The sequence below is a fragment of the Alkalibacterium olivapovliticus genome, assembly GCF_003003275.1.
GTDB lineage: Bacteria > Bacillota > Bacilli > Lactobacillales > Carnobacteriaceae_A > Alkalibacterium > Alkalibacterium olivapovliticum.
Map to the genome: position 1 here is coordinate 57,672 of NZ_PVTO01000001.1, position 57,671 is coordinate 115,342.

Consider the following 57,671-nt stretch of genomic DNA (forward strand, 5'->3'; position numbering starts at 1 on the left):
CTCAGAGATTGCTGGGCTGCCTTCTTATTAAAGAAGAAGATAACCAGACCACTTCCGGATGGATTGTCGAGACAGAAGCTTATGTAGGAATCGACGATGAAGCCTGCCACAGTTTCAACAGCAGACGGACGCCAAGGCTGGAATCGATGTATAAAGAGGCTGGAACAGTCTATATCTATCAGATGCACACGCATCATATGGTCAATATTGTCACACGGACTCAAGCAGAACCTCAAGCCGTACTGATTCGAGCCATTGAACCGTATGAGGGTATACCTCTATTGGAAAAAAGACGAAACAGAAAAGGAATCGAGCTGACTAATGGACCGGGGAAGCTCACTAAAGCGATGGGTATCACCATGGCAGATAATGGGTCGGCTGCTGACAAAGCGCCTTTATACATCTCAGATGAGATGAGGAAAACACCACGGCTCATTGAACAGACTCAACGTATCGGAATACCTAATAAGGGACAATGGACGGATGCTTTGTTAAGATATAGTGTAGAGGGCAATCCATATGTTTCGCGCAAAAAAGGAAAACCCATGAATGATCATGGCTGGAAAGCGATGATACATTAAAGGAGGAATTTCTATGACGGAAAGTATTTCTAACTATATCGATTCAGAGCTCAAAACGGTTCTGCCGAATTTCAAGTGGCGCATGATCAAAAACAGCAAGAAAAAACTGATCGAACTCTATATTTCTATTTACGTAGAAACTAATGAAGACATTCAAGTTCAGGACACTCTGGGACAGAATAATGAACCCGGAAGTGTACAGTTTGAAGATGTGATTTGTCTGTACGATCCAGCTTATTCTCACGTTAAACCACAGAATTATCTGGCAGCGATACCCTTTGACAGTCACGTTGGGTTGGAAAAAGGATATGTTGATGCATTGCTGAGACAAATTAATTTAACGACTAAACAGGGAATGGTTGACCTTAAAGAATTCTTAGAGGACGATTTTGCCGGTCAATTCAAGTTGAACTGGAATGAAAATAATTTAAACAGTCTTATCAAAACACTAAAAGATACAAACCGGTATGAAAACGAAAAATTAAAAATGGTTCTAGAAGATGAACATTCATTTTTCGAAAAATTAAAAGAGGATGACAGCCATGACGGAGTGGAAAGAGTTTAGTGTGTCAATCAATAATGATGCCTCAGAACCAGTGTCCGCCATTTTTGACGCATTAGGATCTGCAGGGGTATCGATTACTGACCGAAATGATTTTTTGACCTTACCTGGCAGCAGTACAGGTGAACTGTGGGAACTGGACGAAGCAAACTTCCCTCAGGATGGAGTCATTATTAAAGGTTATTTTACAGAATTTGATAACCTTGAACAAATCGAATCAGAACTGAATACACGTATACTGAAGTTGAAAGACTTTGGCATCCCTATAGATGGGTACTCCCTTGATGTGAAGGATGTAGTCGAAGAAGAGTGGGCACATGCCTGGAAAAAATATTATCATCCGGTATCAATCACACGCTTTATGACAGTCGTTCCTCAATGGGAAGAATACAAGCCACAATTTATTGATGAACGAGTGTGTTATCTGGATCCTGGATTAGCTTTCGGGACGGGAACCCATCCCACTACTCAGCTATGTATTCAGGCACTGGAAACCACTGTCAGAAAAGGGGATACAGTTTTTGATGTAGGGACTGGATCGGGTGTGTTATCCATCGTCAGTGCGCTGTACGGTGCAGAAACGATCAAGGCATATGATCTGGATGAAATTGCCGTTAAATCAGCCAGAGACAATATCAAACTGAATAATCTACAAGATACGATTGAAGTGAGTACCAGCAATTTGCTTCAGGGCATCGAAGGAAAAGCGGATATCATCGTGGCCAATATTTTGGCTGAAATAATTATGCTGTTTGTTGAAGACGCTTATGGTAAACTGAATGATGGCGGATTGTTCATTACTTCGGGAATCATTGCAGATAAGAAAGATCAGATCATCGAAGAGTGTATTAAACATAAATTTGAAATAATCCAGGTCAATCAGATGAAAGACTGGGTAGCAATCATAGCAAAAAAAGAAGATAAGGACGTGTCATAAAATGGAAAACATTGAACAGTACATCGATCACACATTATTAAAGCCGGAATCAACAGATTTGGCTATTCAGCAGGCTTGTCTGGATGCAAAAAAATATAAATTCAAGGCCGTTTGCATACAGCCTGTCTGGGTCAAATATACAGCTGACCTGCTTAAAAATACAGGTGTTAATACCTGTACTGTCATTGGATTTCCTTTAGGAGCCAACACGTCAAAGGTCAAAGCCTTCGAAGCTGAACAAGCTGTTAAAGACGGCGCAACAGAAGTCGATATGGTTATTAATATCGGCGCACTTAAGAGTGAAGATTTCTCAGTCGTTCATGACGATATCAAAGCAGTCGTTGAAGCTGTAAAAGGGAAAGCAATCGTTAAAGTAATTATCGAAACATGCCTGCTGACTGAAAATGAAAAAGTCAGAGCCTGTGAAATTTCCAAACGTGCTGGAGCAGATTTTGTTAAAACATCAACAGGTTTCTCTACTGGTGGCGCAACAGTTGAAGATATCAAACTGATGCGTAAAACGGTCGGAAAAGAAATGGGTGTAAAAGCATCTGGTGGCGTTCGTACGATTGAAGATGCTCAAGCTATGATCGATGCTGGTGCAACACGTATCGGAACATCAAATGGTATCGCCCTTGTTGAAGGAAATGAAGCGACCGAAGCTTACTAAACTAAGCAGTTACAGCGGTCTTGCAGTCTTTTAGAAAAAGCGATATACTTATATGAGAAGCAGCCAGCACTTTAGCAGTGCTGGTTTTCTTATCATTTTTTTCAACATTTACCCAAAATGAACCCTTATAGAATGAAGGTGAAAGTCATGCCACAAAATAAAGATTATACACCTCAAGAGGTCATCGCTTTATGCTTGACGTACATGAACAGTGAACATGTCGCGTTTGTAAAGAAAGCATTTGACCTGGCGAATAAAGCCCATGAAGGGCAGATGAGAAAATCAGGCGAAGAATATATCATGCATCCCGTTCAGGTGGCAGGAATTTTAGCCGAATTAAAAATGGATCCTGTTACTGTAGCGACAGGGTTTTTACATGATGTCGTTGAAGACACCGATTATACCTATCATCAGCTGGCGGAAATTTTTTCACCGGAAGTAGCGGATTTAGTCGATGGTGTTACAAAATTAGGGAAGTTAAAGTTCAAATCGAAAAAAGAACACCAGGCAGAAAATCACCGTAAGATGCTCTTGGCTATGGCACAGGATGTCCGCGTTGTACTGGTAAAGTTAGCCGATAGACTGCATAATATGCGAACGCTGAAGCACCATAAACCGGAAAAACAGAGAGAAATAGCAAAAGAAACACTCGATATCTATGCTCCGCTGGCTGATCGTTTGGGGATCAACCGAATGAAATGGGAGCTGGAGGATACCTCTCTACGCTATATGAATCCTCAGCAGTATTACCGGATCGTTCATTTAATGAATTCCAGAAGAGAAGACCGTGAGAACTACATCGATGATGCTAAAGGCGCAATACAGGCTTCCATTGATGAGTTGGGAATCGAAGCACAAATCACTGGTCGTCCAAAACACATTTATTCTATTTACAAAAAAATGAAAAGTCAGAAAAAACAGTTCAGCGAGATTTACGATCTGCTGGCTATAAGAATCATCGTTGAATCGATCAAAGACTGTTATGCTGTTCTGGGGGCGATTCACACGAGATGGAAACCCATGCCGGGTCGGTTTAAAGATTATATTGCTATGCCAAAAGCGAATATGTACCAGTCCCTTCATACGACTGTACTTGGACCCAACGCAACCCCTCTTGAGGTTCAGATCAGAACGATGAAAATGCATGAAATAGCTGAGTATGGGGTGGCTGCGCACTGGGCTTATAAGGAAGGCATTTCAAAAAAACTGGACAATAACGAATTGAGTCAGCATATTTCCTGGTTTAGAGATATCCTTGAACTTCAGGATGAATCCCGTGATGCCAGTGACTTTATGGATTCGATTAAACAGGACATATTTAAAGACAAGGTGTATGTGTTCAGTCCAAAAGGTGATGTTATGGAGTTGCCTTCAGGATCCAGTACGCTTGACTTTGCATTCCACGTTCACACGGAAGTCGGTAATAAGTCGATGGGAGCGAAGGTTAACGGTAAAATCGTTCCTTTAAACTATAAACTGAAAAATGGAGATATCGTTGAAATGCTGACTTCGGCCAATTCTTTTGGTCCGAGTAGAGACTGGCTGAACTATGTTAATACGTCTAAAGCAAAAAATAAAATCAAGCGTTTCTTTAAAACTCAGGAAAAAGAGCAGAATATTGAACGCGGGAAAGAAATTCTTGAAAAACTCCTGCACGATATGGACTTTAATCCTAAATTGATCCTGAAAAAAGAGAATGTACTCAAGACGGCTAAACGCTTTAATTATCTTAATGAAGATGATTTTTATGCGGCGGTCGGGTATGGCGAAGTGAAGAGTATCACTGTAGCTAACCGTTTGACAGAGAAAGAACGGAAAGAAAGAGAAAAAGATTTAGTTCAAATAGACGAAACCAGCAACACGATTGAATTGAAGAATAAAAGAGAACCTGAGAAAATGAAGATTCGTCATGAAGGTGGCGTGGTCATACAAGGGGCCGATAATCTGCTGATCAGGGTCAGCAAGTGTTGCAACCCAGTACCCGGGGATGCGATAGTCGGCTATATTACCAGAGGCAGAGGCGTATCGATTCACCGAGTGGATTGCCCGAATATTCAAGGCACTGATGATCAGGCAAATAGACTGATTGATGTGGAATGGGAATCAAACGATTCTAAAAAAGAATACAATGCTGAACTTCAAATCGAAGGATATGACCGATCTGGATTCTTAAATGAAATCTTGCAGGTTATCAATTCCCAAACGAATAAATTAAGTAATGTAAACGGGAAACTGGATAAAAGTGGAACCGCGATTGTAAAAGTGACGTTAGCTATTCAGAATCTGAAGGAACTTGAACAAATCGTTGATAAAGTAAAAACCGTTCCTGATGTGTATTCAGTTAAACGCATCACATCTTAAATGAGGTCGATAAGGATTCAGGAGGATTGACGTGAGAGCAGTTATACAGAGAACTACAAAAGCCAGCGTAAGTGTAGATGAGGAACTGACAGGGGAAATCGCGAAAGGGTTTGTTGTTCTCCTTGGAGTAGAAGAGGCGGATACTCATGAAGATGTCGAGTATCTGGCTCGGAAAATAGCCAACATGCGGATATTTGAAGATGAGAATGAGAAGATGAACCGCTCCCTTAAAGATGTTGATGGAGAGATATTGTCGATTTCCCAGTTCACTCTTCATGCAGAGACAAAAAAAGGGAACCGTCCGAGTTTTACTGGTGCAGCTGGACCTGATAAAGCGGAAGACTTGTATAATCAATTCAATGCTCAGTTGGAAAAACTGGGGGTTTCGGTGAAGACAGGCCGATTCGGAGCGCATATGGTTGTCAGTCTGATCAATGACGGACCTGTCACCATCACTATGGATACGAAGAACAAATAAAAAGCGAGTACTAATTAAACCACTGAATCCAGACAGTCCGTTAAATCGGCTGTCTGAATTCAGTGGTTTTTTTGAGCATAGTAAAAGAGTGATCCTTTATATCAAAGGATCACTCTTTTAGGTCTTACAAGTGCGTCACTCAAGGTGAAAAGTATCCGGTGAGTCCCTGATAGATCGCATCAGCGATGGTCCGCTGATAAGATTCAGTATTGACGACTGTGATATCATGGTCGTTATCCAGGTAACCTAATTCAAGTAGAACGGATGCCTGACCATTGTTGCGTAAAACGAAGAAATCGCCATGTCTCACACCGTTATTTTTTAAAGGACCGTGTTGCGTCAGTGACTGGTTGATTGAATCAGCCAGAGCCCGCTCAGTTTCTGAGTAATAATAAGTGGTTGTGCCGCTCATCGTATTCGGAACTTCCATCGCATCATAATGGATACTGATATAGGCATCAGCTTGTGCTCGGTGTGCATAATAAACGCGATCGTTCAACGAAATAAACGTATCATCATCACGAGTCAGAATAACATTGGCACCGGTCCGTTCCAGCCTTTGAGCAAGTAGGAGAGCGGTGTTTAAAGCTACTTCAGCTTCTGTAAATCCGGTACGAGCAACAGCTCCCGGATCGTGTCCTCCGTGCCCGGCATCTATTACAATAGTCGCCTCAGCTAAATTTGTTGCATAATGACTAGTTGATGCATCATCGCTTACTTGTGCTGGGTCTGCAGGTGAGGCGTCTACAGTTTCAGCTAACCAGCTGGCTACATAAGCACGAGTGCCATCTGGTAAGTCGATGCCGTACCAGTCGTTTAGTTCTTCATTCACGACAAATTCAGTCATCTCATTAACCGTTGTAACAACTGGGGAGTCAACTGTAGGACTCTCCCTGAGGTTTGTCGGGCCCATACCAATACGGATACGCTGCGTTACATCTTGCACAGACTCAGTAGTCACTGAGGTGTCTGTTCTTTCTATATAATCTGAGTGGATCCAGGCAACCCTGTTATTAAACAATATCTGTATCCAGTCATTTTCAGCATATAGAATCTGATATTCTTCATTTAAATGCACTGTGCCTATGGTTGCAGAATCAGTGGTAGAGAACTGCCGGATATTGACTTGATTACCGGTAACCCTCCCCATCACTCTATTCTCCACAGAGACTTCTTCGTTTTCCACTAGCCAGCTGGCCACCCATCCGATGTTGTTGTTGGATAATCTGACTTTATACCACTGGTTTTCTTCACCTAATATCTGAAGCTGGTCATCTTCCTGCACCTGAGTCAATATTTCATGAGACAAGCCCGGGCCGTATCTGACATTTAAATGACTCGCCAGAACAGTGACTTTGTTTTCGTTCGCTAAAGCAATGAAAGAGCCTGTTAGAATAGTGAGTAAGGCTATGACTATGAAAATGAATGTTCGTTTGCTTATATATCTATGTAGGGTAGTGTAAGACAAATGACTCGCCTCCTTAATTCAATCTAGTCTTATTATACGCGGTTTATGACGATTTTAGCAATAATATTTCGAAAATAATAATGATTCAGAGAGGACTTTAATAGTAGGTCCATTATACTGATTATTCTTCTATAATACTACTGTAAATGTAACGGGTTTCAAAATAACGGGTGATATTGACTTTTAACGCCCTTTCTTGTAAGCTAAAATGAACAACCTAAATAGTATGATTATCCGTAATAAGGACTGCAAATTAATGCGTATCAAAGAGAGGATCTCCATGGCTGAGAGAGATTTATCCCATTAGTTGAATGACACCTTACAGGATTGATAAGGAGACTTGTCACGTGTGAGCGTTAAATCTATAGAGTGAAAGTTTTCTGACTTTCTGAAATAAGGTGGCACCACGTGAACAGACACGTCCTTTTTCTATTCAATAGTGAATAGGAAAGGGTTTTTTTTATGGAAAAATCAACTATAAAGAGCGGAGGACTAAGCTATGAATTATCAAAAATTAAAAGGGACAGCGGATCTGCTGCCTGAACAGACTAAAAAGTGGCAGGTCATCGAAGAAAAGGCTAAATCACTTTTAAAAAAATACCAGTTTAATGAAATCAGAACCCCTATGTTTGAACAGCTGGAGTTATTTGCTAGAGGTGTTGGGGAAACTAGCGATATCGTTACCAAAGAGATGTATGACTTTAAGGATAAAGGCGATCGTCATATTGCCCTTAGACCTGAAGGGACAGCCGGCGTCGTTCGGTCATTTGTGGAAAACAAACTATATGGTCCTGAATACCACAAACCGACTAAATTGTATTACATCGGCCCCATGTTTAGATACGAGCGCCCGCAAAGCGGTAGACAAAGACAATTTCACCAGCTAGGTGTAGAGGTCTTCGGGAGCAGAAACCCCGCGACTGATGTGGAAACAATGGTTCTGTCTATGGACTTATTCAAGCAGTATGCAATAACTGATTTAAAACTGGTTATCAATTCTCTTGGAAGCACTGAATCCAGACAGCAGTACCGCGAAGCGCTGATAGAGTACCTTGAGCCTTTCTTTGAAGAGCTGAGCAAGGATTCTCAGGAGCGATTATACAAAAATCCACTGAGAGTACTGGACAGTAAAGATAAAAAAGATAAGGAAATCGTCAAGGATGCACCATCGATCCTTGAGTATCTGGATGAAGCGTCTCTTGTTCACTTCAAGGCTGTTCAGGATATGCTGACTGATTTGGATATTCCGTTTGAAATCGATACAAATATGGTAAGAGGCCTTGACTACTATAACGATACGATATTTGAAGTCATCACTACGAATCCGAAATTCGGAGCCAATGCGACAATTTGTGCAGGGGGACGGTACGACGGATTAGTAGAAGAAGTCGGTGGACCGGAAACGCCAGCATTTGGATTTGGATTTGGTCTGGAACGGTTAGTCCTGCTGCTTGATCACATGGACTATGCTTATCCTGAATTGAATCCTCTGGATGCCTATATCGTGACAATGGGTGAGCAAGCAAACCGTGAAGCCAATAAACTGGCATACGCTTTGAGACAGAACGGTCTATCTGTTGAGCGTGAGTTTATGGACAGGAAAGCAGGAAAGCAATTTAAAACTGCCGATAAACTGAATGCAAAGCTGGTCTTTACTTTAGGTAAAAATGAAATCGAACAAGGCGTTGTACAGGTAAAAGATCTGAACAGTGGAGACCAGAGTGAGCTGTCTTTGAATGATGTCTATACTCAATTTGAACAAGTTTATGCTAAGTTAACGAGTAAATAAAAAAGGGGATTATTATAATGAAAAGAACGATGTACTGTGGGGAAGTCAGGCCATTACATGAACAGGAGACTGTCACTGTTAAAGGGTGGGTTCAGAAACGCCGGGATTTAGGCGGAATGATTTTTGTCGATTTAAGAGACCGAGAAGGCGTGGTTCAGGTCGTATTTAATGGAGAAATCAGTGAAGAGGCGTTGAACAAGGCTGAAAAAATCCGTTCAGAGTATATCATCTCTGTAACAGGTAAAGTTGTGTTACGTTCTCAAGGACAAATAAACAAAGACCTTTCGACTGGTGACGTTGAAATAGTAGCAGATTCGATCGAGATCCTGAGTGAGTCCAAAACACCTGTTTTTGACATCAGCGATGCCGTTGAAGTATCAAATGATTTGAGATTGAAATACCGCTATCTTGATTTGAAACGTCCGCGCATGCAGGCGAATATGAAATTAAGACATGCTGTAAAGAAATCATTTAGAGACTTCTTAGATGACCAAGGATTTTTGGATATCGAAACACCTTATCTGACTAAGTCGACTCCTGAAGGTGCGAGAGATTATTTAGTCCCGTCCCGAATGAGTCAAGGGAAATTCTTTGCATTGCCGCAATCCCCTCAGTTGTTCAAGCAGCTGCTGATGAGTTCCGGCTTTGATAAATACTACCAGATCGTTCGCTGTTTTAGAGATGAAGATTTAAGAGGAGACAGACAGCCTGAGTTTACACAGGTTGATATTGAGACCAGTTTTACCGATAAAGAAGATATCCAGTCAACTATGGAAAATCTGCTAGTCAAACTGGTAAAAGATGTTAAAGGCATCGACATCAACTCACCGTTTCCTCGTTTGACTTTTAAAGAAGCAATGGAGCGTTTCGGAAGTGATAAACCGGATCTTCGTTTTGATATGGAGCTCGTTGACTTAAAAGAAGTGGCTCTAAGCTCTTCATTTAAAGTGTTTTCTTCTGCTGTTGAATCTGGAGGAATGGTTAAAGGATTAGCTGTTAAAGGCGCTGCAGATCAGTTCTCCCGTAAAAAGATTGATGCACTTGAGTCGATTGCAAAAATTTATGGTGCAAAAGGCCTGGCCTGGATGAAAGTGACCGAAGAAGGACTGACGGGTCCGATAGCCAGATTCTTCAGTGACGAAGGAGCGCAGTCAGCACTACTTGACCAGATGGATGCAGAAGCAGGAGATTTACTGTTATTTGTAGCAGATAAAGATAAGGTTGTTTACGATTCGTTAGGCGCATTAAGAAGCCATTTAGGAAAAGCGCTTGACTTGATCGACACATCTAAACTAGCGTTTGCCTGGATTGTTGAATGGCCACTGCTTGAATATGATGAAGAAGAAGGCAGATATAATGCTGCCCATCATCCGTTCACTAGACCGGTTGAAGAAGACATTCCATTACTGAAAACTGCACCGGAGAAAGCCATGGCTGATGCCTATGATATCGTTTTGAACGGCTATGAAATCGGAGGCGGATCTATTCGTATCCATCAGAGAGCGTTGCAGGAAGACATGTTTACAGCATTGGGCTTTACAAAAGAGGAAGCACAAAATCAATTTGACTTTTTACTGGATGCTTTAGATTATGGGTTCCCACCACATGGCGGTATTGCATTTGGACTGGACCGATTAGTCATGATTTTAGCTGATGAAGAGAATATTAGAGAAGTCATTGCCTTTCCTAAGAATGGGAAAGCTGTTGATCCATTGACAAATGCACCATCCCCAGTAGCTCAGGCTCAGCTGGATGAATTGAAGCTGGCTCTTCAAAGTATTGAAAAAACGGAGGAATAACATGCTTTTAGGTTCACATGTATCAATGAAAGGGAAACATATGCTTGAAGGTGCTGCAAAAGAGGCAGCCGGATATGGTGCGACGACATTTATGATCTATACAGGTGCTCCTCAAAATACGAGACGCAAAGCGATAGAAGAGATGAATATCGAAGCAGGGCAGGCCTTTATGTCGGAAAATGACATCAGTGTATCTGACATCGTTGTGCACGCACCTTATATCATCAATTTAGGAAATACAATCAAAAAAGAAAACTATGCATTTGCTGTCGAGTTCATGAAGGAAGAGATCAAGCGTGCTGAAGCACTGGGAGCTACCCAGATGACGATGCACCCTGGCGCTCATGTAGGCGCAGGAGTTGAACCGGCAATTGATCAGATCGCCCAAGGATTGAACGAAATCCTGCATAAGGACCAGACGCTGCAAATCGCACTGGAAACGATGGCGGGTAAAGGAACAGAAATCGGGCGCTCTTTTGAGGAAATAGCCCGTATTATAGAAAAAGTTGAGTTGAAAGATAAGATTTCAGTGACATTGGATACGTGTCATATACATGATGCCGGCTATAATGTCAGAAATGATTTCGAGGGTGTACTTGAGGAGTTTGACCGTATTATCGGGTTGGATATGCTGAAAGTCATTCACATCAATGATTCTAAGAATAGTCAGGGAGCAGCCAAGGACCGGCATGCTAATATTGGGTTCGGCGAAATTGGCTTTGAAGCACTAAATCAGGTCGTTCATCATCCTAAACTGGCTCATTTACCCAAAATACTTGAAACGCCATTTGTTGGGGAAGACAAGAAAAATAAGAAACCACCTTATAAGTATGAAATAGCTATGCTTAGAGAGAAAACATTTAATCCTGAATTACTCGACATCATATTAAATAGCTGAAAGCCAAAAAGGAGTTTGTATGCGTGCAAACTCCTTTTTGTTATACTTAACGTACGTTTTAAGGAGGTTTTGATAATGGTCAGAGGATTAAGTGCCAGAGAAATTAAAGCAATCGATCACTTCACTATCAACTCAATCGGTATACCATCAGTAGTGTTAATGGAAAGAGCAGCACTCTCGGTGACAGAAGCTGTTCTCAGTGAGTATGATGACAATGAGAACTTCATCGTAGTCTGTGGAACAGGAAACAATGGGGGTGACGGCGTAGCTATTGCCAGATTATTGCACCAGTCCGGTAAACGAGTCACACTTCATGTAATAGGGGATCTATCAAAAGCCTCAGAAGAGACACATATTCAGCTGATAATTGCCAGACACCTGGAAATGACGATCAGTGAATCAGATGCCGATTTGTCCGAGCAAAAACCAGCTATTATTATAGATGCTCTTTTTGGAATCGGCCTGGACCGAGCGGTTAAAGATCCTTATCTTTCCGTCATAAAGGCGATTAATCAGTCAACTGCAACCATATTAGCAGTTGATATACCGTCTGGTTTGTCGGCAGATACAGGAATAGTCTATAATGAAGCTGTTAGGGCTAAAAAAACCTACACTATAGGATTCTGGAAGAAAGGGTTTGACAATGATCAGTGCAGACCATTCACCGGAGAAATAAAAACCCTGGCTATCGGATATCCTGAAGCAAAATTCTATCAGCACCTATTGGAGAGTGAGTAACGTAATGGCTAATCGATTTGATTTTCTAGGACATAATAAAACAGAGAACTACTTTGAAGGCTGGTACATCAAAAGCACAGATAAGGAGAATGACCTGTCTATTGCGCTGATTCCTGGAGTAGCGCATTTTTCAAAGGATGAGTCGTTTGTGCAGTATAATATTGTTTATAAAGAACAAGATTTCAGCGGTAAAATCACGTTCAGACGAGATGAATTTGAGATTGTAGGCTATCCTCAGAACATCGTCATGCCTAAATTTGTATTTAATGAAAAAGGCGTTAAAGCTAGTCTGAAAAACAAGTCCGATCACATCATGCTTGATCTTGATTTTGGATTGTTTCTACCCATCGAACAATCCCTATACGCGCCAAGTATCATGGGGCCGCTGGAATATTTAAACATGCCGTGTTCACATGATATCATCAGTATGAAACATCGAGTGACTGGGACGGTCGTCATAAATGGAGAAAAGATCGAAATCGAAAAAGGAGCGGGGTATATTGAAAAGGACAGAGGCAGCACGTTTCCTGACAAGTATGTCTGGGCTCATTCAAACGGATTCGCTGAAAACCATGACGCTACCCTGTTCTTATCCGTTGCGAAAGTAGATAAAGGCCCATTCAGTAAAAACGGCGCGATAGCAATCTATCATGATGGAGAGAGAGAACACCGCTTTGCTTCTTACTCAGGTTCTATCCTTAAGGTGGCTGTTAATGAGGACCAGTCTGGTTACACTGTAATATTGACTGATCTCTTCAAACGGCTTGAAGTGAGCGTCAGTCTTTCAAATGGAAGAGAACTCATCGCTCCAATGAATGCAGGAATGGATTACCCCATAAAAGAAACAGTTAAGTCGGATATAACAGTTGATTTTAGTAGAAGGAATGGAGAGAATAGTCAGTTACACAGTCATAATGGTGCAGCAGAGCTCGTCAACTGGTCTTGACAGTCAAGACTTATGAGCATACAAAAAAGGATGTCGTTCTAAACGACATCCTTTTTTTAGTTGGTCAAACTTTTTCCCGATCGGGAAGTTCTTTTAAATACTTCGTCGGCGTCTGGCCAGTAATTTTTTTAAATACTTTTGTGAAATAAGAGTGACTGTTAAATCCTGCCAGATTAGCGACTTCACTCAGCTGGTGTTCACCTAAGTGGAAATAGTACTTGGCAAGATACACACGTTGCTGATTAACATACCCAATAAATGTATTTCCCGTTTCCTGCTTGAATTTACGGGCTAAATGAACGGGATGCATACCATAAATAGAGGCGATGTTTGTCAGTGTCAGTTCTCCGGTCAGATTTTCTGTAATGTAACTGACAATTTCTTTCATAACTGTCGAATAACCGGAAGTTGAGAAATGGATAACGGCGTGACAGTATTCTCTAAATATTTCAAAATAGACGTGATCCACTAAATAGTCTAGAGAATCTGTATCTTTGATGATCATTGAAAAGCGTTCGAAAATCAAATGTAGATAGAGCGGTAAGACACCACCATTTTTTGCGGAAATGCGTGCGTAGGTATTTACTGTGACCAAGTGACTTTTAAAGCGGTCAGTAAGGTCGCCAACGTTATTTGCTTCTATATAATTCAGGACTTCCTTAACATTGACTAGTGTAAGCGTCTCTTCAAGCTGCTGACTATTGCCTGCTGTGATAGCGTCAGATAACTGGTCTTGAATCAGATAACGGTAATTCATTGCATCACTTGTGAGTTCTTTAAGCTTGTTTATACGTACTTCTCTCAAGGCTTCTTTTTTCTCATGATTCTTCATAAGACATAATCCTTCCCCATATGCTATATTTAATAACATCTTCTATGTTAAATATACCATAATTGATGGGGAAAAAAACATTATTTGTATAAAAAACATTTGTTTTCATCGTTTATTTTTGGTAAAACAGGAGGATATTAATTTTTTTAGCAAATAAGCATTATAAATGAATCATTTCATTAGAATGATTATTAAATACTGAACATTGCATAAATTAATAAATATACATAATTAATAATTATAAGTTTGGATTTTGTAGTGAAAGGACGTTTTCTTTTACAACTTTTTAATACAGTGATAACATAAAGACTGTAGATATTTGAACAAAATATGACAATCGTCATGAAAGGGTGAGGGAATGGATCGTCACATACTCGGGACGTTTACAAATGAAGAAGATACGGTCATTGAAGTCAAACGACTGATTGAAGAGGAAGATTATGCTTCAGACGAACTGACTTTAGTAATAGATAAACATGGAGATTATAATAAAAGACTGAACACATTTAAAGAAGTTCATATCGAGCAGGTCGAAGTGGAGGAAGAGACTGTCTGGGAAAAAATCAAAGATACTTTTTCATTTGGTTCATACGACAGCAAAGCCTCTCACTCTATACTGGAAGATTATGGCGTTCCGCATGATCAGGCTGACCATTATATGGATGCATTAAAAGAGGGAGAAATTATTCTGCTGGCCGACAGTGATGCACCGAAAAGTACAGAACTATCTGAAGTTAATGAAGAGATTGTAATGAAGGAGAGAAATGACATGGTAGACAATAATAAAGAAAATCAACCACTAGATGAAGTCAACTCAGAAGAGGAAGACGCTATAAAAAATAAAGACAATAATCCAGAAGATGTGAAAACATCTGAATCAAAACAGACAACTGAGTCAATAGATCCCAGTCAGGCTGAGAACATGCGTGAGGATAATACTGCTGAAGGAGATTCAGATTCGTCAAGTGATGAAAAACCAGACGGTGAAGATCTTAAGCAGAATAAAGAAGAAGACCCTGATTTAACTGGTGAAGAAGAAACAGTTGATGCAGAAGAATCAAAACATGGTCATGGAAATAAAATAGCCAAAGGTGTTGTGAGACCTGAAGCTAAGAGCCCACTAAATACGGATGATAAAGAAGAAAAAGATCCGTCTGAGGAATCGGAGGCTCCTGAATCTGACGCCAATTACCCTGAGCAGTCAGAAGAATCAGGAATGAAATCAGAAGAATAAATTAAATGACAAGGAGCGAATTAAATTGACTGAACAGGATAAAGTGAAAACTCAAAAACCGAAGAAAGATTATCTAATGAATGATGAATCCAAAAATATGGACCGTGAACCAGTAATTGAATCGGACTCTTATAAACCAGCTGACAAACTGAAAGGTAAAGTCGCCATTGTAACAGGCGGCGATTCAGGTATTGGCGCTGCAACGTCGATATTATATGCTAAAGAGGGTGCTAAAGTGGCATTCACTTACCATTCTTCAGATGATGATGCCAAACGCACAGAAAGCCGGTTGAAAGAAATCGGAGCTGAAGTGCTTGTCTTCAAGGGAGACGTTGGAGACGAAGCATATGCCAATGAAGTCGTTGATAAAGTTGTAGAGACCTGGGGGAAAATCGACGTGTTGGTCAACCATGCAGGAGAGCAGCATTATCAGTCGAGCATAATGGATATTACAGCGGAACAGATCGACCGAACATACCGTACAAATGTATTCAGTATGTTCTACTTTATTAAAGCGGCTTTACCGCATTTAACCGAGGGTGCTTCAATTATCAACACGTCTTCAATCACGGCTTACAAAGGGAATCCTACTTTGATGGATTACTCCGGTACTAATGGGGCGCGTGTGTCATTTACAAGATCATTGTCACAGAACCAGGAAATCACAGATAAAAAAATAAGAGTTAACTCTGTTGCACCTGGCCCAATCTGGACACCACTTATTCCGTCTACTTTCCCTGAGGATGCTTTAGAAAGCTGGGGTAAAGATGGCGCTTTAGGAAGACCTGGTGAAGCTTACGAGCTGGCCCCTGCTTATGTTTACCTGGCTTCTGATGATTCTAGTTATGTGACTGGCCAGACGATTCATGTTAATGGCGGAGTCATTGTAAACGGGTAAAATCCAATACAAAGGAATGATTTTATGTCTAAAGATAATGAACTTAAAAGACCCAATTTTAATAGTGAAAAAGGCAAATCAGATCCGGCATACAATCAGGTCGTATCTCCTGATACATCAGCACCACTCGGCTATATCAAGGATCGTGCAAACAAAGATAAATTGAGTGAAGAAAAAGTAGCTGAAAAAGCTAAAGGAGACACTGTAGGGAACGAAGTAGAGTTGGACCTGAATCCTGATGAAGAGAATGAATCGACTGAACGACCTGAATGAGATAGATTTAAATCATTAAGAGACCAGAATAGCTGTCTTCATACAGCTTCTGGTCTTTTTATAATTTAAAATAATGGGATCTTGGAATCTTATTTTTGCAGATAGAGCGTTCTACTGCTTCAAGAAGATTGGGAAATATTTTTTATACTGACACTCTAAATGTGATTGAGCCTTTTGATGGCAAAGTAAACTGTGGTTTAAATTGTTTTCAAATGGAATAAATAAAGAATGTATGTTCGAACCATTAAAATATAGAGGCATAAGTGCTATACTTGTAAAGTAATGAATGAAGGAGGATGAGAGTTGAACCAAGATAAGAATAGAAAAAAGGAATCGAATTTTATTGAATTAGGCCCAGTTATACCCTCTAGCCATTCAGAGTACTCAAAAAAAGGAACTGTCAAAAAAAAGAGGGACCTTCCAGATCAAAAAGGATTACCGGCAAAAGGAAAAACGTCTTACAAAGAGTACGAGATAACAAAAGTACAAGCCCAAAAGGCTAAAAACAGATTCAACATTTATATTAATGATGAATATGCTTTTCCAGTAGATGATAATTTATTAGTCCAGTACCGATTGATCAAAGGAAAAGAACTGACGAAAGAAGAAATCGAGGAACTTAGGGAAAAAGGGGAGTTAAGCAAAGGGTATCAGGCTGCTCTTCATTACTTGAATTTCAAAATGCGGTCGGAAAAAGAAATCGTAGATTATCTTAAGAAAAAAGAGTATCAGAGTATCGAACCGATCATTGAGAAATTGAAGACAAATCGTCTGATCAATGATGAAGAATATGCGAAGAGTTTTGTTCGGACCAACAGTTTATTAAAGTTGGAAGGACCTAAAAAAATCGAAAGGACTCTTTTTACAAAGGGGCTTTCAAAAGGAGATGTATTAACAGGTTTGGATGAATACAGCGGAGATAAACAGCAGGAAAATGCATCAAAATTAGCCGAAAAAGTACTGAACAGACAAAGAAACAAGTCAAGTAGAGAAATGACTCAGAAAATTAGAGAACAGTTGATGACACATGGGTTTGACTCAGATGTGATTCAAACAACTTTGGATGAACTGGAAATCGATCAGTCAGACGATGAAGAGTATGAAGCCCTGGAGATGCAGGGTGAAAAAGCATGGACTAGATATTCACGTAAACACTCTGGTTATGATCTGATTAGCCGGACTAAAACGTTCTTGTACTCAAAAGGATATCCGAGAGAAATGATCGACCGGTTTATCGAAGAAAAAGAGGAATTGCAGTGACAAAAAAAGCACCAAAACTGACTAAAATAGAAGAGCATAACATAGCGATGTGGGATGAAGCTAAAATCTCCCGTTTTAGACAAACCTTATTGAGCTGGTACGATGACAGCAAGCGCGACTTGCCGTGGAGACACACATCAAACCCTTATTATATCTGGGTATCCGAAATCATGCTCCAGCAAACCCAGGTAGATACTGTCATCCCTTATTATAATCGGTTTGTTACTACTTTACCGACTGTGAAAGATTTGGCTGAGGCTTCCGAAGACACCCTCCTGAAATTGTGGGAGGGCTTAGGCTATTATTCGAGAGTCAGAAATATGAAAGTAGCGGCTAACCAGATTGTTGCTGAGCATAATGGAATATTTCCGGATGATTTCAAAGATATCCTGTCGCTAAAAGGGATCGGACCGTACACTGCTGGAGCGGTGAGCAGTATAGCGTTCAATAAAGTTCAGCCTGCTGTAGACGGAAACGTCATGCGTGTATTGAGTCGCTTGTTTGAACTCGATTTAGATATTGGAAAACCATCTAATCGATTAGTTTTCGAAGAGATGATCCGGATTTTAATAGACAGAGAACGCCCGGGCGATTTTAATCAGGCATTGATGGACCTAGGTGCTACTATATGTACGCCTAAAAATTACAAGCCTGAAAATAGTCCAGTTAAAGAATTTAACGCGTCTTTTTTAAATGAAACGTGGATGAAGTATCCCATCAAGAAATCAAAGAAAAAGGTCAAAGAAGAAGACTATATAGTATTGGCCCTCTCTAATAATAAAGGCGAGTACCTTTTTGAAAGAAGAGGAAGCAAAGGGGTACTGGCAGGAATGTGGTCCTTTATCATGATCAGCAAAGCGGACTTAAAAGAGGATGAATGGAAATCATTTCCCAGTCAAACCGATGGCTTGTCAGAACCTGAGATGACCAGATTATACAAAAAGGTCAAAGATGAGTATGGGTTGACCATTGAATTAGACAATGAAATGAAGGGAACCTATACACACGTCTTTTCACGCTTGAAATGGTATTTGAACATCTACAAGGGTCAGATAGTGAATGAACACACTATGGCTAAACAAACCAGTTACATTCATCCAGACCAATTTTCAGAAACAGCTTTTCCTGTTCCAACTCAAAAAGTATGGGAACTAATCAATACAATTACTCTATTTTAAACCGAATCCCGAGTAATTTTCCTAAACGTTCTTCTTTCAAGACTGTTTTATGATATAATTACTCTTGAGATTTGGGAAATAAGCTATACTTTTTCTAAAATGATTAGAGAGTTGGTACAAAGATGAAATTTCCAAAAGAAGGAGAATTCATCACAATCAAAAGCTATAAACATGATGGCAGCTTACACCGGACCTGGCGCGATACGATGGTTTTGAAAACGACTGAGAACGCACTGATCGGGTGTAATGACCACACCCTTGTTATTGAATCCGATGGTAGAAGATGGAAGACAAGAGAGCCGGCACTTGTATATTTTCATAAACATTACTGGTTCAACATTGTCACAATGATTAGACAAAAAGGGACTTCGTATTACTGTAATATGGCATCTCCATTCTTGATCGACGAAGAAGGGGCAAAATACATCGATTATGATTTAGATGTAAAAGTATTCCCGGACGGCGAGAAAAGGCTACTGGATGTTGATGAATATGAAGAGCATGGAAAAAAATGGGATTACCCTGAAGAAATTGATTTAATTCTGAAAGAGCATATTAAAATTCTTGTAGAATGGATCAACGAGGAAAAGGGACCATTTTCAGATGGGTATGTCGATTTATGGTATGACAGGTATAAGCAGCTTACTGGCAAAAAGTGATTGTGATGGACAGGGCAGTAGATTGACTCAAGCAGTCTTCTACTGTTTCCTTATGTTATTGGACCAGAGAGTATAGCTACTTTACATAGAAAGGAAAACCGAATATGAAAAAAAGCATAGTAACAATCCCTGTTTTACTGATTGCCTGTATTTTGACTATATTTTTTGGTACACGATACGCTGCAAATCAGAGAGAAGAAATGAGTGAAGAACAGTCATCTGAATATGAAAGTACTGAGGTTATCGAAGAAGAAGAAGCATCACTTTCTGCTGAACTACCCGAAGATAGAGAGAGTAATCTGGAAGAGTATGAAAATAGAGTAGAGACTCTATCCTATTATGAAAGATTGGATTATTTATCTATGGTCAATGAGGCGGTTTCCATTGCATTTTATGGGGATATCGACTTGACTGAAGAGTGGGTCGAGTCAATTACAGCAAACATTGAGAATCATACTACATATACTGCTGAATTACTTGACTTCACATACCCTGGCGTTGATTCTTATGAATTATATATTCAGCAGACAGTGGGTCCTTTGATTGAAGAATCTCCAGACTTTGTTATATACGGCATGCCCGCTTTACCCGATAAAATAAGAGATATCGGATTGGCTGAAACAGAGACTTATATGACCAGTGTGTTGAATAGCCTCTCTGCTCTGGAAGACTCTGAACTCATTGTAGTTGAACCTTATCCCGTCCTTCAGGAAATCGATCAGCTTAATTCACGATCGCTTGATTACCGCAGCTATTTGAACCGGATGAGACAAATAGTTGAAACGAATAACCTGTCGCTTGTTCCTTTACACGCAACCTTTACAGAGAGAGCACAGGAGGCTGGTCTGGAGTCATATTACAACGAGAATGGTGACTCTTTAACTAGTGAAGGACAGCAGCTGGCAGCTGAAATCGTCGACAGCCATTTAAGCGAAACAGCAGACTAAAAAAGTAACCCTCCAACCATTTTGTGCTAATGGTGGTTGAAGGGTTACTTTTTTTAATGTAGTGAACGAACAGTAGAAACATTGTCCTTATGATTGATTTTAAAACTACTGACGAGTTTATTTAAATGCTGAAGGTTTTCTTCATAAATCAAAACTGCTGACATCAAATGGATAACGGTATTACTCTGTCCATAATCATTTTCAAGATAAGATTCCAGACTTGCTTCATTGAAAAAAGACTGCATGAACGTAATCCTCAAATCAGCTTTGTAGGCTATAAAATTAACTTCTTTGGGAAGGATACGTCCATTCCATTTCAATATGATCTGTTCATGAGCGGACATCAGTGTTTCCAGACGTTCTCTAAGTAATACCCGCAGTTCTTCAGGAAAGTGGTTGTAAACATTTTCCGAATGATGCAATGTCTTGACCAGATTATAAGCCGACTCGGTGGTACGAATAAATTGTCTGTATACAACAAGCAAACGAGTTACTGGAATATCTTTACGCCTGAACCATCTACTCCATTGAGTGTCCTGAAGCAGAACAAGCATTTTTTTCATATCCATTATTGAATTTTCAATGGATATCAAGTCGGCGCGCATCAGCGAATACTGTACATTTTTTCGAAGACTGACTCGTGTAAAGCGTGTCAGATCATCGGTGACTCTATTGGTCAGGTGAAAAAGTTTTTCTTCGTAATTGGGCGGCAGGATAAACCGGTTAATAACAAACGCAACGACTACACCAATAAACGTAGCCAAAACCCGAACAGTCGCATTAGTCAGTATGTCCCCATCAGTTGAGAGCATAATAATAATCAGTGTCATAGTAGATAACCCAATCACATTATTCAGCTTCATCTGATGCAGGAGAGCGATTAATATAGCCGTCGCAAAGCTTATGATGACTAGTGATGTCCCAAAGGCACTGGCCATCAGCACTGCTACAAATCCACCCAGCGTATTTGCGACCAGCCGATCAACTAGTGTGTTGTATGACTTTTTTACAGAAGGCTGCATGGAAGCGACGACTGAAATGCCAGCTAACGAAGCACCTTCTTCAAAGCCTATTGTTATGGTAATAAGTAATGACAAGAATACAGCTATACTTGTTTTAAAAGTTCTAGCTCCGATTTTCATAAGATATAATTCACTGCCTTTAATTTTTTTGTTAGTCATAGTATACTACAAACGGCTGTAAACTTTAACTTTATTTCAGAACTGAACTGACATATTCTTGCAAAAAACGCTTAAAAACTGTATCATTTGGGTATATAGGACAGCATTCAAAATTGTTTAAATAATTGAAATATATACAAAAGGGCTGATAAGGATGAGCTATTTAGTAGAACAATCTATTGAACGTTTAAAGTTCAATAATATTAGAATAACACCACAAAGGCACGCTATATTAGAGTACCTTATTGATCAGGACAATCATCCGACAGCAGACGAAATATATAAAGCATTAGAGAGCCGCTTTCCAAGTATGAGTGTAGCTACTGTTTACAATAATTTAAGACTGTTTACAGAGCTTGGACTAGTTAAAGAAATGATGTATGGCGATAATTCGAGCCGATTTGATTTTGCTTCAACTGAACATTATCATGCCATTTGTTCAAACTGCGGGAAAATAGAGGATATCTATTATCCTGGTCTGGATGATGTTGAGGTTGTAGCAAGCAACTTGACAGGGTTCGATGTAACCTCACATAGACTGGAAATATACGGATTGTGCCCGGACTGTCAGGGAACACAGAATTAAAGAAGAATAGAGGCATATATATGAAGACCGCAGTGATAATTGCAAACCCATCCTCGGGTAAAAAGAATGGCGAGGAATATGCACAATATGTTAAAGAACGGTTTACTGAAATTGGGTGGAAATGTGAGATTAAACTTACTCAACAGAAAAGTGATATTACTAAGTATACTGCTTTAGCCAGCCAGGAGGAGACTGATTACCTTATTATTATCGGGGGAGATGGGACTGTATCAGAAATGATCAATGCGCTGAATCATACGTCCTATTCTCCGGTAATTGGAATCATTCCTACAGGTACGGTTAACAATGTAGCGAGAGGCCTCGGCATACAGTTGCCTATAGGAAATGTTCTCGATCAGCTGATTAATAGTGAAGAACGGAAAACAGACGTCGGTGAAGTAAATGGGCGTTTATTTATGAGCTCCATTTCAGCTGGTACGATCCCTGAGACGGTTTGGGAAGTATCCGACGATATGAAAGAACGGTATGGATCTCTTGCTTATTTTATTGAAGGATTGAAGTCATTAAGAAATGAAGAGACCCACACATTAGAAATGACTATCGATGGTAAAACTCATACTAAAGAAGTGAGTTTGATGCTGATTGGATCGTCTCATAATATACTGGGTATCCCTCATTTCTTCGAAGACGCTGAAATGGATGATGGACGTCTTCATCTTTTCATGATCAAACAAACGAGTTTCGGGCAGAAGATTGCAATCTTTTCTAAATTGTTAAGTGACAATGAAGAATCTGTTCCGTCAGAAGTAACCATTGATTCTTTTAAAGAGGCAACTATGCTTTTAAAAAACAAGCAAACACATGTGGCGATGGATGGAGAAAAAGGCCCGGAATTTCCTCTCAATATTAAAGTGAGACCTTCATTTATTACTGTCTTAACCCCCAAATTACAGTAATGAGTCCAAAACTTTTACCAATTTGATAACCCGGTTTTAATTTAGGTCGTTGACAATTGTACTGCACCGTGCTACGATATAAGAGTTGCTGAACGCCTAACTTATCCGCAATAGCTCAGTTGGTAGAGCGCATGACTGTTAATCATGATGTCGTAGGTTCGAGCCCTACTTGTGGAGTTTGTTATGGAGAATTGTCCGAGTGGCCGAAGGAGCACGCTTGGAAAGCGTGTATACGGTTTTCCGTATCGAGGGTTCGAATCCCTCATTCTCCGTTGCTTTTTGATTTTCGGGCCCCTTGGTCAAGCGGTTAAGACACCGCCCTTTCACGGCGGTAACACGGGTTCGAATCCCGTAGGGGTCATATGAAATAAGTAAGAGAAATGGCGCTGTAGCTCAGTTGGTAGAGCAACGGATTGAAGCTCCGTGTGTCGGCAGTTCGACTCTGTCCAGCGCCACTAGTTTTATTGGAGGGATAGCGAAGTGGCTAAACGCGGCGGACTGTAAATCCGCTCCTTCGGGTTCGTAGGTTCGAATCCTACTCCCTCCATTTTGTTAGGGGTATAGTTTAATGGTAAAACTATGGTCTCCAAAACCATCGATGTGGGTTCAACTCCTGCTACCCCTGTTACTATTTAATGTATGAAATAGTTAATAAAATATGGTATGCTTAGAATAGTAAAATGGCGATTGTGGCGAAGTGGTTAACGCACCGGGTTGTGGTCTCGGCATTCGTGGGTTCGAACCCCATCAGTCGCCCTTGATTGGGCTATAGCCAAGCGGTAAGGCAGCGGGTTTTGATCCCGTCATTCCTAGGTTCGATCCCTAGTAGCCCAGTAAAAGGTTCCGGTTTGGTTAGACTACTCTGGAATCAAATAAATAAAACTCAATGCAAAAGCATTGAGTTTTATTTATATCAACTAATAGACAGAAAAGAGCTAGTAGTATGACTAAAAAACATGGGATATTTTTATTGACAATGGGCATTATTATCTTACTTTTATCTGGATTTATCGTCCTGCATGATCCGATTATCGGAGGCATTGGCATATTGATCGGTATATGGAATATTTTTATTGGGATTAGAGGAATAAAAGGGAAATGGTTTTTTGGGTCTCGTTTTAACGATGAAGACAATGAATAAAGCGCACGTGTCATCTGACACATGCGCTTTATTTTTACATTATTTAGAAAGAGAACAGAGGCTATGTAAAAACCGTCAGACTATGAAGGTGTGAACCTGCATAGTCTGACGGTCTTAACTAATCAATTCAATTTATTCTTCGTCTTCATCTGGTTCTTCCTCAGGTTCCTCAGGCTCTTCGGTTTCTTCAGGTTCTTCTTCCTCAGGCGTCTCCTCCGGGACATCTTCTTCCTCATCATCTGAAGGATCAGGCTCTGACGCCGGTGGCTCTTCTTCGGTATCTTCTTCGTCTTCTTCGGGTTCCTCTTCAGGTTCTTCTTCTAGATCCTCTTCAGGTTCTTCTTCCTCTTCTTCTTCATCTATTCTTTCAGGAATAGTGATAGAAATTGAAGATTCAGGTCCTGTGTTTCCGAATGCAGAAACAGATAGGGTGATCGTTAAGGAGCCCGTAGGAGGTTCTGTTATACTTGTTTCCGTACTGGATAGACTAGTTGACTGTCCATTGACAGATAAATTATAAGAAACTGATTCATCTTCACTGTCCAGCTGGTATTCATCCCAGTTAATGGTCAGCTCATCTGCTTCTTCATCGTAATCTGCACTTAATCCAGACGGTGCTGACAACTCTTCGCCAAACGATCTGGACACCTCGGTAGGTTCTGTTCCACTGACAAATAATTCTGAAACAATAGCGCTGGATGGGGTGTTGGGACCAGGTAACTGAGCTGGGTTAGATCCATCTTCAACAGCTACTTCAGTAACAGAAGAGGGTCTGGACCAATCACTATTTTCCGTGCCTTCTGACACGTAAGCCATTATTTCACGGTAGATGTGACGCGGTATTTGTCTTGTCCCATCATTAAAACTCAGATATCCCTTAGCTCGACTGTCATAACCAGTCCAGACAGATAATGAATAATTAGGGGTATACCCAACATACCAGGAGTCAGGCACACTGTCGGAAGGGTAACCGTACTGGTCCTGTTCATCCGTAGAAAAATTTGTCGTTCCTGTTTTACCAGCTTGCGGCAGGTTCGCAATGCCAACTGTATTGTACTGACTAGCTGCAACATCTTTTAAAACATCGGTTATCATGTAGGCAGTGTAATCAGACATAGCCTGATTCGTTTCAGGAGTCAAATCTATTTCCTGACCATCTTGAGTAATCACTTTAGATACAGTATAAGGTTCTGTATAATTACCACCGTTGGCAAAAGAGGCATAGGATCCTGCTAACTGCAACGGGGTAGTAGAGGCGTTGATAGCGTTTGAAGGAACTATAGTGCCTTCATTTGAAAAGTGTTCTATATCCAATCCAACGTTTTCAACAAACTCTTCAATCTGACTCGTTTCCAGATCTTCATTCATTACTTTAGCGGCAGGAATGTTTCGTGAATCGACCAAGGCTTCTCTCAAGCTGATTTGACCTCTATATTCTCTATCATAGTTTCTTAAAGGTGTTCCATCTGGGTAACTGTATTCTTCATCTGTAATCTGGTGATATGTTGAGTATTGCAGTGATTCAATTGCCGGGCCATAAGTTGTTAGGGGCTTTATAGTTGAACCGACGGGTTTTATCTGAGTAGTACGGTCCGGTTCACGTTGACCCTGCTGATTACGGCCTCCACCTAGAGCTCTTACTTTACCGGTCTCAGCTTCTACCAGAGACACAGCCGCTTGTATATCCTCATTAACAAAGTCAACATATTCGTCTGAATTCAATACATCAAATACGCGCTGCTGGGCGTCCATGTCGAGATTCGTTTCAATTACGAGTCCGGCAGTAGAAGGGTTAAGTCCTGTTTTATCTTCGACCTCAGCAATTGCATTCCATAAATAGGCGTCGAAAACCAGTGTATTACGTTCTTCCTGGCTGAGTTCGATCAATCCTTCATCTATAGGCGTGTTCATAGCGGTTGTTGCTTCTTCTTCAGATATCATGCCTTCATTACGCATGACAGAAATAACGACATTTCGTCTAGTTTCTGCCAGATCTGGATTAACGTAAGGGTTGAAGCGGTTAGGAGCTTGAGCCATCCCGGCAAATAGGGCTGCTTCATGAATCTCCAGTTCACTGACATGTTTTCCATAGTATTCTTCAGATGCAGTAGCAACACCATAAACATTGCCCGCCATATGAATCTTATTTAAATAAAGAGACATAATTTGTTCTTTTGATAATTGACGTTCGAGCTGAACTGCCAGCCATGCTTCTTGAGCTTTTCGCTGCAGCGTCTGATCTTCTCTTGCAGTTGAGAATACTGATAATTTGACTAGCTGCTGAGTGATCGTACTTCCTCCGCCAGAGATCTGTCCACGGTTCGTGATAAACCCTGCAGCTGCCCGGGCTATTCCAATTGGATCGACTCCCATATGGCTATCGAAACGCTGATCTTCAATTGCTGTCATAGCATTGATCATCACTTCTGGAAATTCATCCGGGTTAGCGAAATTTCTGCTTTCAGCCCCTAAGGTATAGAAGACTTCACCATCTTTATCAACTAATTCTGATGAAAATGTCCCGAGCAAATCGTCTTCGGTCATTTCCGGTGCACTTGCTGCATAGTATACAAACAGTAATCCGCCAGCAATGACTGCTACCAATACAAGCGTGAAAAGAGTGAGAATGGTTCGTTTAATCCATTTCCCCGCATTTCCTTTTTTCTCTGGCTGTTTATCAGTTTTCTTTTTCTTATAGTCTTTTCGTGAAACTTGATTATTCTGTGACATGTTAGGCTCCTTGTCTTCTAGCAGAAAGTAATAGCTAGGGGTAATCTTACTTGTATTTCTATATCAAAAAAGAACTTTACACTATTATTAAAATCCAGTCAATAGCGTTGCTTTTTTCTTAAACATCTCTTAAGAATCTTTCTGTTTAATCAGCCTATCGACTATATCGAGGTAGGGGAGACGGGGGGAAAGTGAATACTTCAATTCATACCCATCTGTTTCAAATGCCTTAAATGGAATAGATTTTTTTCCATCCGGATCCTTTTGTTGTCTCCACCATTTTTTCAGAACGGGAAAGTCCAGTAAAAACACCCGGTTCAGTGTGGTGAACCTTATGATTACAAAACACATGCCTCCCTGGTCGACACAGGCTTCCATATGAGAAAGCTGATGGTCATGAAAATTTTTGAGAGGGAAAGAGGTCTTGTTCTTGGTTTCCTTGGCTTCAAAATCAATATAGTACCCATTGTAGACACCATTGTAATCAGTGGTCGATGCCTTTTTATAATAGGCTTCTGTAATTTTTGCCGCACTTCTACTAGGATAATTGACATTGACCACTTGAATAGGGATCGGTTTTTTGTGAATAACAGCAAGCTTTCTTAATAAGTAGTAGTCATTCGTCTTATTAATATCTTCTTCCAGTGTCATTCCCCGATTACTATAAGAGGTTTTTTTCTTTGTGAGTTGATTTTTTGGTTTCTTTTTGTCATCATTAGTGAGATAAGGTTTACCATTAGGGTAACGGATTCTCAATAGCTTCACACCCTTACAGCAAGATTAAGTACAGTTTACCAAACAATTGTTTCGAAACCTAGATTGGAGGGGAAAGTTTATCAAAAATTTATATGTCAGCGGCTACCGTTCATATGAAGTATCCGTCTTTACTGAAGACGATCCTAAACTTCACTACATTAAACTCTTCTTCGAGAAAAGACTAACTGAATACATCTATGAGGGACTTGAATGGGTTATCATCTCAGGAAATATTGGCACAGAATTATGGGTAGGGCAGGTGGTTTTAAAATTAAAAAAGGATTATCCCGAACTGAAATTAGCCATACTTTTGCCATATACTGGTTTTCAGAGCAAATGGAATGAGAAGAACCAGGCCCTTTTTAATTCTATTGTGGAAAAGGCAGATTATTTGAATTACACATCCAACAGTGAGTACTCTAATCCAAGCCAGCTTAAGAATCATCAGGAATTTATCATGAGAAATACGGACGGATGTCTTTTGTTTTACGATACTGAACATGAAGGCAAAGTGAAATTTTATTATGACAAGGCCAAAGCCTATCAGGAAAATACTATTTATGACATCGATTTGATCGCCTTTGACGAACTGCAGTGGTTCGTTACCGAATTGGAAGAAGAATAACTGACTGTTATCTTCACTTTCAGTGTTAAATTTGGTATAATAGTGGTGTAGTTGAAAAGAGTATAGATATTCGACAAAGGTGTTTAAATAATCATAATTATCGACAATAGATGAGGTGTAGGAATGGATAGTAGAGAATTGACTCAAAAAGAAATTTTAGAAAAAGATTTCAAAACCAAAGTTCGTGGATACGATCCAACTGAAGTGGATGAATTCTTAGATGTTGTCATCAGAGATTATGAATCATTTCAAAATGAACTGGATAAATTGAAGTCTGAGAATAATCGACTGCTCGACAAGCTTGATGAGCAGGCCAAACAGATGACGACTCAAAAACAGGGTCAAAGCCAACCTGGTTCAAACGTGACAAACTTTGACATACTTAAACGGTTATCGAATCTGGAGCGTCATGTATTCGGTTCTAAATTAGATAACGACTAACAATTAAATAATGTACATCACGGATAATCGCGCAGCTGTTTTCAGTTGTGAGGAAAGTCCATGCTCACACAAGCTGCGATGCTTGTAGTGTTCGTGCGCAGCGAAATCATAAGCTGCGGCTCTCAAGTGATTGAGATGACGGCAGGAAAAAGAGCTAAGGGGCAACCTAAGCTTGAGTACCCTTGAAAGTGCCACAGTGACGAAGCAATAGGGGAAACGCTATTGGTGGAACGCGGTAAACCCCTCGAGTGAGCAACCCAAACATATGGTAGGGGCACTTTTCTCCTGGAAATGAACAGAGAGAAGAGGTATGAGTAACCCTCATACAGACAGATGGTTATCTCTGAATCGACTTCACCGTCTTTTCTAGACAGAACATGGCTTACAGTGATGTACATAGTGACTGAAATCCTCTCTTAATTTAGAGAGGATTTCTTTACGTCAACAGCTAAATAGTGCATACTATTAGTATAAGAGAGGTGTCTGAAGAATGACTTATAAATTACTGGCAACAGCGGCAAGTGGAATAGAAGCACTTGTTGGGAACGAACTGAAAGATATGGGCTACACCGTCGAAGTTGAAAATGGACGTGCGCGTTTCGAAGGTGGAAAAGAAGATATTGCAAAAGCGAATCTTTGGCTGCGAACAGCAGACCGAGTAAAAATAATCGTCGGAGAATTTACCGCCAAAACATTCGATGATTTGTTTGAGCAGACTAAAGCTTTACCGTGGGATGACTATCTGATGATGGATTCTGCTTTTCCAGTTAGTGGTAAATCAATCAAATCAACATTATACAGCGTCCCTGATGTTCAACGTATCGTAAACAAAGCAATTGCAGATAAAATTAAAGATGTGTATCACAGAAGCGGGATGCTGCCTGAAACAGGCGCTAAATTTCCTATTGAAGTGGCCATAAGAAATGATAAAGTCATGTTGACTATCGATACGACAGGTCCGAGTTTATTCAAGCGTGGCTACCGTATTGATAAAGGGACAGCGCCTTTAAAAGAGAATATGGCAGCTGCTTTAATCATGCTGACAACCTGGCGTAAAGATCGTCCATTTGTAGATCCAACTTGTGGATCGGGTACAATCCCTTTGGAAGCGGCTTTAATTGGTCATAATATAGCACCAGGTTTTAATCGCAGCTTTTTGTGTGAAGAGTGGGACTGGATGCCTGAGGAAATGTGGCAGAAAGTACGTTTGGATGCAGAAGAGCAGGCCGATTATGATATCGAACTGGATATATTAGGAACAGATATAGACGGGCGCATGATTGAGATTGCGAAAGCAAATGCTCTTGAAGCGGGTCTGTCACATAGTGTCACGTTTAAGCAACTGCAGGTGAAAGACTTTACGACAGATAAAGAATTTGGGATCATCGTCTCGAATCCGCCATATGGTGAACGATTGGGAGACCCTGAAGAGGCTTATCAGATTTACCGTGATATGGGAGAAGCTTTTAGACCTCTTACAACATGGAGTAAATACATCATCACCAGTGATTTAGATTTCGAAGAACATTTTGGCCAAAGAGCTACTAAAAAACGTAAATTGTATAACGGTTACCTTCGTACGGATTACTTCCAGTACTGGGGAAAACGTAAATAAGAAAAAAGGGCTGAGGTTTGGTGCTGACCCCAAAAAGTTAGAGTGAAGAATCTAACTTTTTGGGGGTACCTTTCAGCCCTTTTTTTTTGACTCATTTGTTCTTTCCAAGAACGACTCTAGAGTATTTATACAGTTAGTTTGAAATGAGATTAAGTCATACCCTAAAAAGCTCAATGTAAATCTTCTGTTCGTGACATACAGATATAAAAAATAAATGAATGACTAAATAATAAACTAATCCAAATGATACCAAGCCAGATAATGTCATTAACAATTTTTATCAGAAAAAAGGGAGCTAATAGGAGTAGTATCATCGATATAAAACAGTAAATGAGCAATTTTTCTTCATTCCTATCCCACCATGTTGCATGCTCATGGTAAGAGACACTTTTTTTCTTTAACATAAGAGGTTACACTCCCTTTTAATAGTAATTATTACAAACGGTTTATTTAATTATATTTTTAGTATATACTAATGATGTAAATAATCAAGAGAAATGGTGGTGTATAGTATTGGGTGTCGGAGAATTGATCAGAAAAAGACGGAAAAATTTAAATATGACTCAGGGTGAATTAGCTGAAAACGTTTGTACTCAAGCAATGATCAGTAAAATTGAGAGAGGAGACCTTGAACCTAACGGTAATTTGATCGAAAAATTAGCTAGAAAATTAAGAGTGACAGTGTCCTATTTTTATGGGGAAGAATCGACCTATTCGGAAGATAACTTCTTAATAAATTTAAAAAAAATGATACACGAAGAATTGAATCACTCACATATGGACAGAGTTGACATGCTGATGGAAACTAATAAAGACTTAATTAAATTGGCTACTGCCCTGGAAGATATCTATTTTTTCGAATGGGTGTCTGGTTCGCTCTATTTCTTTAAAGATAGGAACAGTAAGCAGGCCATAGAGACGCTAGAGAGTATTCCATTGGAGAAAATAAAACAGACTGACTTGGCGATTAATATAACAAATAGTCTTGGCTCAATCTATTCCCATATATCTGAACCGGAAATAGCACTTGGCTATTTTGAAAAAGCCAATCTAATGCAGCATAAACAGACTTCTATTGATACAAGTGCTAAACTGATTTATAATTTAGCTTTTTCACTTAAAGAAAATAAGCAGTTCAGAAGAGCTCTGGCGGTAACGCAGCAGGGCATTGATATAATCGTTGAACAGCACTCTCTGCTATCGCTTGGGAAATTATACTGGCTAAAGGGGATATTGTTTTCTTATTTTAAAGAATACGAGGAATCGATTGAAGCCTATAAGACCGCACTAATTATTTTTAAGATGGAAAAAAATGAGCAGTATAGAGCCATGGTACTGATCGACCTTCAAGAAGCGGTCAACTTGAACAAGAAACAGTCCGATTCTATAACTGACTGTTTAATGGAGGACGAATAGATGGTAGAAGGTATCAGTCATATAACATTTGTCGTAAAAAATCTACAAAAGACAGCCGAGTTATTGGAAACTGTTTTTGACGCTAAAAAAGTGTATGACAGTGGAGATAAGACCTTTTCCATTTCAAAGGAACTATTTTATCTGATTGGAGATCAGTGGATTGTTATCATGGAAAATGAGGAAACAGTTAACAGAACATATCATCACGTTGCATTTAAAATAAAGGCTCAAGACCTGTCTGATTTTGAGAGAAAAATAAAAAAGGTGAATCTTGAAATGAAACCCTCCAGATCGCGAATAAGCGGAGAGGGACAATCCCTATATTTTTATGACTATGACAACAACCTGTTTGAGCTGCATACCGGTACACTCGAAGAACGATTGGAAGCTTACCAGAATTAGATTAGTGAGCGGTAAATTCTTATAGCAAATATGTCTGGATGATAAGATCAGATAATAAATTAAAGACCGACAAGATTAGTAAGAATCTTGTCGGTCTTTAATAGTGTGAAATAATCAGACGCTTAGTTAGCTGATGAACTTAAAGGATAACGGCTCCGATGATTCCGAAAATCATGATGGGAATATCGAAATGAGAAAAGGTTGGAACACAGGTATCCCAAATATGATCATGTTGTCCGTCCACATTAAGACCGGCTGTGGGTCCAAGTGTACTGTCAGAAGCGGGGGAACCTGCATCTCCTAAAGCTGCCGCAGAACCAATCAGTAAAATTGTAGCTGCAGGACTGAATCCTAGTTCAAATGTCAGTGGTACATAAATAGCTGCAATGATGGGAATAGTCCCGAATGATGTCCCGATACCCATGGTAATAAATAGTCCGAGTACGATCATTCCTGTAGCGGCAAGTAACTGACTGTCTCCAATAATGCCGGTTACTGATTCAACTAATGTTTCAACACCACCGGTTTCACGGATAACATCCCCGTAACCTGAAGCAACGAGCATGACGAAGGCAATGAAGCCCATCATTTTTATGCCGTCTTTGACCATTCCGTCGAGGTTGGTCCATTTTATTGCGCCACCGACGATCATGATTGCTAGACCTAAAAGGGCTCCTAATACGAGTGATCCAACTGCCAGTTGAACAACTAGGGCAGAGACCGCACCGATCAGGGCAAAGATGTGAGATTTATTCAATACGACTTCTTCTGTCTCTTGTTCTTTGTAGCCGAAACGTGTACCCGTTTCATCATCATATTCTCTAGGTTTACGGTAGGTGATCAGTACAGCGATAAGAAGACCAACAAGCATTGCAAGACCCGGGATCCAAAGTATCTGCCAGATTTCAATGTCACCAATGTCCATGCCACTAAGAGCCATTTCGTCCCGAATGAGGTTGTGGAAAATCAGACCATATCCTACAGGTATTGTGATATAAGCTGCTTTTAAACCAAAAGTCAAAGCAGTTGCAACTGCTCGTCTGTCGATTTTAAGTTTATTCATCACGGCAATAAGTGGTGGAATAAGGATTGGAATAAACGCAATATGAACAGGAATCAGATTTTGAGAGAACATACTGATAAAGGCTATGATGAATACTAGCGTTTTTCCTGTGCCTTTCATGCTCTTGGATAATTTCTGAGTAATGATTTTTGCAGCGCCGGTTTTATGAATGGCTGCAGCGAGGGCTCCTAATAATATGTAGTTCAGCGCAGTTTCTGCATTACCACCCATACCTCCGATAAGGGTTTCCATCGTATCGATCAACGACATGCCTGCAGTTAATCCACCTACGATAGCGGCAACGATTAATGCGAGAAGGACATTGAGTTTAAATAAAGATAACCCGACCATGACAACGACTGATATTAATACAGGGTTTGTTAACACTTTTTCACTCCTTTGTTATTTTTCAAATTGAATTTTAATGAACATGAACTATAGTACCATAATTTGAACTTTTCGTAAAAGATTTGAATCCGAGATAAGACAGAATGATGACGGGAAGGGGGTTCTAAAAGGTGAGATTTATTACGTTCTTCTATTCGTGGTGGTATCATCATTATACCCACCTGGACCGTAAGCAAAGTATTTGATACAGTATAGCGCTGCTATCCCTACGAGGACATAAATGATTCTAGATATAAGTGCTTCTTGTCCACCGAAGATTTCAGCAACCAGATCGAATTGAAAAAGACCGACTAACAACCAGTTGACTCCCCCAATGATCAGTAATACTAATGCAACTCTGTCCACTGCTTTCATAATCTAAACCTCCTCTCCTTTTTTTTTTCAGCCTTATTATAAAACTTAACTAGTCTATAGTCGATTGATATCACTTTTAATAAGAAAGGAGAGTCAAGTCCGTCTCAAGGGCAATAGACTGACTATCTGTCTTTATTAATCATATTAAGAAGGAGGGGGTTAATGAATCAGGATAATGAATATATGTTTAACTGTATTATCGTGATAGTATAGTAAGTAGGGTAAAACAAATAAAGGATAGAGAATTATGACTAAGGAGCAATTTACTATGAGTGAAAAAGTAATTTTAACAAATATGTGCCTGATTCGAGATGACCAGAATAGAGTGGTCCTGCAGGATAGACAAAGTGAGGTCTGGCCTGGGATGACATTTCCTGGAGGAAAGATAGAATATAAAGAATCGTTTAAGGATGCAGTGGTGAGAGAAGTGTTCGAAGAAACGGGCCTGAATATTAAAGATCCTATTATTGTAGGCACAAAACAGTTTCAGACGGACAAAGATGAGCGTTACATAGTGTTTCTGTATCTAGCTACTGAATTTACCGGAGACTTGCGTTCTTCTATAGAAGGAGATGTCTTCTGGGTCAATGAATCAGAATTGGATAGCTATAGATTGGCTCCTGATCTGATGGATATGTACAAAGTGATGGTGTCCGATACATTGACAGAATTTTACTATGAGCGCAAGGGTCTTTCAGACTGGCAGAAGCGCCTGCTTTAAATAGGCAGGCCAGGTATCATTATAAGGAGTACAGTTATATTTGAGATTTGTTTTCAACTGTCCGATGTACAGTTGAAAGCCATTCTATCCAGAAGAGGTGAAGTACTTTTAAGAAGCCTTTAATTATTTTTGATTTTTGAAGATCCCAGGCAGAAACTAAAAGTATATTGACTTTAAGTAAGCGAAAATAGTATATTGGGTATCAATGCACTAAAGGAGAAGATCAGAATGAATACCATAAGACTACTATTAGAGTTAATCTACGATATCAGTTATTTTATCATGCCTATATTTATTGTCCTGCTGGTATTCAATTCGGGAGTGAGTGAACATCCGAAAACAATTATACATACCGTCAAAACAAACTTGGGTTACTTTTCTCGCTTAGTCTTGTTCAACAATATTATACTTCCGGTAATAGTGTGGCTGATACTCAGAGTCATCCCAATCGATCCTGTTTACGTTATAGGGTTTGTTATATTATTTTTATGTGCGGGAGCATCGACAGTTATAGCTTTTGTGCAGTCCACACAACACACAATCACTTACGCAGTGTCAACGATGATCCTTCTGACTTTATCTACAGTCATTATTTTACCGATTCTGCTCCCTGTCATGATTGACGGAGCTGAAATCAGCTCGTTTGACTTAGTCGGAAGTTTAGTTGCCAGTATAGTAATCCCTTTGGCATCTGGTTCAGCGCTCAGACTTTTCTTTGAACCATTTGCTGTACGGATCAAACCTTATACTCTTAAGGCTCAGAAAATTTTGATGAACATAGCGATTTACGGCATGATGCTGGGGCTTCTTCCAGAACTTGTCCAATTGATTGGCAGGGGAGTCATCACCACCAGCGTTCTGATCATCGTCTTATCAGCTATTAGTGGATTTATAATTGAATATAAAAATCCCGACAAGGAAATGCAGCTGACTTCCGGGTTCGCTGCTGGTCAACGGAATGGCGCTGTTGCATTTGCGGTAGTCATCAATAATTTTTCTGATCCAACGATCTTTTTGACTATTGCAATCACTAGTATGATCAGCACAGTCATGTTCAGTGCAGTATCCAGTTATATGGGGAAACTAAAATTGAAAGAAGCATAGAAAGGCAGCTATTCCGTCGAGTAAAATGAAAGATCAATAGTCATGTGTTATGATAGGCATGCTTTGTATTAAAAAAGTGTGTTTATTTTTATTTTTAGAAGGAGAGATTAAGATGAATTGGATCAATTTAATGATCGAGATTGCAATGCCTATTATCTTAGCAATTGTAACCTTAATTGTCGGGTTAGCATTGATTAGAGTCTTTGTCAGACTCTTAAAAAACCAGATTGAGAAATCTAAACTGGATGAGAGCCTCAAACCGTTTCTTGTGTCAGTACTTAGTGTAGGTATGAAAATACTGCTGGTTGTGTCTGTCATCGGCATACTCGGAATCCCTGTGGCATCGTTTGTCGCCATTCTGGGAGCGGCCGGACTGGCAGTTGGCTTGGCTTTCCAAGGCGCTTTGTCTAATCTGGCGGGAGGAGTGCTTCTGCTGACGATGCGGCCGTTTAAAGTGGGAGATTATATTGAAGGTGGTGGATATAGTGGAACAGTTAAAGCCATTCAGATTCTGTATACAGAACTGATTACACCCGATAATAAAATGATATATGTTCCAAATGGTGTCTTGTCGAATGCGGGAATTGTTAATTATTCGGTTCATGATACACGTCGGGTAGATTTTACATTTGGAGTGGGCTATGAGGCTGATAATCAACTGGTCCTGACTACTTTGAAAGAAATTGTCACTAATCACGAAGCTGTACTGCAGGATCCGGAGCCCTTTATTCGTTTATCTGCTCATGGAGACAGTGCTGTCGAATATGTTGCCAGAGTGTGGGTGAAATCAGAAGACTACTGGACCGTGCATTTTGATGTGCTGGAACAGGTGAAAACCACATTTGATGACGTAGGCATTTCAATTCCCTACCCGCAGATGGACATTCATACAGTAAACTAAAAATCGAATCAGGAAATCACATTCTACGGAGTGTGGTTTTTCTTTTTATATAAGGTAAGTGACCTATTCATTTATTTTTCTTTACATTTTTCATTGTTTAATCAAAGTCAGTAGAGTATTATGATAACGGATACAGGTAAAAGTGAATCAAACTATCGTTTCAGAGACTGTATTAAATGATTTGAGTGCTGACCTGTGTCCAAAAATGAATGAGGAGTGTATTAATGGATAATAAGGGTAAAGCTTGGATTTTAAGTTTTTTGTCGACTGCATTGATTTTCTCAGCACCAATGGTAACGTTCGCTGAGGAAGCTGCTGAAGAGGTGGAAGAGCCATCGGATGACTTTTCACTTAAAGTTTTTCATACCAATGACATCCACGCAAGCATTGATGATTTTGGGAGGATAGCCTACTTTTTAAATGAACAAAGAGCTGAAGTAGAGCATTCTCTATACTTAGACGCGGGAGATATTTTCAGCGGTAATCCGGTTGTCGATTTGTTAGACGGTATTCCGATGATTGAATTGTTAAATGCCGTAAATCTAGATTTAATGACTATAGGTAACCATGAATTTGATTACGGACAAACCGTATTCCAGGATAGACGCAACGAATCTAATTTTAATTGGATTTCAGCTAATACTCGTGTAGTGGATTCATCTATTCCTATTTCACAACCAGATCCTTTTGAAATTTTCGAATTTGAAGATGTAACGGTTGGTGTGTTCGGATTGACTGAAGCCCCTCCTGCGACAAGTCCTTCAGGAATAGTGGGACTTGAATTTGATCCTTATATCGAAACTGCTCAGCAGTATGAAGAGTTGAGAGAAGAAGTCGATATCCTGATTGCATTGAATCATATCGGCATTTCAGCGGACCGTCGTTTGGCAGAAGCCATTGATTTCTTTGATGTTATTATCGGAGGACACTCGCACACTACATTGAATACACTGGAATATGTCAATGGTACGCCTATTGCCTCAACTGGGAGTAATGCCAGAAACATCGGTATTCTGGATATGATGCTTGATTCAGAAACTGGTGAAGTCACTGTAGAAGGCAGACTTCAAGCTGTTGAAGAACTTTCAAGTGATCAGGTCGATCCTGATGTTCAAAGTATCGTAGACGGTTATAATGAGGATGCAGAAGAATTACTTGATGAGGTCCTGGGAGTCACTACAACTGGTCTGACCAGAGATCCGAGATGGGAACGTGACGTTGCATTAGGGAATATGATTACTGATGCCTTGCGTAACTTCTCGGGCACAGACATAGCTATTACGAATAACGGTGGAATTAGAGCAGGGATTGAGCCTGGAAATATTACTGCTAGAGACATTTTCACAGTAGATCCATTCGGTAATTCAATTACCATTTTGGAAATGACAGGGAATGAGCTGAAAGAGGTTATCGACTATTCATTTAGTCGATCCCTGGACAGTTATGGTCCTCAAATAGACTTGCAGACATCGGGATTGAATTACATCATTTATACGGACGAAGACGGATTTTATGTTGATTCTGAGCTTTTCTTAAATGGTGAGCCAATGAATATGGAAGAAACTTACAGTATTGCGACTAATAACTTTATTGTCTCCGGTGGAGATGGGTATGATTTTTCTCAAGGGACTATTACAGTAGAAGATAATGGAGTTGTTACACAGGCACTTATTCAGTTCGTTCAGGAAACAACGACTAATAGTGGAGCGGTAGATTATGAAGAAACAGAAGGACGTATACAGGTTCTTCTATCACCTGAAGAAGAGACACCAGAACCAACTGACCCTGATGACTCAGAAGAAACACCAAGTGAGCCAGTAGTACCGACAGATCCAGAAGATCCTTCAGATGATGATCAGCCGGTAGAAGAAGAACAGCCTTTAGAAGAATCTGAAGGTTCTGAAGAGGAGGCTGCTGAGGAAGAACAGCCTGAAGCAGATACAGAAGAAATTGCTGTGCCTGAAGCTGAAGAGACAGCTGAAACAGAAGAACTAGAAGTGATTGCAGACGCAGATGGATCAGGTGAAACATTGCCTGAAACAGCTACAGCTGTCTGGACAGTTGGGTTGATTGGATTACTGTCAGCTTCAACAGGTACGCTGATTCATTTTAAGAAAAAAAGAAAATAGACTAATATAAAAAAGGCTGGAGAAAAAGTTTTCAGCAAAAATGCATTCCCATTCCACTTCCTTATTAAAGGAATGAAATAGGGAATGCATTTTTCTTTCTATTAAAAAGGTTAAATAGTGGAATGCGAAAGCTATTCCAATTTTCTTTTATTCCCGCCTCTTTTTACCGAACAAATACTCAGGTATTTTAACTCAAGTACTTGCTGCCTTCTCTTATGCTTAGGGGAGGCATGTCCTTCTGGTGGGTATGGATAAACTGTCTTACCCACATTGGATCGGTTTTGCTGTAGTCTCTTAAACTCCATCCAATTGCTTTAGTGATGAAAAATTCTGTTGTCCCGAAATTATTGAGGAGTATGGTTTCAAGTAGTTCAGTATCAGTCTGTTCTTTTCGGTGTCGCTGGTGATCGATTGCGATACGTCTTAACCAGATGTTTCTGTCCGTACTCCACTTGATCATAACTGTATTTAAAGCTGGATACAATAGACAGACACCTCCAATGACTTTATCTAATACATCTATGGTATCCCACCACGATTTTTTTAAAGCGAGTTGCTTCAGGGCAGGGATGTCATCCGGTACCAGTTTCATCCTAATCATAAGCAAATAGTCACAGGCGATATACTGACATTCTCTGTAGGGCTGATTCCATAGATACTCTACAAGTGACCAGTCTACTTCTGGTTCCCTGGCTTTTTCATTTAAATAATGGATTGAGATCTGGCGTCTCATAGGTGATTGAATACCCAAAAAATGAAACTGATTGCGCATATATTTTTCCATCTGAATCGCCCGGTCGGGGTTTCTATGGTCTATCAAATCCTTCACCAATTCAGTTCTCATCACTTCTTTCACCTCCTCATTTTTTTGTTTACTGACAGTTTACCATTTTGCTTTTCTTTGTTATATGTTATTTAAGTACAGAGAATAAAATATACCAGACCTTCATTAGAAATGTGCTTCAAGTGAGAGATAAGTGCTTTGTTTATGACATTGGCAATAGACTTTAGAAGACGGTCAGATAAGAATTAAATATGACTAAATAATGAAAATCTAAAAAACGGGGCAATAATTGTTGGACTGACTACTTACTTAAAGTATACTTTGCATAAGGAAGTGAGAGACCGATACTTTCTTCAAGAAAGATTGGGGGTAGAAGAGGCGTTGCCTCTTAGGATCATGCAGTATGTTTTAGATAATAGAGTAATCGTTATCATAGTCACTCTCCTGATTATATACGGAGTTACAGCATTTAAGAAATCGGAAACGATCAAAGAAAGAAAGCAAGTAATTGTTAGATTATTACTGATGGTTATTTCCATTTACCTCATTGCTCTCTTTTTACTGATTTTGATGACGATCATATTGTAGCTGTTCGAAGTGAAGCTTAGATTGCTAATCCTTTGAAATAAGCTGCATTTTTTTGTAGAATGAATTACAAACGTTATTTTTATAGAGTGTTTATCTTATAATTACACATATTAATAAAGTCCTAATTGAAAACGTCTAATTGTATATTAAATAAGACAGCTGTATAGTCATTCTTTTAACAGATCATTATATTGTCATTATATTAACTAGAAAAATAAGAATGAGATTCTAATAAAGCAGATAAGGTCAATAGATGAGAGCATATAATATGACATTTTCATATTTAAATAGTAAAATAAAATAGATGTATTTATATACAGCTTGAAGAAATTATACATTTCATTAAATGTAATGCTGTGGATAATGAAACAAGTGAGGAATAGTAAAAAGCTAGAGAGGAATAATTAGAATGATTTTATCTGAATTATTGAAATCCATAGAAGTCGTTTCGACTGAACATACTGAAACTAACTTAAACATTGAAAAGATAGCTTATCATTCTGATGAAGCAGCAGCCCATACACTGTTTGTCTGCATTTTAGGATACCAGACTGACGGACATAACTATGCGCAGGCAGCCGTAGAAAATGGGGCTACTGCTTTAGTTGTTGAAAGAGTGCTGGAAACAGTTTCTGTGCCTCAGTTTGTTGTAAAAGACACTCGTAAAGCGCTGGCAGCATTATCTGACTGCTTTCTAAGTCATCCGTCACACGCTTTAAGTGTGTTTGGTGTCACAGGCACTAATGGCAAGACAAGCATTACATATATGACAGATGCCATATTCAAAGCGCATCGGCTGAAGACTGGTCTGATAGGTACCGTTATGATCAAAGTCGACGAGAAAGTCGAACCTAGCTCATTGACAACCCCCGAATCGCTGGATCTTCAGCACTATTTGGCTGAAATGAGGGAGGCTGAGGTTTCACATGTTTCGATGGAAGTATCCTCTTCAGCGCTGGATTTGAAACGCGTGGCAAGTGTCGATTTTGATGTCGTAGCGTTTACGAATATCAATAAAGACCATATTGAGCTTCATGGATCGTTTGATGCGTATTACAAAGCCAAAGCCTCACTGGTCAGAAATGCGCCCAAAGATAGTGTGGCCATATTAAATATAGATCAACCTTTGCTGGAAAAATTAAAATCAGAAACAGAAGCGTTTGTCGTAACATTCGGTGTTGAAAATGATACTGGTGATGTCTCTGTTTCTGATATCAATATGGATTCAGGACGGCCATCTTTTACAGTCATGATCCGCAACCCAATTAGAACACTTGAAGGGGAAATAATTGCTCCTCAATCATTTAACATCGATCTGGCCATTCCTGGATTTCATTCCATCCATAATGCGCTCACTGCTATTATAGTTGGATGTGTCAATGGGATACCAGTTTCCGTTATAAAAAAAGGAATTGAACAATTTAATGGAGTCGAGAGACGATTTCATATATTATATGACGACGATTTTATGATTGTTGATGACTTGTTTTTAAACGAAAATAACATTGAGTCTAGTATGCAAGCACTCCAGAATTTATCGTATAAGTCGATACATGTCGTTCATGCAATTCGTGGGAATAATGGACCTGCTCTTAATAAAGAGAACGCAGAGAAAATGGCCCACTGGTTTTCGAAATTGAATATTCATAGAGTCACACTTACAATCAGTCAGTCTCATGTGAAGAAAAAGGATCAGGTAGCTGCTGAGGAACTGGATGCCTTCTTAAGCGTAATGGCAGCTGAACATATTGCGGTCGATTTTTATGATGAGCTATGTGATGCTCTGGCGTTTAGTCTAGACCTAGTGGCTCCAGGCGATATACTCCTTATAACCGGAGCAAGAGGAATGGATTATGGGGCTAAAACAATACTGGAGTTATTAATGAAAAAGAAAACCAACGTCAAAACAGAGGCTATCAGTGAAGTGCTTGATGACAAAATGGTCGGAATGGATGATATGATGATTGTTGAATGAGTCTTTCTAAGAAATTGTTTAATCGGGCAAGTTTTGTGCCGTTTAATGGTATAATAAAGCAGTTAATTTACAAGTAACTGGAGGAAGATATGACTACTATTGGTTTTGACACAGAAAAATACCTGAAAGAACAATCTGCTTATATACTCGACCGCGTGGATAACAGTGAGAAGCTGTATCTGGAATTTGGCGGAAAGTTGATCGGAGATAAGCATGCGAAACGCGTCTTGCCTGGTTTCGATGAAGATGCGAAGATGAAACTGCTGGCCACTCTAAAAGACAAGTCAGAAATCATCATCTGTGTGTATGCGGGAGATATTGAACGAAACAAAATTCGAGGAGATTACGGTATCACATATGACCACGATGTCTTAAGGTTGATCGATGAGTACCGGGCATACGGAATACCGGTTAATAGCGTCCTGATAACGCGTTACCAAGAACAGCCGAATGTGAACATTTTCATGTCTAAGCTTGAACGAAGTGGAGTGAAGGTTCATACGCATAGAACGATCGAGGGATACCCTACGAATGTGGAGGCAATCATAGGAGAAAACGGGTTTGCCAAAAATACGTACATCGAAACAACTAAGCCACTGGTCGTAGTGACGGCTCCCGGAGCTGGCAGTGGAAAACTTGCAACCTGCTTAAACCAGCTGTATCACGAATACGCAAGAGGGAACGAAGCCAGTTATGCCAAGTTTGAAACCTTCCCAGTCTGGAATTTACCTTTAAAGCATCCTATCAATATTGCGTATGAGGCTGCAACTGTTGATCTAAAGGATGTCAACATGCTGGACAATTATCACTTTGAGGCGTACGGAGAAGTGGCAGTGAATTATAATCGTGATACCGAAATGTTTCCGGTCATTAAACGCATCATTGAAAAGATATCAGGAAAAGCATCCGTCTATCAGTCGCCGACTGATATGGGTGTCAACCGTATAAAATCAGGTATCACTGATGACAAAGCCGTTGTTGAGGCATCAAAGCAGGAAATCATCAGACGGTCATTTTCTGTCGAAAACGATTATAAAAAAGGAACAGCTGACGAAGAGTCAATGCGTCACATGCAACTGATGCTTGAAGAAATGAATCTGAAAAAGGAAGATAGAAAGCCAGTTTTGATCGCACGCGAGTATGCCGAGAAGGTACAGAAAAAACTGGACGATTCAAATCTTCAGGCTGTTATGGCTATTGAACTGCCTAATGGAGAAGTCATTACAGGACGCACAACGTCATTAATGGATGCTTCTGCTGCAGCTATAGTGAATAGTCTGAAATCACTGGCTCATATCTCTGACCAGATCGATTTGCTGGCGCCCATGATTCTGGAGACAATCCAGAATTTAAAAAAGGATGAACTTCAGAGTAAAGTTGCCACCTTATCTGCTAACGAGCTTCTAATTGCTCTGGCAATCAGTGCCGTAACAAATCCCACTGCGTCTTTAGCCTATCAGCAGATCGGGAAATTAAAGGATGCCCAGGCTCACTCAACAGTCATCTTAAATACTGAGAATGAACAGACGATTAAAATGCTTGGAATAGATATTACAAATGATCCTATCTATCCAACGGATAATCTCTATTATAATTAGAGTATTGTAAACGACCTAACGTAAAAAAGATAAAGAACTCAAGCCATTGTTTCATCAGTCGATGTTAAAGACTGATCAGACAGTAGGCCGATTCTTTATCTTTTCTTTTTCAGCTGCTTTGCGATAGCCTGTTTTGCTAGATTATCAGCACCTTTATTGTTTTTCTCGGGTATCCATTTGACTTCATAATACGCTAATCGTTTCAGTAGCTGAATGATCTGATTGTAGAGGGGAAGGTACTCTTCTTTTTTAATGAATTGGTTATTGACCGCTTGTGCCACAAGCTGACTGTCTGTAAAAAAAGTAGTCCATTCATCTGTCCGGTCATGTTCGACCGACCACTTTACTGCAAGGTGAAAAGCGTGAAGTTCTGCCAGGTGATTATCTAAAATAACCGGCAAAGGGATGCTGAGCTGTTCATAAAGGTCCTCACCTACGATTACAATTCCGGCTCCTGCACATTTGTTTTTCTGGGAAACCGCTGCATCACTGTATATTTTAAGCATTAATACGTTCTCCTTGTTCAACTGAGATGTGTTTAACATAGAAAGAAGACCAGAATCGGTTAGATGCCTGATCTTCTTTTTATAAATTTAATTTAATTATTTTCTAAAACTGCAACATTGGTAGCTTGAGGACCACGAGACCCTTCAACGATATCAAACTCGACTGTCTGGCCTTCATTAAGAGCTTTGTATCCTTCCATTGTGATTCCTGTGAAGTGTACAAAAACTTCTTCTTCATCATTGTATTGAATAAATCCATAGCCTTTTTGATTGTTAAACCATTTAACAGTACCTGTAGTCATCGTTTTCCCCCTAAGATTCCTTAAGTATAGTCGCCTATTGAATTCAGTATAAAGGATTAGAGTAATCTAGTCAATCATAGACGGTAAGTGTTTTCATTGTAGTGAGCGTTATAAGTTTAGTGTATAGAGGTCGGAATTATGCTAGAATTAAAAAGAGTAAAAGATGAGGGGTATTTGTATGAAAGAATGGAAAATAGAAAACTTAACGCACTCGTATGGGATTAAGACATTATTCAATGGGTTAGCGTTCTCGATAAAAGAATCTCAGCGCGTTGGACTGATTGGCGTAAATGGAACGGGTAAAACCAGTCTGTTACGAATAGTTGCCGGTGAACTCAAACCAGATGAGGGGCTTATTTCTAAACCAGGAGAATACGAAATCGGTTATCTAAGCCAGCAGTCCAATCTGGATGAAGAGAAAACGGTGTTCGAAACTGTTTTTGAAGGTGAATCGCCCATCGTTCAAGCTGCCCGATATTATGAAGAAGTGCTGCATGAATTGACATTGAATCCAATGGATCCAAAAGTTCAACAGGCATTTACAGAAGCAGAAAAGCGGATGAATCAGGAAGATGCATGGAACGTAGCGTCAAGAGCTGAAGCCATCTTAAACCGCTTAGGCCTGACGGATACGACTCAGCAGGTGAAATCGTTGTCTGGAGGACAGAAAAAAAGAGCGGCTCTTGCGCAGGTGCTGATACAGGAACCCGATCTCCTCATTCTTGACGAGCCGACCAACCACCTGGACTTTCAAATGATTAAGTGGCTTGAGGATTATTTGGCAGGGTACAGAGGTGCTTTACTGATGGTTACCCATGACCGCTATTTCCTTGACCGTGTTTCCAATGAGATTCTAGAACTGGATAATGGGAGAATCCAAGCTTACCCAGGCAACTATCAGCAGTATATCGAAATGAAAGCAGAAAGAGAAGAAACAGATGCGAAAATGGCTCATAAGCAAAAACAGTTATTCAAACAGGAGTTAGCCTGGATGAGGGCTGGTGTCAAAGCCAGAGGAACGAAACAGGAAGCAAGGAAAGAACGTTTTTCAGACCTTAAAGACAAAGTGAACAGCCAAGTTACTAAGTCGGATCTGGAGTTGAGTTTATCCGGATCACGTTTAGGGAAGAAAGTGCTGGAACTTGAAAATGCCTCAAAGAAAATTCATGATATCACCATACTGGATGAGTTTAATTTGCTCATTCAGCATACAGATCGGATAGGGGTGACTGGAGTCAATGGTGCAGGTAAAACCACTTTCCTGAGGATCTTATCACAAGAAACAGAATTGGACTCGGGTGTTTTAACGGTCGGGGAAACAGTTAAAATAGGTTTTTACAAGCAGATCAACGAAGAATTTGATGAAGATAAACGGGTCATCACTTATTTAAGAGAAATTGCAGAAGAAGTTAAACTTGCGGATGGCACATCGGTCAGCGTGTCTCAATTACTGGAGCGTTTTCTGTTTGATCGTTCAATGCACGGGTCTCCTATAAATAAATTATCCGGCGGGGAAAAGAGACGGTTGTATCTGCTTAAAATACTGATGCAGCAGCCGAATGTGCTCATTCTGGATGAACCGACAAATGATTTAGATGTTCAAACGCTGACGATACTGGAAGAATACATTTCACATTTCTCTGGTGCAGTGATTGCAGTTTCTCATGACAGGTACTTTCTTGACAAAATAGCCAATAAGCTTCTGGTCTTCAAAGGAGACGGGAATATTGAAGAAACACATAGTTCATTGACGGACTATTTAGAGAAGACACAGGAAATGAAAGAAGATAAAATGGCTGTTAAGAAACCGAAAGCGGCACCTGTGAAGAAAAAAGAGTCAAAAGAAAAAGTCTCGCTCACTTACAGTGAAAAAAAAGAGTGGGAAACGATTGAAGAGGATATAGAGACGTTAGAAACTAAGCTTGAAACAATTCAGACAGAAATGGAAGCCGCTGCGTCAAATCATGTTCTGCTGAATGAACTGACAGACCAGCAGAATGCTTTGAACAAGAAACTGGAAGAAAAATATGCAAGATGGGACTTTTTGTCTCAATACGAATAAGGGGTGCACAGTAATGGAACAGAACTATTTAGATTTAGCCAAACGAATTCTTGACGAAGGAACGCTCAGAGAAGATAGAACCGGAACAGGTACGAAATCCGTTTTTGGACATCAGATGAGATTTGATCTTCAAAAAGGTTTTCCATTGTTAACGACTAAACGGGTTTTCTTTAAACTAATCAAAAGTGAACTGTTATGGTTTCTTAAAGGAGATACAAACATTAAATTCCTGTTGGAAAACAACAATCACATATGGGATGAGTGGGCTTTTGAACGATACGTCAAAAGTGAAGACTATAATGGCCCGGATATGACTAATTTTGGCATTCGAGTTCAACAAGACAGTGAGTTTAAAGAACTGTATGATAAAGAAATGACAGCGTTCAGAGAGAAGATCCTTGCAGATGACACATTTGCTGAAAAACACGGATCACTTGGGAACGTTTATGGTGCTCAGTGGAGAGCCTGGAAAACAGCTGATGGTGGATTTATTGATCAGATCAAGGATGTAATCGAGTCAATTAAAACCAATCCAAATTCAAGAAGACATATTGTGTCCGCTTGGAATCCTGAAGAAGTTCCGACAATGGCATTGCCGCCATGCCACACTCTGTTTCAGTTTTATGTTGATGAAGGAAAATTAAGCTGTCAGTTATATCAGCGAAGCGGAGATGTCTTCCTTGGGGTTCCATTCAACATAGCCAGCTATGCTCTTCTGACTCATTTAATTGCGCAGGAAACTGGTCTTGAAGTAGGCGATTTTGTTCACACCATCGGAGATGCTCATCTCTATTTAAATCATATGGATCAAATAAACGAACAGCTTTCCAGAGAAATAAGAGAGTTTCCGACCATCGAACTGACAAAAGATAAAAGCATATTCGATTTCGATATGGATGACATCAAAGTAGTAGGGTACAATCCGCACAAGTCGATAAAAGCACCAATAGCAGTATAAAAGAACGAATAGTTGACCTAGTCAAATAGTAAGTTGCACTAAACAATTAATTCAAGGAGTGTTGGTATGATAACCTTTGTGTGGGCTGAAGATGAGAATGGGTTAATTGGAAGAGATGGAGAACTGCCGTGGCATCTGCCGGCAGATATGGCTTTCTTTAAAGAAGTGACGTTGACAGGGAATGTCGCGATGGGCCGTAAAACGCTGGATAGCATCCCGAATCCACCACTGAAAAACAGAGTCAATTATGTCCTGACTCGAAACGAGACGTTTCAGATGCCGGGAGTTGAAGTTTGTCATTCAAAAGAAGAACTGCTAAAAAAATCAGCTTCTTCTGACAAACCACTTCACGTCATCGGAGGGGTATCCCTTTTCAGTGAATTTGTTGATGAAGTTGATATGCTTTACCGAACGGTTATTCATGATTCATTTGAAGGGGACACGTTTATTCCGCCTATCGATTACAGTCAGTTTGAACTGATTGAAGAAAAGGAAGGCACTGTAGACGATAAAAACCGTCATCCTCATACTTTCCAGATTTTTAAGAGAAAGACGACTCACTGACGACAGCAAAAAACGCTCAAGCATCAATCAGACTTAACACGTCTGTCTGAAGATGCTTGAGCGTTTTTTGAGTTCTATTTGATTAAGTATAAAGGTAGATTGAGAAGAACATACACAGGGTGCCGGTCAGGACAAACAAATGCCAGACGACGTGCATATATTTGACATGCTTCATTCTGTAAAACAAAGCACCAACTGTAAAGGATAAGCCACCAGCTATCAGCCAGATGAATCCCCGAGTGCCAAGGCCCTGGTAGAGGTAGTTAAGAAAGAATAAAGATATCCATCCCATTGCGATGTACAACCATACTGACAGTCCCTGGAACTTCTTGAACCAGACTGTTTTATAGATGACTCCGAATAAAGCAATACTCCAAATAAGAGATGTGAGGATATAACCTAATGTACCACCAATCGTTATCAGTGTATAAGGCGTATAGGTCCCCGCTATGAGAAGGAAGATACTGCAGTGATCGATTATTCTGAACACCTGTCTGGCTTTAGTAAAAGTCAGACTGTGATAGAGCGTACTTGATAAATAAAGTAAGATGAGTGTTGCGCCGTAAACAGTGTAAGAGGTCACTTCAAGAACACCACCATAGTTCAGACCTTTCTGAATTAAGAAAACAAGTCCTACGATACTCAATAGCGCGCCAATTCCGTGAGTTACGGCATTTAATACTTCATTTACAACCAGATATTTTTTTGAAAAAACAGGTTGTTTTGTTAAATTCGACATAGCAGCCTCCTTTGACTTTCACTTTCTGTACGACCACAAAAAAATTTGGTATACTACTTTAGAAAGACTTTGTATTTGTAATTAGGATTATAACACAGATAGAAAGATCAGTTAACTAAAATAACATGAAAATAGTTACAGAAAGTAAGAGAGGAGAGTTTAAGTGCCAGAATCACGAGGGAATAGAGCGCGTAAAACAAACGGATGGATGTGGGCCTTCTTAATTTTAGTAGCCATACTGACAGCTGCCGGCATCTGGTTATACATGGTACTTCAGCCTGCTGATCAGAATCAGGAAGCTCAACCTGGAGAAGAAGTGTTAATGACTGAAGACAGTCTGACTTTCGAAGTGCTGACCAATAAAGCGCAGTTAAACCGTGTAATCAATTTATACCTGGAAAGTGAAATGGATGATCAATTCGATGGTTATACCTTTACTATTGATGAGGATGTAGAATTGGCAGGTATTTTACAAATTTTTGGGTTTGATGTAGATTTTACACTTTTAATGGATCCGTATGTCATGGAGGATGGCAATCTTCAGTTGAGAGCGACTTCGATTCAATTAGGGTCACTCGAATTGCCTATCGGTATCGCAATGAATGTTTTGAGTCAACAGCTCGATCTTCCAAACTGGGTCAGGATCGACAGTGAGCAGCAGTTTATACTGATTGCGCTGAATGAATTTCAACTTGAAAATGATGTTCAGTTCTCAATGCAGCAGATAGACTTGGAAGAAGATGATGTCAGAGTAAATATTATTTTGCCGGAAGAGTCTGTAAGATGATATACTGACCTTTCATATAGAATTAATGTGTAGAAAGGAACTTGATCGATGGGAAAAGCATTACTGGCCGGGGGCTGTTTCTGGTGTATGGTTCAGCCGTTCGAAGAAATGAAGGGAATACTGAATGTCGTTTCAGGATACACTGGTGGACATGTAGAGCATCCAACTTATGAGCAGGTAAAAAATCAGTCGACTGGACACACAGAAGCTGTGTTTATCGAGTACGATGAATCTATGGTGACCTTTGAGGATCTCCTTGAACTATACTGGCAGCAGACAGATCCGACGGATGCTATGGGTCAGTTCATGGACCGGGGGGAGAGTTACCGTCCGGTAATCTTCTATTATAATGATGATCAGAAACAAGCGGCACTTGACTCCAAGCGTAATCTTGAAAAAAGCGGTAAATATGTGGAGCAAGTCGTTACGCAGATAGAAGCCGCAAAAACCTTTTATCCTGCAGAAGACGAGCACCAGCAGTTTTACAAAAAAAATCCCAGACTATATGCTCAGGAGAAAAAACAGCGGTTAGAATGGGCAGAAAATCAGGGACAGGCGGTCAACGAATGAGACGTTCTTTTTACCACTACGTTAAGACGCTGAGAGATCCTTACAAGAAAGATGATATAACCTTGTTTGCCAATGCAGTAGATGAAGACGGCGCTTTTCCAAAACAGTCAGAGGATTATGCAGAAATTTCAGACTATCTGGAACTGAATGCAGACTATTTGAAATCCATGACCATATTTGATCAAGTGTTTCAAGATTATAGTGATACCAATAAATTATGACAGTTGAGGAGAGATAGAATGAGTACACATATCGGAGCAGCAAAAGGGGACATCGCAAAAACAGTTTTAATGCCTGGAGATCCTCTTCGTGCAAAATATATCGCAGAAACGTTCCTAGAAGATGTCAGACAATACAACACGGTAAGAAATGCCTTTGGCTACACAGGAACTTATAAAGGGCAGGAGATTTCTGTTCAGGGAACGGGAATGGGCATTCCTTCGGTCATGATATACGGAGAAGAACTGATCCAGGAATATGGAGTGGAGAATCTGATTCGCGTCGGATCTGCCGGTGGTATGAAAAAGGAAATTAAAATTCGTGATGTCGTGTTAGCACAGGCTGCTACAACAGACTCCAGTCTGCACCGTCACATTTTTAACAACCAGGTAGATTTCGCACCTATTGCTGATTTTGATTTACTGAAACATGCTTATGATGTAGGAACTGAAAAAGGCATGAGTATTCGAGTAGGAAATGTCCTGAGTGCCGATCGGTTTTATAATGAAGAGTTAGATAAAAAGAAGCTGGCAGATTATGGTGTTCTCGCTGTCGAAATGGAAGCTGCAGGGCTTTATTCATTAGCCGCCAAGCATAATAAGAGAGCATTGGCATTGCTGACGATAAGCGACCATTTACTGACAGGAGAAGAAACGACAGCTGAAGAGAGACAAACGACATTTGACGATATGATGATTATTGCTTTAGAGACAGCCTTAAGAATGGACGCTCAAAAGTAATCTGAGCACTATAAGAAAAGAGGAATAACATGTAACAAGAACCGAATACACAAAAGCAGACAAAAAAAGTCAGTTTGTCTTTATACATTGGTTCTTTACTGATTGTACTGGTTGTTGCTAGTTTGGGTACAGCTTTAAGCCTGAACTTTTTTCAGGAATCAGCTGATCAGGACGGTGCCCCACTGACGGAAACAGTTACTGATTCGAACGGCGAAGAAATCACTCAAATTTCTGATTTTCAGCCGATCGAAGAACTCTATTCTATATTAATGACACAGTACTTGGAAGAGATTGACTCATCCACCCTTATTGAAGGGGCCTTGGAAGGGATGGCCGATGCTATTGAGGATCCGTACACTGAGTATCTGGATGAAGTAGAAGCATCATCGATGGATGAAGATATTCAAGGGTCATTTGAAGGGATAGGCGCAGAAGTTATGAAAGAAGGCGAATATGTTCGAATCGTCTCTCCAATCGCCGGTTCACCAGCTGAAGAAGCTGGACTGATGCCCAATGACTATATTGTTGAAGTGGATAATGAATCCGTTGCAGACTTGAACATTAATGAGGCAGTAGCTCTAATCAGAGGAGAACAGGGCTCTGACGTTGAATTACTGATTTTAAGAGGAGACAGCGAATTTTCGATCACACTGACGCGAGATTCTATCCCGGTTGAGTCTGTCAGATTTGAACTGGATGAAAACCATCCGACTATCGGATATGTTCACATTACAAACTTTAATGTCCCAACATACGAAGAACTGGTCGTTGCGATTGAAGACCTTCAAAGTCAAGGCGCTGAACAATTCGTTTTTGATGTAAGAGGGAACCCTGGAGGCCTCCTGAACTCAGCTATACAGATTTCAAATATTTTCGTTGAAGACGGCGAACCTTTAATGCAGTCTCAAGGTAGAGATGAAGACCCATTTGTTTACACTGCAGATTCCGAGGAGTATGGGGACTTCAAGTTCACTGGTGAAAGTGTGCTGTTGATCGATGGTGGAAGTGCCAGTGCATCAGAGATACTAGCCGGAGCTATGAGCCAGTCTGCTGATATCCCATTGATAGGGACATCAACTTTTGGAAAAGGGACAATACAGAATATTTTGCCTTTATCGGGGGACGGTGAAATCAAATTTACCGCCGGAAGATGGTTGACTGCAGATGGAGATTGGGTAACTGAAGAAGCTATACAGCCTGATGTTGAAGTGGAAATGCCTGAATATCAGAATTTTCTGATTATTAATCAGGAAGAGACTTACAATGAGGGTATGGTTTCTGAAGAAGTGGAAAATATCAATGGCATATTGGATGCTCTAGGTTACGATATCGGTGAAGTAGACAATTCATTTGATGGTGATACAGTTGAAGCTGTTGAAACATTCCAGAGTGAAAATGATCTGGAAACAAATGGTATTGTTGAAGGAGCTACCGCTACAGCTCTCATTGAGGCGTTGAGAGAACTGATCAGTGAAAATGATACCCAATATAATAGAGCTATAGAGTATCTGCTGGAGAATTAGCAGGTGAAATATGGAGAGAGGAGAAAAAGTGTGATTGTTAATCAAACTTATTTTCTTTCTCTCTCTTTTTTGGTGTAAAATATAAGTGTATAGCTATGAGTAAATGAGAGTAGGGATAGCCATGAGTGAATCTTCTTTTGAGCCGGGCAATGACCGATACGGCAGTCAAAACAGCAAAAGCAAACGAGGAAAAAAGAAAAGTTTTGCCCAGGAACTGGTCAGTACATTTCTTTATATTATTGTGATAACAGGAATATTTGTCGGTATTCGGACGTTTTTATTTGCGCCAGTGAGCGTTGAAGGAGACTCCATGAATCCGACTCTGGAACATGAAGACCGTTTACTTTTAAACAAAGTATCCTCAGTTGACCGTTTTGACATTATTGTTTTTCCGGCTCCCGAAGATCCAGATAAGCAGTACATTAAGCGGGTAATCGGTGTACCAGGTGATCAAATTGATTACCGGAATCAGGAAATGTATGTCAATAATGAACTAATTGATGAATCATATGTTGATTTAACTCAAGAGAGTGATGAAGTATCCGCTTACTATAATGGTGATTTCAGTTTACCTTCTTTACAGGGAGTTGAAGCAGTCCCTGAAGGAATGTTATTCGTTTTAGGTGATAATCGGATAAACTCAAAAGACAGTCGCTCCTTTGGGTTTGTTGAAGCGGAGACGGTTATTGGAGAAACAAGTCTGCGAATATGGCCATTAAATCGAATCGGGTCAGTAGATTAATAGAAGTAAAAAATGAAAGAGGATTGATAACGTGCCGATACAGTGGTATCCAGGTCATATGGCCAAAGCCAAAAGACAGTTTTTAGAAAAATTAAAATTAGTTGATGTCGTTTATGAATTAGTTGATGCACGCATCCCATATTCCAGTAAGAACCCGGACATTGAAAACATCATAGGGGACAAGCCCCACATCATTATTCTGATGAAAAGCGATCTGGCTGATCCCAGACGAACAGGAGAATGGGTAAGGTATTACGAAGAAAAGGGAATACCGGCAATTTCAATCAACGCGAAAGAAGGTCAGGGACTGAAGGAAGTCCTGAAACTGACCAAGGAAGTTCTCAAACCATTCTTTGACAAAAGAGAGAGTAAGGGAATGAAGCCTCGTGCGTTACGAGCAGTGTGCGTAGGCATACCGAATGTCGGGAAGTCCACACTGATCAACCGCTTTGCCCGGAAAAACATTGCTCAGACTGGAAACAGACCTGGTGTAACGAAAGCGCAGCAGTGGATAAAATATGGTAAAGAGCTTGAACTGCTGGACACTCCCGGTATACTATGGCCGAAGTTTGAAGATCAGGAAGTTGGAAGAAAGCTCGCTGTAACAGGTGCAATTAAAGATGCCTTACTGCATCTGGATGACATAGCCTTATATGCGATGGCTTACCTGAAGAAAGCCTATCCCCTTGCATTGACAGAACGTTACAATTTAGATGAAAGTCAGGAAAAGGAAGAAACCCTGCCTGAATTATTAATGTCCATCTCTCACAAAAGAGGATTTAAAGACGATTATGACCGGGCAGCTAAAACGGTGATCTACGAATTAAGAAATGGACAGTTAGGAAGAATTACATTTGAGAGACCAGAAGATATCGGAAAAGAAAACACAGACAGTTAAGCAAATCAGAGAAGTTTTAATGGCTGCTGATACTCTTGAAAGAAGTCTGTTGAAAGACCTGGAACAGGATCAGCGCGCCGGTGTACAGAGTGCGTTGAAAAGCTGGAAGCTTAAAAAAGCAAAACAGGCGAAGCTTCTGGAGCAATTTGATGTGATGCAGGCGTACGAGAAAAATGCACGTACAAAAGGCAAGGTTATGATAGCAGGCGTCGATGAAGTTGGTAGAGGACCATTAGCTGGTCCTGTTGTATCTGCAGCGGTTATTTTACCTGAAGATGCAGCATTAGTCGGCATTAACGATTCAAAACAGTTGAGCTTAAAGGACCGGGAGTATTGGGCCTCTAAGATTAAAGAACAGGCTATAGCTATCCGCTACTCGATTGTTTCAGCAGAAGACATCGATCGTCTGAACATTTATCAGGCGACGAGATTATCGATGAAGCAGTCTGTCATGAATTTGTCAGTTCAACCTGACCATGTCCTGATCGATGCCATGCACATTGATATTCCGTATTCACAGGAGAAAATCATTAAAGGGGATGCCAAGAGTATATCGATTGCAGCTGCATCGATTATAGCCAAGGTCATCAGAGACAATCTAATGAAAGAGTACGATGAACTCTATCCCGGGTACGGATTCAGTAAAAATGCGGGTTATGGAACAAAAGAACATTTAGAAGGATTAAAAAGACTGGGCCCGACGCCTATACACAGGAAATCATTCAGTCCAGTCAGTTCCTATTATATAAATTAACGATTTTTTTCATGAGTTTTTATCTATTTCGATAATGAGATAGATAAGAACTTTTTTATATTGGAGGAATTTTTAATGGAGTGGTCAGAAGAAGAAATAACCTTATTCACACTAGCGCATTACCCTTATTTAACCTATAAGGAAAAATGGACATTAGCGTGTGAACGTATTGTGACGCTGAGTGGTTTTAGTCAGAATTGTGTCGGAAAAGCGACCGTCAACAGAAAAAAACGGGCTTCTTTTTTGCGTTATGAAAAAAATATACCTATAATGCAACTAACCGAGCAGTATGAGAAACTGTCTATCCGGTATTTATCGATCCTGTCTCCGCTTTATCCTAGTCAGCTGAGGCATTCGTATGAACCTCCGCTGGTGCTGTTCTACAGTGGACAGCTATCTCTGTTGTCTTTGACTTTATTAGGCGTTGTCGGGGCCAGAGAATGCACGCCTTATGCGCAATTGGCACTTAATGTTCTGCTGCCCGATCTGGCAGATTCAGGCATTGGGATTGTCAGTGGCTTAGCCAAAGGTGTCGATGGCCTCGCTCACCAGTATGCAGTGTCAAGTGAGCAGCCGACGATTGCAGTAATCGGCACAGGACTGGACCGTGTCTATCCTACAATGCACAGTAGTCTCCAGCAGGAAATGACCGAAAGTCAGCTGGTTATTACGGAATATCCTCTTGGCACTCCACCTAAAAAACACCATTTTCCTGCGCGCAATCGAATTATAGCGGGGTTATCCAGAGGTGTATTAGTCATTGAAGCCAGGAAAAGAAGCGGAAGTCTGATCACTGCCCGTATGGCATTAGAGGAAGGAAGAGACGTGTTCGCAGTGCCTGGTTCAATAGTAAGTGAGTTGTCTGAAGGGTGTAATGATCTGATAAAAGCCGGTGCTATCCCCTGTTCATCAGGTAAGGATATATTGGACGAATGGAACTTCGAAATAGTGAACAAATGAACTTTAAATCTATTTCAAAGTTGACAAATCCATTTCATATGGCATATGATGGTAAACGATTCTTTGATTTAAAGGGTTTGTCCCAGAATTTCAGAGAAATACCTCGTAAAAGGAACGTAAAATAAGGGAGGAGCCTGCTACTTGGCTTTTAAATATCTAGTAATAGTAGAATCGCCTGCTAAGGCAAAAACAATTGAAAAATATCTTGGACGAAATTATAAAGTGGTGGCCAGTTTAGGTCATATTCGTGATCTGCCTAAAAGTCGTATGGGCGTGGATTTTGAAAACAATTACGAACCAGATTACATTACCATCCGTGGTAAAGGTCCAGTCATCAAAGAACTGAAGAAACATGCAAAAAAGGCTGAAAAAGTCTTTCTCGCAGCTGACCCGGACAGAGAAGGGGAAGCTATTGCATGGCATTTAAGTTTTCTGCTGGATTTGGACAACACAGAATTGAACCGTGTTGTATTCAATGAAATCACAAAAGATGCTGTAAAAAATGCATTGAAAAACCCCAGACGTTTAAATGAAGATTTAATAGATTCTCAACAGGCTAGACGAATCCTGGACCGCATCGTGGGTTATCAGATCAGTCCATTGTTATGGAAGAAAGTGAAACGTGGACTGAGTGCCGGACGTGTCCAATCTGTTGCTCTGAAAATGATTTGCGACAGAGAAAAAGAAATTAAAGACTTTAATCCCGAAGAATACTGGTCACTTGATGCTAATTTTCTTAAAAAACGCACTAAGTTCAAAGCAAGCTACTATGGCCTGAATGGTAAGAAAAGTGATTTGCCAAATGACGAAGCTGTTCAGAAGGTTCTGAAAAAGCTGGATCAAGATGGCGATTTTGATGTACGTAAAGTAGTCAAAAAAGAACGTAAACGAAATCCTCATCCTGCCTTTACAACGAGTAGCCTGCAACAGGAAGCTGCCGGTAAGATCAATTTCAGAACGCGTAAAACCATGATGACTGCTCAACAGTTGTATGAGGGAATCTCATTAGGTAGAGGAGGAGCGGTCGGTCTGATCACCTACATGCGTACCGACTCGACTCGTTTGTCAGATACCGCTAAAGCAGAAGCCAATGAGCTGATCATCAGCGAGTACGGCAAAGAGTACGCTGCGACTACTACTAAAGCTTTGAAAAATAAAAGTGGAGCTCAGGATGCACACGAGGCAATAAGACCGACCAGTGCTGCAAGAAAGCCCGATGATATTAAACAGTACCTAAGCAAAGATCAGTTTAAACTCTATCAGCTGATCTGGTCTCGCTTTATTGCCAGTCAGATGAAACCGGCTGTCTATGACACGATGCGTGTTGATATCGAACAGAATGAGGTCATGTTCAGAGCTAATGGATCCAAAGTGAAATTTAAAGGGTATCAGATGGTTTACTCT

The 57,671-nt window shown here is 40.1% G+C and carries 56 protein-coding genes, 8 tRNA genes and 1 other RNA gene (2 of these 65 cut by a window edge); 54 read left to right on the forward strand and 11 right to left on the reverse strand.

Annotation, left to right across the window (positions count from 1 at the left end; genetic code table 11):
- The 6 genes from CLV38_RS00250 to dtd all read left to right on the forward strand — a co-directional run.
- A protein-coding gene (locus CLV38_RS00250) for a DNA-3-methyladenine glycosylase (protein ID WP_106189989.1) crosses the window boundary here: on the forward strand, nucleotides 1-581 show its 3' portion. It extends 46 nt beyond the left edge of the window; the window shows 581 of its 627 coding nt (coding positions 47-627); its start codon lies beyond the left edge, outside the window; the stop codon is at nucleotides 579-581.
- Between the two features lie 13 nt (nucleotides 582-594).
- The gene (locus tag CLV38_RS00255; RefSeq protein WP_106189992.1) at nucleotides 595-1,146 is read left to right on the forward strand and encodes a DUF3013 family protein; all 552 of its coding nucleotides are present in this window, start codon (nucleotides 595-597) and stop codon (nucleotides 1,144-1,146) included.
- Entirely contained in the window at nucleotides 1,124-2,080 is a 957-nt protein-coding gene (gene prmA, locus CLV38_RS00260) for a 50S ribosomal protein L11 methyltransferase (protein WP_106189994.1), read from the forward strand. The genes CLV38_RS00255 and prmA overlap by 23 nt, the downstream gene beginning before the upstream one ends.
- Before the next feature lies 1 nt (nucleotide 2,081).
- A complete protein-coding gene (gene deoC, locus CLV38_RS00265; RefSeq protein WP_106189997.1) occupies nucleotides 2,082-2,750 on the forward strand; it encodes a deoxyribose-phosphate aldolase in 669 nt (222 codons plus the stop codon).
- Nucleotides 2,751-2,897: 147 nt separating this feature from the next.
- Complete coding sequence (locus CLV38_RS00270; protein WP_106189999.1) at nucleotides 2,898-5,111, forward strand: RelA/SpoT family protein; 2,214 nt, start codon at nucleotides 2,898-2,900, stop codon at nucleotides 5,109-5,111.
- Nucleotides 5,112-5,142: 31 nt separating this feature from the next.
- Entirely contained in the window at nucleotides 5,143-5,589 is a 447-nt protein-coding gene (gene dtd, locus CLV38_RS00275; protein WP_106190002.1) for a D-aminoacyl-tRNA deacylase, read from the forward strand.
- Nucleotides 5,590-5,728: 139 nt separating this feature from the next.
- Here the strand turns inward: dtd and CLV38_RS00280 are convergent, their stop codons facing one another.
- Nucleotides 5,729-7,057, reverse strand: a complete 1,329-nt coding sequence (locus CLV38_RS00280; protein ID WP_106190005.1) for an N-acetylmuramoyl-L-alanine amidase family protein — start codon at nucleotides 7,055-7,057, stop codon at nucleotides 5,729-5,731.
- Between the two features lie 499 nt (nucleotides 7,058-7,556).
- On the opposite strand from CLV38_RS00280, the gene hisS reads away from it, so the two are divergent.
- The 5 genes from hisS (at nucleotide 7,557) to CLV38_RS00305 (ending at nucleotide 13,227) form a co-directional block, all read left to right on the forward strand.
- A complete protein-coding gene (gene hisS, locus CLV38_RS00285) occupies nucleotides 7,557-8,846 on the forward strand; it encodes a histidine--tRNA ligase (protein ID WP_106190007.1) in 1,290 nt (429 codons plus the stop codon).
- 14 nt (nucleotides 8,847-8,860) lie between these two features.
- Nucleotides 8,861-10,645, forward strand: coding sequence for an aspartate--tRNA ligase (gene aspS, locus CLV38_RS00290; protein WP_106190010.1), 1,785 nt, complete (start codon nucleotides 8,861-8,863; stop codon nucleotides 10,643-10,645).
- 1 nt (nucleotide 10,646) lies between these two features.
- Complete coding sequence (locus CLV38_RS00295; protein ID WP_106190012.1) at nucleotides 10,647-11,543, forward strand: deoxyribonuclease IV; 897 nt, start codon at nucleotides 10,647-10,649, stop codon at nucleotides 11,541-11,543.
- 75 nt (nucleotides 11,544-11,618) lie between these two features.
- Complete coding sequence (locus CLV38_RS00300) at nucleotides 11,619-12,281, forward strand: NAD(P)H-hydrate epimerase (RefSeq protein ID WP_106190014.1); 663 nt, start codon at nucleotides 11,619-11,621, stop codon at nucleotides 12,279-12,281.
- A 4-nt stretch (nucleotides 12,282-12,285) separates the two neighbouring features.
- Nucleotides 12,286-13,227 (forward strand): tocopherol cyclase family protein, encoded by a 942-nt coding sequence (locus CLV38_RS00305; protein ID WP_106190017.1) that lies wholly within the window; start codon nucleotides 12,286-12,288, stop codon nucleotides 13,225-13,227.
- 64 nt (nucleotides 13,228-13,291) lie between these two features.
- On the opposite strand, the gene CLV38_RS00310 is transcribed toward CLV38_RS00305, so the two are convergent.
- Nucleotides 13,292-14,059, reverse strand: coding sequence for a helix-turn-helix transcriptional regulator (locus CLV38_RS00310; RefSeq protein WP_106190019.1), 768 nt, complete (start codon nucleotides 14,057-14,059; stop codon nucleotides 13,292-13,294).
- A gap of 358 nt (nucleotides 14,060-14,417) precedes the next feature.
- Here CLV38_RS00310 and CLV38_RS00315 point away from each other — a divergent pair, with 358 nt between their 5' ends.
- From CLV38_RS00315 to CLV38_RS00345, 7 genes are all read left to right on the forward strand, one after another.
- A complete protein-coding gene (locus CLV38_RS00315; protein WP_106190022.1) occupies nucleotides 14,418-15,293 on the forward strand; it encodes a prolipoprotein diacylglyceryl transferase in 876 nt (291 codons plus the stop codon).
- A gap of 25 nt (nucleotides 15,294-15,318) precedes the next feature.
- Complete coding sequence (locus tag CLV38_RS00320; RefSeq protein WP_245920505.1) at nucleotides 15,319-16,191, forward strand: SDR family oxidoreductase; 873 nt, start codon at nucleotides 15,319-15,321, stop codon at nucleotides 16,189-16,191.
- A gap of 24 nt (nucleotides 16,192-16,215) precedes the next feature.
- Nucleotides 16,216-16,464 (forward strand): hypothetical protein, encoded by a 249-nt coding sequence (locus CLV38_RS00325; RefSeq protein ID WP_106190025.1) that lies wholly within the window; start codon nucleotides 16,216-16,218, stop codon nucleotides 16,462-16,464.
- Nucleotides 16,465-16,767: 303 nt separating this feature from the next.
- A complete protein-coding gene (recX, locus tag CLV38_RS00330) occupies nucleotides 16,768-17,724 on the forward strand; it encodes a recombination regulator RecX (protein ID WP_106190028.1) in 957 nt (318 codons plus the stop codon).
- Between the two features lie 17 nt (nucleotides 17,725-17,741).
- Nucleotides 17,742-18,902, forward strand: coding sequence for an A/G-specific adenine glycosylase (mutY, locus tag CLV38_RS00335; RefSeq protein WP_106190344.1), 1,161 nt, complete (start codon nucleotides 17,742-17,744; stop codon nucleotides 18,900-18,902).
- A 122-nt stretch (nucleotides 18,903-19,024) separates the two neighbouring features.
- Nucleotides 19,025-19,561: a nucleoside tri-diphosphate phosphatase gene (ntdP, locus tag CLV38_RS00340; RefSeq protein WP_106190030.1), complete on the forward strand. Its 537-nt coding sequence runs from the start codon at nucleotides 19,025-19,027 to the stop codon at nucleotides 19,559-19,561.
- Between the two features lie 104 nt (nucleotides 19,562-19,665).
- Complete coding sequence (locus tag CLV38_RS00345; protein WP_106190032.1) at nucleotides 19,666-20,508, forward strand: SGNH/GDSL hydrolase family protein; 843 nt, start codon at nucleotides 19,666-19,668, stop codon at nucleotides 20,506-20,508.
- A 53-nt stretch (nucleotides 20,509-20,561) separates the two neighbouring features.
- On the opposite strand, the gene CLV38_RS00350 is transcribed toward CLV38_RS00345, so the two are convergent.
- The gene (locus CLV38_RS00350; RefSeq protein ID WP_245920506.1) at nucleotides 20,562-21,689 is read right to left on the reverse strand and encodes an FUSC family protein; all 1,128 of its coding nucleotides are present in this window, start codon (nucleotides 21,687-21,689) and stop codon (nucleotides 20,562-20,564) included.
- Nucleotides 21,690-21,843: 154 nt separating this feature from the next.
- Here CLV38_RS00350 and CLV38_RS00355 point away from each other — a divergent pair, with 154 nt between their 5' ends.
- The 11 genes from CLV38_RS00355 to CLV38_RS00405 all read left to right on the forward strand — a co-directional run bounded on the left by CLV38_RS00355 (nucleotide 21,844) and on the right by CLV38_RS00405 (nucleotide 24,333).
- Nucleotides 21,844-22,275 carry a Fur family transcriptional regulator gene (locus CLV38_RS00355; protein WP_106190035.1) on the forward strand — a complete coding sequence of 144 codons (432 nt, stop codon included), beginning with the start codon at nucleotides 21,844-21,846 and terminating at the stop codon, nucleotides 22,273-22,275.
- Nucleotides 22,276-22,295: 20 nt separating this feature from the next.
- Entirely contained in the window at nucleotides 22,296-23,192 is an 897-nt protein-coding gene (locus CLV38_RS00360; RefSeq protein WP_106190037.1) for a diacylglycerol/lipid kinase family protein, read from the forward strand.
- A 104-nt stretch (nucleotides 23,193-23,296) separates the two neighbouring features.
- A tRNA-Asn gene (locus CLV38_RS00365) sits at nucleotides 23,297-23,369 on the forward strand.
- An 8-nt stretch (nucleotides 23,370-23,377) separates the two neighbouring features.
- Nucleotides 23,378-23,464, forward strand: a tRNA-Ser gene (locus CLV38_RS00370).
- 17 nt (nucleotides 23,465-23,481) lie between these two features.
- Nucleotides 23,482-23,553: transfer RNA gene (locus tag CLV38_RS00375), tRNA-Glu, on the forward strand.
- A gap of 21 nt (nucleotides 23,554-23,574) precedes the next feature.
- Nucleotides 23,575-23,647 (forward strand) — tRNA-Phe (locus CLV38_RS00380).
- 11 nt (nucleotides 23,648-23,658) lie between these two features.
- Nucleotides 23,659-23,739 (forward strand) — tRNA-Tyr (locus tag CLV38_RS00385).
- A gap of 7 nt (nucleotides 23,740-23,746) precedes the next feature.
- Nucleotides 23,747-23,817 (forward strand) — tRNA-Trp (locus tag CLV38_RS00390).
- Between the two features lie 58 nt (nucleotides 23,818-23,875).
- Nucleotides 23,876-23,948: transfer RNA gene (locus tag CLV38_RS00395), tRNA-His, on the forward strand.
- Nucleotides 23,949-23,954: 6 nt separating this feature from the next.
- Nucleotides 23,955-24,026 (forward strand) — tRNA-Gln (locus CLV38_RS00400).
- 109 nt (nucleotides 24,027-24,135) lie between these two features.
- Nucleotides 24,136-24,333 carry a hypothetical protein gene (locus CLV38_RS00405; RefSeq protein WP_106190040.1) on the forward strand — a complete coding sequence of 66 codons (198 nt, stop codon included), beginning with the start codon at nucleotides 24,136-24,138 and terminating at the stop codon, nucleotides 24,331-24,333.
- Between the two features lie 132 nt (nucleotides 24,334-24,465).
- On the opposite strand, the gene CLV38_RS00410 is transcribed toward CLV38_RS00405, so the two are convergent.
- The gene (locus CLV38_RS00410) at nucleotides 24,466-27,063 is read right to left on the reverse strand and encodes a transglycosylase domain-containing protein (protein ID WP_106190042.1); all 2,598 of its coding nucleotides are present in this window, start codon (nucleotides 27,061-27,063) and stop codon (nucleotides 24,466-24,468) included.
- Between the two features lie 129 nt (nucleotides 27,064-27,192).
- Entirely contained in the window at nucleotides 27,193-27,819 is a 627-nt protein-coding gene (gene recU / locus CLV38_RS00415; RefSeq protein ID WP_106190044.1) for a Holliday junction resolvase RecU, read from the reverse strand.
- Between the two features lie 46 nt (nucleotides 27,820-27,865).
- On the opposite strand from recU, the gene CLV38_RS00420 reads away from it, so the two are divergent.
- From CLV38_RS00420 to fosX, 6 genes are all read left to right on the forward strand, one after another.
- On the forward strand, nucleotides 27,866-28,444 hold the full coding sequence (locus CLV38_RS00420; RefSeq protein WP_245920507.1) for an SLOG family protein: 579 nt from the start codon (nucleotides 27,866-27,868) through the stop codon (nucleotides 28,442-28,444).
- Between the two features lie 123 nt (nucleotides 28,445-28,567).
- Nucleotides 28,568-28,885 carry a cell division regulator GpsB gene (gene gpsB, locus CLV38_RS00425; protein ID WP_106190047.1) on the forward strand — a complete coding sequence of 106 codons (318 nt, stop codon included), beginning with the start codon at nucleotides 28,568-28,570 and terminating at the stop codon, nucleotides 28,883-28,885.
- Nucleotides 28,886-28,900: 15 nt separating this feature from the next.
- An RNA gene (gene rnpB, locus CLV38_RS00430) (RNase P RNA component class B) lies at nucleotides 28,901-29,275 on the forward strand.
- 100 nt (nucleotides 29,276-29,375) lie between these two features.
- Nucleotides 29,376-30,500: a THUMP domain-containing class I SAM-dependent RNA methyltransferase gene (locus CLV38_RS00435; protein WP_106190049.1), complete on the forward strand. Its 1,125-nt coding sequence runs from the start codon at nucleotides 29,376-29,378 to the stop codon at nucleotides 30,498-30,500.
- Between the two features lie 513 nt (nucleotides 30,501-31,013).
- Nucleotides 31,014-31,916, forward strand: a complete 903-nt coding sequence (locus tag CLV38_RS00445; protein ID WP_106190054.1) for a helix-turn-helix domain-containing protein — start codon at nucleotides 31,014-31,016, stop codon at nucleotides 31,914-31,916.
- On the forward strand, nucleotides 31,917-32,318 hold the full coding sequence (gene fosX / locus CLV38_RS00450; protein WP_106190057.1) for a FosX/FosE/FosI family fosfomycin resistance hydrolase: 402 nt from the start codon (nucleotides 31,917-31,919) through the stop codon (nucleotides 32,316-32,318). It abuts the gene before it with no gap.
- Nucleotides 32,319-32,457: 139 nt separating this feature from the next.
- Here the strand turns inward: fosX and CLV38_RS00455 are convergent, their stop codons facing one another.
- Nucleotides 32,458-33,768, reverse strand: coding sequence for a Na+/H+ antiporter family protein (locus tag CLV38_RS00455; protein WP_106190059.1), 1,311 nt, complete (start codon nucleotides 33,766-33,768; stop codon nucleotides 32,458-32,460).
- A 141-nt stretch (nucleotides 33,769-33,909) separates the two neighbouring features.
- Nucleotides 33,910-34,143: a DUF378 domain-containing protein gene (locus CLV38_RS00460; protein WP_106190062.1), complete on the reverse strand. Its 234-nt coding sequence runs from the start codon at nucleotides 34,141-34,143 to the stop codon at nucleotides 33,910-33,912.
- 268 nt (nucleotides 34,144-34,411) lie between these two features.
- Here CLV38_RS00460 and CLV38_RS00465 point away from each other — a divergent pair, with 268 nt between their 5' ends.
- The 4 genes from CLV38_RS00465 (at nucleotide 34,412) to CLV38_RS00480 (ending at nucleotide 38,998) form a co-directional block, all read left to right on the forward strand.
- Nucleotides 34,412-34,864 carry an 8-oxo-dGTP diphosphatase gene (locus tag CLV38_RS00465; protein WP_245920508.1) on the forward strand — a complete coding sequence of 151 codons (453 nt, stop codon included), beginning with the start codon at nucleotides 34,412-34,414 and terminating at the stop codon, nucleotides 34,862-34,864.
- 228 nt (nucleotides 34,865-35,092) lie between these two features.
- Nucleotides 35,093-35,968, forward strand: coding sequence for a bile acid:sodium symporter family protein (locus CLV38_RS00470; protein WP_106190068.1), 876 nt, complete (start codon nucleotides 35,093-35,095; stop codon nucleotides 35,966-35,968).
- A gap of 112 nt (nucleotides 35,969-36,080) precedes the next feature.
- Entirely contained in the window at nucleotides 36,081-36,869 is a 789-nt protein-coding gene (locus CLV38_RS00475) for a mechanosensitive ion channel family protein (RefSeq protein WP_106190070.1), read from the forward strand.
- 224 nt (nucleotides 36,870-37,093) lie between these two features.
- Nucleotides 37,094-38,998, forward strand: a complete 1,905-nt coding sequence (locus tag CLV38_RS00480) for a bifunctional metallophosphatase/5'-nucleotidase (protein ID WP_170068768.1) — start codon at nucleotides 37,094-37,096, stop codon at nucleotides 38,996-38,998.
- 187 nt (nucleotides 38,999-39,185) lie between these two features.
- Here CLV38_RS00480 and CLV38_RS00485 read toward each other — a convergent pair whose 3' ends face one another.
- On the reverse strand, nucleotides 39,186-39,842 hold the full coding sequence (locus CLV38_RS00485) for a DNA alkylation repair protein (protein ID WP_106190076.1): 657 nt from the start codon (nucleotides 39,840-39,842) through the stop codon (nucleotides 39,186-39,188).
- Between the two features lie 937 nt (nucleotides 39,843-40,779).
- On the opposite strand from CLV38_RS00485, the gene CLV38_RS00495 reads away from it, so the two are divergent.
- Together CLV38_RS00495 and CLV38_RS00500 are read left to right on the forward strand one after the other, a co-directional pair.
- Nucleotides 40,780-42,345 (forward strand): Mur ligase family protein, encoded by a 1,566-nt coding sequence (locus CLV38_RS00495; RefSeq protein WP_106190081.1) that lies wholly within the window; start codon nucleotides 40,780-40,782, stop codon nucleotides 42,343-42,345.
- Nucleotides 42,346-42,434: 89 nt separating this feature from the next.
- Nucleotides 42,435-43,943, forward strand: coding sequence for a DUF1846 domain-containing protein (locus tag CLV38_RS00500; protein ID WP_106190083.1), 1,509 nt, complete (start codon nucleotides 42,435-42,437; stop codon nucleotides 43,941-43,943).
- A 95-nt stretch (nucleotides 43,944-44,038) separates the two neighbouring features.
- On the opposite strand, the gene CLV38_RS00505 is transcribed toward CLV38_RS00500, so the two are convergent.
- Both CLV38_RS00505 and CLV38_RS00510 read right to left on the reverse strand, forming a co-directional pair.
- A complete protein-coding gene (locus CLV38_RS00505; protein ID WP_170068770.1) occupies nucleotides 44,039-44,449 on the reverse strand; it encodes a ribonuclease HI family protein in 411 nt (136 codons plus the stop codon).
- Between the two features lie 92 nt (nucleotides 44,450-44,541).
- Nucleotides 44,542-44,751, reverse strand: coding sequence for a cold-shock protein (locus tag CLV38_RS00510; RefSeq protein ID WP_106190088.1), 210 nt, complete (start codon nucleotides 44,749-44,751; stop codon nucleotides 44,542-44,544).
- A 178-nt stretch (nucleotides 44,752-44,929) separates the two neighbouring features.
- Here CLV38_RS00510 and CLV38_RS00515 point away from each other — a divergent pair, with 178 nt between their 5' ends.
- From CLV38_RS00515 to CLV38_RS00525, 3 genes are all read left to right on the forward strand, one after another.
- A complete protein-coding gene (locus CLV38_RS00515) occupies nucleotides 44,930-46,813 on the forward strand; it encodes an ABC-F family ATP-binding cassette domain-containing protein (RefSeq protein ID WP_106190091.1) in 1,884 nt (627 codons plus the stop codon).
- Nucleotides 46,814-46,826: 13 nt separating this feature from the next.
- Nucleotides 46,827-47,771 carry a thymidylate synthase gene (locus tag CLV38_RS00520; RefSeq protein ID WP_106190093.1) on the forward strand — a complete coding sequence of 315 codons (945 nt, stop codon included), beginning with the start codon at nucleotides 46,827-46,829 and terminating at the stop codon, nucleotides 47,769-47,771.
- 66 nt (nucleotides 47,772-47,837) lie between these two features.
- Complete coding sequence (locus tag CLV38_RS00525) at nucleotides 47,838-48,335, forward strand: dihydrofolate reductase (RefSeq protein ID WP_106190096.1); 498 nt, start codon at nucleotides 47,838-47,840, stop codon at nucleotides 48,333-48,335.
- Between the two features lie 82 nt (nucleotides 48,336-48,417).
- Here the strand turns inward: CLV38_RS00525 and trhA are convergent, their stop codons facing one another.
- Nucleotides 48,418-49,074 carry a PAQR family membrane homeostasis protein TrhA gene (gene trhA, locus CLV38_RS00530; RefSeq protein WP_106190099.1) on the reverse strand — a complete coding sequence of 219 codons (657 nt, stop codon included), beginning with the start codon at nucleotides 49,072-49,074 and terminating at the stop codon, nucleotides 48,418-48,420.
- A 163-nt stretch (nucleotides 49,075-49,237) separates the two neighbouring features.
- On the opposite strand from trhA, the gene CLV38_RS00535 reads away from it, so the two are divergent.
- The 10 genes from CLV38_RS00535 to topA form a co-directional block, all read left to right on the forward strand.
- Nucleotides 49,238-49,861, forward strand: coding sequence for a YpmS family protein (locus CLV38_RS00535; protein ID WP_106190101.1), 624 nt, complete (start codon nucleotides 49,238-49,240; stop codon nucleotides 49,859-49,861).
- 48 nt (nucleotides 49,862-49,909) lie between these two features.
- Nucleotides 49,910-50,431 carry a peptide-methionine (S)-S-oxide reductase MsrA gene (gene msrA / locus CLV38_RS00540; protein WP_106190104.1) on the forward strand — a complete coding sequence of 174 codons (522 nt, stop codon included), beginning with the start codon at nucleotides 49,910-49,912 and terminating at the stop codon, nucleotides 50,429-50,431.
- Nucleotides 50,428-50,652: a YozE family protein gene (locus tag CLV38_RS00545; protein ID WP_106190106.1), complete on the forward strand. Its 225-nt coding sequence runs from the start codon at nucleotides 50,428-50,430 to the stop codon at nucleotides 50,650-50,652. Before msrA ends, CLV38_RS00545 begins: the two co-directional genes overlap by 4 nt.
- Nucleotides 50,653-50,670: 18 nt before the next feature.
- Complete coding sequence (gene deoD / locus CLV38_RS00550) at nucleotides 50,671-51,390, forward strand: purine-nucleoside phosphorylase (RefSeq protein ID WP_106190109.1); 720 nt, start codon at nucleotides 50,671-50,673, stop codon at nucleotides 51,388-51,390.
- Between the two features lie 74 nt (nucleotides 51,391-51,464).
- Entirely contained in the window at nucleotides 51,465-52,913 is a 1,449-nt protein-coding gene (locus CLV38_RS00555) for a S41 family peptidase (protein ID WP_106190112.1), read from the forward strand.
- A 121-nt stretch (nucleotides 52,914-53,034) separates the two neighbouring features.
- Nucleotides 53,035-53,655 (forward strand): signal peptidase I, encoded by a 621-nt coding sequence (lepB, locus tag CLV38_RS00560; protein ID WP_245920509.1) that lies wholly within the window; start codon nucleotides 53,035-53,037, stop codon nucleotides 53,653-53,655.
- A gap of 31 nt (nucleotides 53,656-53,686) precedes the next feature.
- Nucleotides 53,687-54,553, forward strand: a complete 867-nt coding sequence (gene ylqF / locus CLV38_RS00565; protein WP_106190117.1) for a ribosome biogenesis GTPase YlqF — start codon at nucleotides 53,687-53,689, stop codon at nucleotides 54,551-54,553.
- A gap of 19 nt (nucleotides 54,554-54,572) precedes the next feature.
- On the forward strand, nucleotides 54,573-55,307 hold the full coding sequence (locus CLV38_RS00570) for a ribonuclease HII (RefSeq protein WP_106190353.1): 735 nt from the start codon (nucleotides 54,573-54,575) through the stop codon (nucleotides 55,305-55,307).
- Nucleotides 55,308-55,382: 75 nt separating this feature from the next.
- Nucleotides 55,383-56,267 carry a DNA-processing protein DprA gene (gene dprA, locus CLV38_RS00575; protein WP_106190120.1) on the forward strand — a complete coding sequence of 295 codons (885 nt, stop codon included), beginning with the start codon at nucleotides 55,383-55,385 and terminating at the stop codon, nucleotides 56,265-56,267.
- A 141-nt stretch (nucleotides 56,268-56,408) separates the two neighbouring features.
- Nucleotides 56,409-57,671 carry the 5' portion of a type I DNA topoisomerase gene (gene topA / locus CLV38_RS00580; protein ID WP_106190123.1) on the forward strand. It continues 807 nt past the right edge of the window, so 1,263 of the gene's 2,070 nt are visible here — the first part of the coding sequence; its start codon is at nucleotides 56,409-56,411; its stop codon lies beyond the right edge, outside the window.

Coding starts and splice junctions, on each gene's coding strand:
- CLV38_RS00255 (WP_106189992.1), top strand. CDS start 595: ATGACGGAAAGTATTTCTAACTATATCGATTCAGAGCTCAAAACGGTT.
- prmA (WP_106189994.1), top strand. CDS start 1,124: ATGACGGAGTGGAAAGAGTTTAGTGTGTCAATCAATAATGATGCCTCA.
- deoC (WP_106189997.1), top strand. CDS start 2,082: ATGGAAAACATTGAACAGTACATCGATCACACATTATTAAAGCCGGAA.
- CLV38_RS00270 (WP_106189999.1), top strand. CDS start 2,898: ATGCCACAAAATAAAGATTATACACCTCAAGAGGTCATCGCTTTATGC.
- hisS (WP_106190007.1), top strand. CDS start 7,557: ATGAATTATCAAAAATTAAAAGGGACAGCGGATCTGCTGCCTGAACAG.
- CLV38_RS00295 (WP_106190012.1), top strand. CDS start 10,647: ATGCTTTTAGGTTCACATGTATCAATGAAAGGGAAACATATGCTTGAA.
- CLV38_RS00300 (WP_106190014.1), top strand. CDS start 11,619: ATGGTCAGAGGATTAAGTGCCAGAGAAATTAAAGCAATCGATCACTTC.
- CLV38_RS00305 (WP_106190017.1), top strand. CDS start 12,286: ATGGCTAATCGATTTGATTTTCTAGGACATAATAAAACAGAGAACTAC.
- CLV38_RS00310 (WP_106190019.1), bottom strand. CDS start 14,059: ATGAAGAATCATGAGAAAAAAGAAGCCTTGAGAGAAGTACGTATAAAC.
- CLV38_RS00315 (WP_106190022.1), top strand. CDS start 14,418: ATGGATCGTCACATACTCGGGACGTTTACAAATGAAGAAGATACGGTC.
- CLV38_RS00325 (WP_106190025.1), top strand. CDS start 16,216: ATGTCTAAAGATAATGAACTTAAAAGACCCAATTTTAATAGTGAAAAA.
- ntdP (WP_106190030.1), top strand. CDS start 19,025: ATGAAATTTCCAAAAGAAGGAGAATTCATCACAATCAAAAGCTATAAA.
- CLV38_RS00345 (WP_106190032.1), top strand. CDS start 19,666: ATGAAAAAAAGCATAGTAACAATCCCTGTTTTACTGATTGCCTGTATT.
- CLV38_RS00350 (WP_245920506.1), bottom strand. CDS start 21,689: ATGACTAACAAAAAAATTAAAGGCAGTGAATTATATCTTATGAAAATC.
- CLV38_RS00355 (WP_106190035.1), top strand. CDS start 21,844: ATGAGCTATTTAGTAGAACAATCTATTGAACGTTTAAAGTTCAATAAT.
- CLV38_RS00360 (WP_106190037.1), top strand. CDS start 22,296: ATGAAGACCGCAGTGATAATTGCAAACCCATCCTCGGGTAAAAAGAAT.
- CLV38_RS00405 (WP_106190040.1), top strand. CDS start 24,136: ATGACTAAAAAACATGGGATATTTTTATTGACAATGGGCATTATTATC.
- CLV38_RS00410 (WP_106190042.1), bottom strand. CDS start 27,063: ATGTCACAGAATAATCAAGTTTCACGAAAAGACTATAAGAAAAAGAAA.
- gpsB (WP_106190047.1), top strand. CDS start 28,568: ATGGATAGTAGAGAATTGACTCAAAAAGAAATTTTAGAAAAAGATTTC.
- CLV38_RS00435 (WP_106190049.1), top strand. CDS start 29,376: ATGACTTATAAATTACTGGCAACAGCGGCAAGTGGAATAGAAGCACTT.
- fosX (WP_106190057.1), top strand. CDS start 31,917: ATGGTAGAAGGTATCAGTCATATAACATTTGTCGTAAAAAATCTACAA.
- CLV38_RS00460 (WP_106190062.1), bottom strand. CDS start 34,143: ATGAAAGCAGTGGACAGAGTTGCATTAGTATTACTGATCATTGGGGGA.
- CLV38_RS00465 (WP_245920508.1), top strand. CDS start 34,412: ATGAGTGAAAAAGTAATTTTAACAAATATGTGCCTGATTCGAGATGAC.
- CLV38_RS00470 (WP_106190068.1), top strand. CDS start 35,093: ATGAATACCATAAGACTACTATTAGAGTTAATCTACGATATCAGTTAT.
- CLV38_RS00475 (WP_106190070.1), top strand. CDS start 36,081: ATGAATTGGATCAATTTAATGATCGAGATTGCAATGCCTATTATCTTA.
- CLV38_RS00480 (WP_170068768.1), top strand. CDS start 37,094: ATGGATAATAAGGGTAAAGCTTGGATTTTAAGTTTTTTGTCGACTGCA.
- CLV38_RS00485 (WP_106190076.1), bottom strand. CDS start 39,842: ATGAGAACTGAATTGGTGAAGGATTTGATAGACCATAGAAACCCCGAC.
- CLV38_RS00495 (WP_106190081.1), top strand. CDS start 40,780: ATGATTTTATCTGAATTATTGAAATCCATAGAAGTCGTTTCGACTGAA.
- CLV38_RS00500 (WP_106190083.1), top strand. CDS start 42,435: ATGACTACTATTGGTTTTGACACAGAAAAATACCTGAAAGAACAATCT.
- CLV38_RS00505 (WP_170068770.1), bottom strand. CDS start 44,449: ATGCTTAAAATATACAGTGATGCAGCGGTTTCCCAGAAAAACAAATGT.
- CLV38_RS00510 (WP_106190088.1), bottom strand. CDS start 44,751: ATGACTACAGGTACTGTTAAATGGTTTAACAATCAAAAAGGCTATGGA.
- CLV38_RS00515 (WP_106190091.1), top strand. CDS start 44,930: ATGAAAGAATGGAAAATAGAAAACTTAACGCACTCGTATGGGATTAAG.
- CLV38_RS00520 (WP_106190093.1), top strand. CDS start 46,827: ATGGAACAGAACTATTTAGATTTAGCCAAACGAATTCTTGACGAAGGA.
- CLV38_RS00525 (WP_106190096.1), top strand. CDS start 47,838: ATGATAACCTTTGTGTGGGCTGAAGATGAGAATGGGTTAATTGGAAGA.
- trhA (WP_106190099.1), bottom strand. CDS start 49,074: ATGTCGAATTTAACAAAACAACCTGTTTTTTCAAAAAAATATCTGGTT.
- msrA (WP_106190104.1), top strand. CDS start 49,910: ATGGGAAAAGCATTACTGGCCGGGGGCTGTTTCTGGTGTATGGTTCAG.
- CLV38_RS00545 (WP_106190106.1), top strand. CDS start 50,428: ATGAGACGTTCTTTTTACCACTACGTTAAGACGCTGAGAGATCCTTAC.
- deoD (WP_106190109.1), top strand. CDS start 50,671: ATGAGTACACATATCGGAGCAGCAAAAGGGGACATCGCAAAAACAGTT.
- lepB (WP_245920509.1), top strand. CDS start 53,035: ATGAGTGAATCTTCTTTTGAGCCGGGCAATGACCGATACGGCAGTCAA.
- CLV38_RS00570 (WP_106190353.1), top strand. CDS start 54,573: ATGGCTGCTGATACTCTTGAAAGAAGTCTGTTGAAAGACCTGGAACAG.
- dprA (WP_106190120.1), top strand. CDS start 55,383: ATGGAGTGGTCAGAAGAAGAAATAACCTTATTCACACTAGCGCATTAC.